The sequence below is a fragment of the Herbaspirillum lusitanum genome (assembly GCF_046025995.1).
Classification (GTDB): domain Bacteria; phylum Pseudomonadota; class Gammaproteobacteria; order Burkholderiales; family Burkholderiaceae_D; genus Herbaspirillum; species Herbaspirillum lusitanum_A.
In genome coordinates, this window is sequence record NZ_JAQQFM010000015.1 from 1 (window position 1) to 54276 (window position 54276).

At 58.7% G+C, this 54276-nt stretch carries 65 protein-coding genes (1 of these 65 only partly in view); 10 read left to right on the plus strand and 55 right to left on the minus strand.

Features of this window, described 5'->3' with window-relative positions; all coding sequences use genetic code 11:
* Positions 1-242: 242 nt before the first annotated feature.
* From PQR62_RS24095 to PQR62_RS24105, 3 genes are all read right to left on the minus strand, one after another.
* Positions 243-1178, minus strand: a complete 936-nt coding sequence (locus tag PQR62_RS24095; RefSeq protein ID WP_408160620.1) for a delta(1)-pyrroline-2-carboxylate reductase family protein — start codon at positions 1176-1178, stop codon at positions 243-245.
* Between the two features lie 68 nt (positions 1179-1246).
* Positions 1247-2257, minus strand: coding sequence for a trans-3-hydroxy-L-proline dehydratase (gene lhpH / locus PQR62_RS24100; RefSeq protein WP_408160621.1), 1011 nt, complete (start codon positions 2255-2257; stop codon positions 1247-1249).
* 243 nt (positions 2258-2500) lie between these two features.
* Complete coding sequence (locus PQR62_RS24105) at positions 2501-3637, minus strand: branched-chain amino acid ABC transporter substrate-binding protein (RefSeq protein ID WP_408160622.1); 1137 nt, start codon at positions 3635-3637, stop codon at positions 2501-2503.
* 349 nt (positions 3638-3986) lie between these two features.
* Between PQR62_RS24105 and PQR62_RS24110 the strand changes: the two genes are divergently transcribed.
* Positions 3987-4451 (plus strand): Lrp/AsnC ligand binding domain-containing protein, encoded by a 465-nt coding sequence (locus tag PQR62_RS24110; protein ID WP_408160623.1) that lies wholly within the window; start codon positions 3987-3989, stop codon positions 4449-4451.
* 55 nt (positions 4452-4506) lie between these two features.
* On the opposite strand, the gene PQR62_RS24115 is transcribed toward PQR62_RS24110, so the two are convergent.
* The 8 genes from PQR62_RS24115 to gpmA form a co-directional block, all read right to left on the minus strand.
* A complete protein-coding gene (locus tag PQR62_RS24115; RefSeq protein WP_408160624.1) occupies positions 4507-5637 on the minus strand; it encodes a branched-chain amino acid ABC transporter substrate-binding protein in 1131 nt (376 codons plus the stop codon).
* Positions 5638-5907: 270 nt separating this feature from the next.
* Entirely contained in the window at positions 5908-7965 is a 2058-nt protein-coding gene (locus tag PQR62_RS24120) for a TonB-dependent receptor (protein WP_408160625.1), read from the minus strand.
* A gap of 271 nt (positions 7966-8236) precedes the next feature.
* Positions 8237-8692, minus strand: coding sequence for a hypothetical protein (locus PQR62_RS24125; protein WP_408160626.1), 456 nt, complete (start codon positions 8690-8692; stop codon positions 8237-8239).
* A gap of 92 nt (positions 8693-8784) precedes the next feature.
* The gene (gene dksA / locus PQR62_RS24130) at positions 8785-9270 is read right to left on the minus strand and encodes an RNA polymerase-binding protein DksA (RefSeq protein WP_408160694.1); all 486 of its coding nucleotides are present in this window, start codon (positions 9268-9270) and stop codon (positions 8785-8787) included.
* A gap of 652 nt (positions 9271-9922) precedes the next feature.
* Positions 9923-10675, minus strand: a complete 753-nt coding sequence (locus tag PQR62_RS24135; protein WP_408160627.1) for a HesA/MoeB/ThiF family protein — start codon at positions 10673-10675, stop codon at positions 9923-9925.
* A gap of 181 nt (positions 10676-10856) precedes the next feature.
* Entirely contained in the window at positions 10857-12350 is a 1494-nt protein-coding gene (locus tag PQR62_RS24140) for a S41 family peptidase (protein ID WP_408160628.1), read from the minus strand.
* A gap of 3 nt (positions 12351-12353) precedes the next feature.
* Positions 12354-13742 (minus strand): murein hydrolase activator EnvC family protein, encoded by a 1389-nt coding sequence (locus PQR62_RS24145; RefSeq protein ID WP_408160629.1) that lies wholly within the window; start codon positions 13740-13742, stop codon positions 12354-12356.
* 137 nt (positions 13743-13879) lie between these two features.
* Positions 13880-14626, minus strand: coding sequence for a 2,3-diphosphoglycerate-dependent phosphoglycerate mutase (gene gpmA, locus PQR62_RS24150; protein ID WP_408160630.1), 747 nt, complete (start codon positions 14624-14626; stop codon positions 13880-13882).
* A 105-nt stretch (positions 14627-14731) separates the two neighbouring features.
* Here gpmA and PQR62_RS24155 point away from each other — a divergent pair, with 105 nt between their 5' ends.
* The 5 genes from PQR62_RS24155 to PQR62_RS24175 all read left to right on the plus strand — a co-directional run bounded on the left by PQR62_RS24155 (position 14732) and on the right by PQR62_RS24175 (position 17670).
* Positions 14732-15145, plus strand: coding sequence for a rhodanese-like domain-containing protein (locus PQR62_RS24155; RefSeq protein ID WP_408160631.1), 414 nt, complete (start codon positions 14732-14734; stop codon positions 15143-15145).
* Entirely contained in the window at positions 15142-15402 is a 261-nt protein-coding gene (gene grxC / locus PQR62_RS24160) for a glutaredoxin 3 (RefSeq protein WP_408160632.1), read from the plus strand. The genes PQR62_RS24155 and grxC overlap by 4 nt, the downstream gene beginning before the upstream one ends.
* Positions 15403-15452: 50 nt before the next feature.
* On the plus strand, positions 15453-15947 hold the full coding sequence (gene secB / locus PQR62_RS24165; protein WP_408160634.1) for a protein-export chaperone SecB: 495 nt from the start codon (positions 15453-15455) through the stop codon (positions 15945-15947).
* 134 nt (positions 15948-16081) lie between these two features.
* Positions 16082-16531: an SH3 domain-containing protein gene (locus tag PQR62_RS24170; RefSeq protein WP_408160636.1), complete on the plus strand. Its 450-nt coding sequence runs from the start codon at positions 16082-16084 to the stop codon at positions 16529-16531.
* A gap of 134 nt (positions 16532-16665) precedes the next feature.
* Entirely contained in the window at positions 16666-17670 is a 1005-nt protein-coding gene (locus tag PQR62_RS24175) for an NAD(P)H-dependent glycerol-3-phosphate dehydrogenase (protein WP_408160637.1), read from the plus strand.
* A 222-nt stretch (positions 17671-17892) separates the two neighbouring features.
* On the opposite strand, the gene PQR62_RS24180 is transcribed toward PQR62_RS24175, so the two are convergent.
* From PQR62_RS24180 to PQR62_RS24215, 8 genes are all read right to left on the minus strand, one after another.
* Entirely contained in the window at positions 17893-18150 is a 258-nt protein-coding gene (locus PQR62_RS24180; RefSeq protein WP_408160638.1) for a hypothetical protein, read from the minus strand.
* Positions 18151-18413: 263 nt separating this feature from the next.
* The gene (msrQ, locus tag PQR62_RS24185) at positions 18414-19037 is read right to left on the minus strand and encodes a protein-methionine-sulfoxide reductase heme-binding subunit MsrQ (RefSeq protein WP_408160639.1); all 624 of its coding nucleotides are present in this window, start codon (positions 19035-19037) and stop codon (positions 18414-18416) included.
* A 128-nt stretch (positions 19038-19165) separates the two neighbouring features.
* The gene (locus PQR62_RS24190) at positions 19166-19738 is read right to left on the minus strand and encodes a GNAT family N-acetyltransferase (RefSeq protein ID WP_408160640.1); all 573 of its coding nucleotides are present in this window, start codon (positions 19736-19738) and stop codon (positions 19166-19168) included.
* A 16-nt stretch (positions 19739-19754) separates the two neighbouring features.
* The gene (gene msrP, locus PQR62_RS24195; protein WP_408160641.1) at positions 19755-20732 is read right to left on the minus strand and encodes a protein-methionine-sulfoxide reductase catalytic subunit MsrP; all 978 of its coding nucleotides are present in this window, start codon (positions 20730-20732) and stop codon (positions 19755-19757) included.
* Between the two features lie 287 nt (positions 20733-21019).
* Positions 21020-21673: an HAD family hydrolase gene (locus PQR62_RS24200; RefSeq protein WP_408160642.1), complete on the minus strand. Its 654-nt coding sequence runs from the start codon at positions 21671-21673 to the stop codon at positions 21020-21022.
* Positions 21674-21683: 10 nt separating this feature from the next.
* Positions 21684-22829 (minus strand): c-type cytochrome biogenesis protein CcsB, encoded by a 1146-nt coding sequence (gene ccsB, locus PQR62_RS24205; protein WP_408160643.1) that lies wholly within the window; start codon positions 22827-22829, stop codon positions 21684-21686.
* A gap of 219 nt (positions 22830-23048) precedes the next feature.
* Positions 23049-25223: a cytochrome c biogenesis protein ResB gene (locus PQR62_RS24210; protein ID WP_408160644.1), complete on the minus strand. Its 2175-nt coding sequence runs from the start codon at positions 25221-25223 to the stop codon at positions 23049-23051.
* A gap of 301 nt (positions 25224-25524) precedes the next feature.
* Complete coding sequence (locus PQR62_RS24215) at positions 25525-26193, minus strand: c-type cytochrome (RefSeq protein ID WP_408160645.1); 669 nt, start codon at positions 26191-26193, stop codon at positions 25525-25527.
* A 199-nt stretch (positions 26194-26392) separates the two neighbouring features.
* Between PQR62_RS24215 and yihA the strand changes: the two genes are divergently transcribed.
* Complete coding sequence (gene yihA / locus PQR62_RS24220; RefSeq protein WP_408160646.1) at positions 26393-27139, plus strand: ribosome biogenesis GTP-binding protein YihA/YsxC; 747 nt, start codon at positions 26393-26395, stop codon at positions 27137-27139.
* A 395-nt stretch (positions 27140-27534) separates the two neighbouring features.
* The gene (gene hemB / locus PQR62_RS24225; RefSeq protein WP_408160647.1) at positions 27535-28557 is read left to right on the plus strand and encodes a porphobilinogen synthase; all 1023 of its coding nucleotides are present in this window, start codon (positions 27535-27537) and stop codon (positions 28555-28557) included.
* Positions 28558-28701: 144 nt separating this feature from the next.
* On the opposite strand, the gene PQR62_RS24230 is transcribed toward hemB, so the two are convergent.
* The 3 genes from PQR62_RS24230 to gbd all read right to left on the minus strand — a co-directional run bounded on the left by PQR62_RS24230 (position 28702) and on the right by gbd (position 32903).
* Positions 28702-29910 (minus strand): ABC transporter substrate-binding protein, encoded by a 1209-nt coding sequence (locus PQR62_RS24230; RefSeq protein ID WP_408160648.1) that lies wholly within the window; start codon positions 29908-29910, stop codon positions 28702-28704.
* An 80-nt stretch (positions 29911-29990) separates the two neighbouring features.
* Positions 29991-31580, minus strand: a complete 1590-nt coding sequence (locus PQR62_RS24235) for an aldehyde dehydrogenase (NADP(+)) (protein WP_408160649.1) — start codon at positions 31578-31580, stop codon at positions 29991-29993.
* A 183-nt stretch (positions 31581-31763) separates the two neighbouring features.
* On the minus strand, positions 31764-32903 hold the full coding sequence (gene gbd, locus PQR62_RS24240; RefSeq protein WP_408160650.1) for a 4-hydroxybutyrate dehydrogenase: 1140 nt from the start codon (positions 32901-32903) through the stop codon (positions 31764-31766).
* A gap of 236 nt (positions 32904-33139) precedes the next feature.
* Between gbd and PQR62_RS24245 the strand changes: the two genes are divergently transcribed.
* Positions 33140-34147 carry a LysR substrate-binding domain-containing protein gene (locus tag PQR62_RS24245; protein WP_408160651.1) on the plus strand — a complete coding sequence of 336 codons (1008 nt, stop codon included), beginning with the start codon at positions 33140-33142 and terminating at the stop codon, positions 34145-34147.
* Positions 34148-34213: 66 nt separating this feature from the next.
* On the opposite strand, the gene PQR62_RS24250 is transcribed toward PQR62_RS24245, so the two are convergent.
* Positions 34214-34852 carry a peroxiredoxin gene (locus PQR62_RS24250; RefSeq protein ID WP_408160652.1) on the minus strand — a complete coding sequence of 213 codons (639 nt, stop codon included), beginning with the start codon at positions 34850-34852 and terminating at the stop codon, positions 34214-34216.
* 234 nt (positions 34853-35086) lie between these two features.
* On the opposite strand from PQR62_RS24250, the gene PQR62_RS24255 reads away from it, so the two are divergent.
* Positions 35087-36232, plus strand: coding sequence for an ABC transporter substrate-binding protein (locus tag PQR62_RS24255; protein WP_408160653.1), 1146 nt, complete (start codon positions 35087-35089; stop codon positions 36230-36232).
* A gap of 12 nt (positions 36233-36244) precedes the next feature.
* Here PQR62_RS24255 and dsbD read toward each other — a convergent pair whose 3' ends face one another.
* From dsbD to rplC, 32 genes are all read right to left on the minus strand, one after another.
* Complete coding sequence (dsbD, locus tag PQR62_RS24260; RefSeq protein ID WP_408160654.1) at positions 36245-38092, minus strand: protein-disulfide reductase DsbD; 1848 nt, start codon at positions 38090-38092, stop codon at positions 36245-36247.
* Entirely contained in the window at positions 38085-38432 is a 348-nt protein-coding gene (gene cutA / locus PQR62_RS24265; RefSeq protein ID WP_408160655.1) for a divalent-cation tolerance protein CutA, read from the minus strand. The genes dsbD and cutA overlap by 8 nt, the downstream gene beginning before the upstream one ends.
* Before the next feature lie 40 nt (positions 38433-38472).
* The gene (locus tag PQR62_RS24270; RefSeq protein WP_408160656.1) at positions 38473-39261 is read right to left on the minus strand and encodes an ABC transporter permease; all 789 of its coding nucleotides are present in this window, start codon (positions 39259-39261) and stop codon (positions 38473-38475) included.
* 85 nt (positions 39262-39346) lie between these two features.
* Positions 39347-40318, minus strand: coding sequence for an ATP-binding cassette domain-containing protein (locus PQR62_RS24275; RefSeq protein WP_408160695.1), 972 nt, complete (start codon positions 40316-40318; stop codon positions 39347-39349).
* Positions 40319-40496: 178 nt separating this feature from the next.
* Positions 40497-40892, minus strand: a complete 396-nt coding sequence (rplQ, locus tag PQR62_RS24280; protein ID WP_408160657.1) for a 50S ribosomal protein L17 — start codon at positions 40890-40892, stop codon at positions 40497-40499.
* Positions 40893-41063: 171 nt separating this feature from the next.
* Positions 41064-42041 (minus strand): DNA-directed RNA polymerase subunit alpha, encoded by a 978-nt coding sequence (locus tag PQR62_RS24285; protein ID WP_408160658.1) that lies wholly within the window; start codon positions 42039-42041, stop codon positions 41064-41066.
* 104 nt (positions 42042-42145) lie between these two features.
* Complete coding sequence (rpsD, locus tag PQR62_RS24290) at positions 42146-42769, minus strand: 30S ribosomal protein S4 (RefSeq protein ID WP_408160659.1); 624 nt, start codon at positions 42767-42769, stop codon at positions 42146-42148.
* 145 nt (positions 42770-42914) lie between these two features.
* Positions 42915-43319 carry a 30S ribosomal protein S11 gene (gene rpsK, locus PQR62_RS24295; protein WP_408160660.1) on the minus strand — a complete coding sequence of 135 codons (405 nt, stop codon included), beginning with the start codon at positions 43317-43319 and terminating at the stop codon, positions 42915-42917.
* A gap of 43 nt (positions 43320-43362) precedes the next feature.
* Positions 43363-43728 (minus strand): 30S ribosomal protein S13, encoded by a 366-nt coding sequence (gene rpsM, locus PQR62_RS24300; protein ID WP_408160661.1) that lies wholly within the window; start codon positions 43726-43728, stop codon positions 43363-43365.
* Between the two features lie 28 nt (positions 43729-43756).
* A complete protein-coding gene (gene rpmJ, locus PQR62_RS24305) occupies positions 43757-43870 on the minus strand; it encodes a 50S ribosomal protein L36 (protein ID WP_014004415.1) in 114 nt (37 codons plus the stop codon).
* A 37-nt stretch (positions 43871-43907) separates the two neighbouring features.
* Entirely contained in the window at positions 43908-44126 is a 219-nt protein-coding gene (infA, locus tag PQR62_RS24310; RefSeq protein WP_005663428.1) for a translation initiation factor IF-1, read from the minus strand.
* Positions 44127-44162: 36 nt separating this feature from the next.
* On the minus strand, positions 44163-45494 hold the full coding sequence (gene secY / locus PQR62_RS24315) for a preprotein translocase subunit SecY (protein WP_408160662.1): 1332 nt from the start codon (positions 45492-45494) through the stop codon (positions 44163-44165).
* A 20-nt stretch (positions 45495-45514) separates the two neighbouring features.
* Positions 45515-45949: a 50S ribosomal protein L15 gene (rplO, locus tag PQR62_RS24320; protein WP_408160663.1), complete on the minus strand. Its 435-nt coding sequence runs from the start codon at positions 45947-45949 to the stop codon at positions 45515-45517.
* Positions 45950-45975: 26 nt separating this feature from the next.
* Positions 45976-46155, minus strand: coding sequence for a 50S ribosomal protein L30 (gene rpmD, locus PQR62_RS24325; protein WP_408160664.1), 180 nt, complete (start codon positions 46153-46155; stop codon positions 45976-45978).
* Between the two features lie 10 nt (positions 46156-46165).
* Positions 46166-46684 (minus strand): 30S ribosomal protein S5, encoded by a 519-nt coding sequence (rpsE, locus tag PQR62_RS24330; protein WP_408160665.1) that lies wholly within the window; start codon positions 46682-46684, stop codon positions 46166-46168.
* A gap of 11 nt (positions 46685-46695) precedes the next feature.
* The gene (gene rplR, locus PQR62_RS24335) at positions 46696-47058 is read right to left on the minus strand and encodes a 50S ribosomal protein L18 (protein ID WP_408160666.1); all 363 of its coding nucleotides are present in this window, start codon (positions 47056-47058) and stop codon (positions 46696-46698) included.
* Positions 47059-47070: 12 nt separating this feature from the next.
* Positions 47071-47604 carry a 50S ribosomal protein L6 gene (rplF, locus tag PQR62_RS24340; RefSeq protein WP_408160667.1) on the minus strand — a complete coding sequence of 178 codons (534 nt, stop codon included), beginning with the start codon at positions 47602-47604 and terminating at the stop codon, positions 47071-47073.
* Between the two features lie 10 nt (positions 47605-47614).
* Positions 47615-48010, minus strand: coding sequence for a 30S ribosomal protein S8 (gene rpsH / locus PQR62_RS24345; protein WP_408160669.1), 396 nt, complete (start codon positions 48008-48010; stop codon positions 47615-47617).
* Positions 48011-48024: 14 nt separating this feature from the next.
* Positions 48025-48330, minus strand: a complete 306-nt coding sequence (gene rpsN / locus PQR62_RS24350) for a 30S ribosomal protein S14 (RefSeq protein WP_007875333.1) — start codon at positions 48328-48330, stop codon at positions 48025-48027.
* A gap of 7 nt (positions 48331-48337) precedes the next feature.
* Positions 48338-48877, minus strand: coding sequence for a 50S ribosomal protein L5 (gene rplE, locus PQR62_RS24355; RefSeq protein ID WP_408160670.1), 540 nt, complete (start codon positions 48875-48877; stop codon positions 48338-48340).
* 5 nt (positions 48878-48882) lie between these two features.
* Positions 48883-49197 (minus strand): 50S ribosomal protein L24, encoded by a 315-nt coding sequence (gene rplX / locus PQR62_RS24360; protein WP_408160671.1) that lies wholly within the window; start codon positions 49195-49197, stop codon positions 48883-48885.
* Positions 49198-49206: 9 nt separating this feature from the next.
* Positions 49207-49575 (minus strand): 50S ribosomal protein L14, encoded by a 369-nt coding sequence (gene rplN / locus PQR62_RS24365; protein WP_006464924.1) that lies wholly within the window; start codon positions 49573-49575, stop codon positions 49207-49209.
* A gap of 190 nt (positions 49576-49765) precedes the next feature.
* Positions 49766-50038: a 30S ribosomal protein S17 gene (gene rpsQ / locus PQR62_RS24370; protein ID WP_408160672.1), complete on the minus strand. Its 273-nt coding sequence runs from the start codon at positions 50036-50038 to the stop codon at positions 49766-49768.
* On the minus strand, positions 50035-50229 hold the full coding sequence (gene rpmC / locus PQR62_RS24375) for a 50S ribosomal protein L29 (protein ID WP_408160673.1): 195 nt from the start codon (positions 50227-50229) through the stop codon (positions 50035-50037). The genes rpsQ and rpmC overlap by 4 nt, the downstream gene beginning before the upstream one ends.
* A gap of 12 nt (positions 50230-50241) precedes the next feature.
* Positions 50242-50661, minus strand: a complete 420-nt coding sequence (gene rplP / locus PQR62_RS24380; protein ID WP_408160674.1) for a 50S ribosomal protein L16 — start codon at positions 50659-50661, stop codon at positions 50242-50244.
* A gap of 2 nt (positions 50662-50663) precedes the next feature.
* A complete protein-coding gene (gene rpsC / locus PQR62_RS24385) occupies positions 50664-51488 on the minus strand; it encodes a 30S ribosomal protein S3 (protein ID WP_408160675.1) in 825 nt (274 codons plus the stop codon).
* 9 nt (positions 51489-51497) lie between these two features.
* Positions 51498-51830 (minus strand): 50S ribosomal protein L22, encoded by a 333-nt coding sequence (gene rplV / locus PQR62_RS24390; RefSeq protein WP_408160676.1) that lies wholly within the window; start codon positions 51828-51830, stop codon positions 51498-51500.
* A 6-nt stretch (positions 51831-51836) separates the two neighbouring features.
* A complete protein-coding gene (gene rpsS, locus PQR62_RS24395) occupies positions 51837-52112 on the minus strand; it encodes a 30S ribosomal protein S19 (RefSeq protein WP_050461705.1) in 276 nt (91 codons plus the stop codon).
* A 10-nt stretch (positions 52113-52122) separates the two neighbouring features.
* Positions 52123-52950, minus strand: a complete 828-nt coding sequence (gene rplB, locus PQR62_RS24400) for a 50S ribosomal protein L2 (RefSeq protein ID WP_408160677.1) — start codon at positions 52948-52950, stop codon at positions 52123-52125.
* Positions 52950-53267 carry a 50S ribosomal protein L23 gene (gene rplW / locus PQR62_RS24405; RefSeq protein WP_290977820.1) on the minus strand — a complete coding sequence of 106 codons (318 nt, stop codon included), beginning with the start codon at positions 53265-53267 and terminating at the stop codon, positions 52950-52952. The genes rplB and rplW overlap by 1 nt, the downstream gene beginning before the upstream one ends.
* The gene (gene rplD, locus PQR62_RS24410) at positions 53264-53884 is read right to left on the minus strand and encodes a 50S ribosomal protein L4 (protein ID WP_408160678.1); all 621 of its coding nucleotides are present in this window, start codon (positions 53882-53884) and stop codon (positions 53264-53266) included. The genes rplW and rplD overlap by 4 nt, the downstream gene beginning before the upstream one ends.
* Positions 53884-54276: the 3' portion of a 50S ribosomal protein L3 gene (rplC, locus tag PQR62_RS24415; protein WP_408160679.1), read on the minus strand. 267 nt of this gene lie beyond the right edge of the window; only the last 393 of its 660 coding nucleotides appear in the window; its start codon lies beyond the right edge, outside the window — the gene reads right to left on this strand; it ends in the stop codon at positions 53884-53886. The genes rplD and rplC overlap by 1 nt, the downstream gene beginning before the upstream one ends.

Here is a 54276-nt window from a genome sequence, read left to right on the forward strand (position 1 = left end):
CCCTAGCACCAGACCGTTGATGATTTGCTGGATGAATATGTCCATTCTTGTCTCCTCCTGTTTTATGGCCGCTGACGGCGAACGCCGGCGGTCGTTGTGCGGGGCTGGATCGTGCCAGGCCCGCTGGTGATGCGGATGTTGCGCTTCATTTACTGTCCCCTTCTTCCCGGATGCTTGATAGATACTTGCTGGATGCTTGATAAGAAAAGAGCGCGAAGATTCGCGCTCGGCTTAGTACGGATTCAATTCAGGAACGCTCGCGCCACGCGCGCCGCCGCCAGATCCCACGAGGCCTGACCGACGGTCTTGAAAATCGGCAGCAGGCCGTCTTGATTCAGCGAGGCCGGCGCAATCTTGCCGGACAGCAGATCGCCGATGGCGCTGACGCTGCTCCAGTCGACCTTGGCCTGAATCAGATCGCCGGCTTCATGGTGCGCACCGCCCAGATCGTCCACCACCACCTTGCGCGCATGCACCAGCTCGGCCGGGAATTCCACCATGTCGGGCTTGAAGGCGCCGACACCGACGGCCAGCGTGGACGATGCGAGATTGACCGGAATCACGGCGCTGCGCGAGGTGGTCAGCGCAATCAGCACATCGGTCTGCGGGGTGTCATGCTGCAGCACATCCATCGCCAGCGGGCTGGCAATCACCTGCGGATGACGCGCGCACAAGGCGCTGCAAAAAGCCTGCGTGCGCCCCAGATCGCGCGCAGCGATCCAGAACTGGGTGATGCCGAAAAACTCTGCCAGCGCATCGGCATGCGCCTGCGCCTGCACGCCGGTGCCGATCAGCAGCGCCGAGACCGGCTTGCGCGGCAACAGGGTCTGAATTCCGAGCAGCGTCATCGCGGCGGTGCGGCGGCCGGTCACGGTCGGGCCGTCGAGCAGCGCGATGCGGCGGCCGGTGCGCGTTTCAAAGGCAATCACCTCGCCCTGAATCGCGGGCAAATGATGCTGGCCGTTGTCGGCATGCACGGTGATCAGCTTGGTCACGCTGAGATCGTCGCCGATGGCCGGCATGCTGAGCAGCACGCTGTTGACGTCAATCGGCACCACCTGGCGCTCGGGCGCGCGGATGGCGCCGGAGACGAACTCCTGCGCGGCCTGCGCCAGCGCCGGCACGAGTTGATCGTAAGGCAGCGCCTGGGCGGTCTGTCGGGCGTCGAGAATATGCATGCGCTGCGGTCCTGTGCTGAATCGGTGGGTCGGGTGACGTGGAAAAATCGGCTGCCGGACTTAAAGTCTCAGCGCAGGAAAAAGCCGGTCGGGAACGGGTCGGATTCTTCCAGTACCCACTGGTTGGTGCTCATGATGTGGGCGCTGCCGGTGACTTCAGTCAGGGCGCCATCGAATTCGCCGACCTTGCAGGCACCGGTTACGCGCACGCCAAAGTTGCTGCCGACAATGCTGCCGTTGACGTAATTCTGATTAAGCGCCAGTTGCCCGCGCAGGAACAATTGCGCGGCGCGGCCGGAGGTGCCGGTGCCGGTCGGCGAGCGATCCACTTCACGGTCGGCGAAGATGCAGACATTGGATTGATCGGCGCCGGGGAAATTGGCTTCGCTGTCGATGATGGTGCCGTACAGCGTGTTGAGACCGGGTTCCAGCGGATGCCGGATCTGTACCTTGGCCTTGACGGCGGCCTTGGTTTCCGCGCCCAGCTGGATCAGCTGGCGCACCAGTTCAGGCTTGACGGTCAGGCCGGTCTGCGCAGCGTTGATGTAGTAGTAGAAGGCGCCGCCGAACACGATGTCGCCGGTGATCTTGCCGAAGCTCGGGGTCTCGACTTCGACGTCGCGCTGATAGATGAAGGCCGGCACATTCTTGAAGGTGACCTGGCCGGCGCGCTGGCCGTCCCATTCCACGCTGGCGTCGATGAAGCCGGCCGGGGCGTCGAAACGGATGCGGGTATGCGGCGCAGTGCGCTCGACATAACCCATTTCGACCAGCACCTTGCCCAGCGCGATGATGCCGTGGCCGCACATGTCGCTATAGCCTTCGTTGTGGATGAAGACGACGCCGAAGTCAGCTTCGGGAGTGACCGGCGGAAACAGATAGGCGCCGTACATGTCGGCGTGACCGCGCGGCTCGTTCATCAGGAACTGGCGCAGGTCGTCGCGATGCTCCTTGAGCCAGGCGCGCTTTTGCAGGATGGTGTCGCCCGGCACCTGCGGCAATCCGGACACCAGGATGCGCAAGGGCTCGCCGCCGGTATGGGCGTCGATGGTCTGTACGGTGCGGGTATAGCTGAGCATGAGACTTCCTTCACAAACTGACTGAATCTCTTTGCGGCCGCTGCGCCGGGTTGCCGGGCCGGCCGCAAAGATTACCACCCTGCAGCGTGACGGCTGCAAAAAGCCGGTGGCCGGCAGCCGGACAGAGCTTTAGCCTGCACCTGTGCTGCGCAGCGCCTGATCGCTACGATGGAATGGTCAAACGAGAAATGAGGTGAAGCCTGCCGCTCCGGTCATCTGAAGCGGCAGGCTTTCAGGACCAGATCAATAGCTGGTCAGTGGCACCGGGAGGCCGTTCTTGAAACGGTACACGGTCACCGGCGATTGCTTCAGATCGTGGTTGGCGTCGAAGTCATACTGACCGGCCACGCCCTTGTAGCTCAGCTTGGCCAGCGCCGGACCGAATTGCTTGGGTTCGACCGAGTTGGCGGTCTTCATGGCTTGTGCAATCAGCATCATGCCGTCGTAGAAGGACACCGCGTAGGTTTCTGCAGGGCGACCGAACTTCTTCTGATAGTCGTCGGCGAAGGCCTTGCCGTCCTTGGCCTTGTCCAGCATGGTGCCGCCTTGAGTACAGTAGACGCTTTCACCGATGGCGTCGCCGCCCAGACGGCCCATTTCAGGCGAGCAGATGCCGTCGCCGCCCATCAGCACGACGTCGATGCCCAGTTGCTTCATCTGGCGCTTGATCGGGCCGCCTTGTGGCGCGTAGCCGCCGATGAACACGGCGTCGGGCTTCTTGCCCTTGATCGAGGTCAGGATGGCGGTGAAGTCGGTGGCCTTGTCGTTGGTGAAGTCCTTGCTGACCACTTCGATGCCGTTGGCCTTGGCCACCTTGCTGAACTCTTCCGCCAGACCCTGGCCGTAGGCGGTGCGGTCGTCGATCACCGAGACCTTCTTGATCTTCAGTTCCTTGGCTGCGTACAGCGCCATCTTGCCGCCCAGCTGGCTGTCGCTGGCCGCCACGCGGAACAGGGTCGCAAAACCCTGCTGCGTGATCTTGGGATTGGAGGCCACGGTCGCTACCACGATGCCGGCGTCGTTGAACACGCGCGAAGCAGGAATCGTCACGCCCGAGTTGTAAGGACCGACGATGGCCTTGATGCCCTGGTCAGCCAGCTTTTGCGCAGCGGCCACGCCCGATTTCGGATCGGCCTGGTCATCTTCCGAGATGACCTCGAACTTGATCTTCTTGCCGCCCACGGTGATGGGTTGCGCATTCAGGCGTTCGACCGCCATCATCAGGCCGCCTTGATTGTCCTTGCCGGCGGATGCCTGCGGACCGGTCAGCGGGCTGCTGAAGCCGATCTTGACGGTCTGCACTTCCTGCGCGAACAACACTGCAGGAGTCAGCGCCAGCGATGCGGCAATGATTTTTAGTCCGGAGACGCGGTTAACCATGTTGTGTTTCCTCTCTTCTGTTGAAAGTCAGACTGCGGTTGGATTGGGTAAAACGCTGGAAAAGCAGAAGCTGTCGTCTTCATGAGGACCATGAAAACGAGGTAGATGATGCCGTACGCACTGCGCCGTTGCAGGGTAGAACATAAAGATCCTGTCTCTGTGAATTGCCGGAGATGCCGCGTGTAACCATGCCGGTGCACCGCCGTTGGCGCACCACGTCCGCATTACGTTGTATTTTTTATGAGGGTCGATTCTATTTTTTCTTCGCTGATATTAGGCGTGTTTATTGCCTTTATAATCAGAATTAAATTTTCCTTTAACCATTTTTACTGAATAAAATTCAGATTCCATGGCAGCGCTCGATAAAATCAGCAAGAAAATATTGTCCGAACTGCAAAGCGACGGCCGCATCAGCAACGTCGATCTGGCCGCGCGCGTGAATCTGTCGCCGGCAGCCTGCCTGGAACGGGTGCGCAAATTGCAGGAAGCCGGCTACATCCTGGGCTACGCCGCCCAGCTCAATCCCGAGTTGCTGGACGTGTCGCTGCTGGTCTTCATCGAAGTGGTGCTGGACCGGACCACGCCGGATGTGTTCGCCGAATTCAAGAAGAGCGTGCAGAGCATCCCGGAAATCATGGAATGCCACATGGTAGCCGGTGGCTTCGACTATCTGGTGAAATCGCGCGTGAAAGACATGAACGCCTATCGCGAATTCCTCGGCAAGTCGCTGCTGCAACTCAAGGGCGTGCGCGAGACGCATACCTATGCGGTGATGGAAGAGGTCAAGAACACGATACGGCTGCCGATCAAGTAGGCCGCTAAGGTCTGATCCAGACTGTCAGTTGGTCGCAGACGAACTTCCCGCGCGCTCAGAAACTCGCCAGCGGCACCAGCGTGCTGCCCTTGAAGCGCAGAATGGTCACGGTGGATTCCTTCAGCTCGCGCTGGCCGGTGAATTCATAGCTGGCGGTGACACCCTTGTAGCGGCTTTTGAGCAGTGCTGGCAACAACTGCGGGCCGGCGATCGAACCACTCGATTTGATGGCCTGCGCCAGCAGCATCACGCCGTCGTAATAAGTGGCCGCGTAGACATCCGGCGCATAAGCAAACCTGCGTTGATAGCCGGCGCTGAACACCGCGCCGTCGGCCGCGCGCGTCAGCCAGACTCCGCCTTCTGCACAATAGGTGTTATTGCCCAGACTGTCGCCGGCCAGGCGCACCAGATCGGCGGCGCACAGCGCATCGCCGCCGAGCAGCATGGCATCCATCTTCAACTGCTGCATGGCCTTGAGCAGACGCCCGCCCTGCGCGGCGTAGCCGCCAAAGAAAATCGCTGGCGCCTTGTCGTTGCGCAGCGTTTGCAGCGTGCGCGACACCGAAGCGTCGTCGGCCGTGTCGCTGAGTTTTTCACGGCTGGAAATCTGCAAACCCATGCTCCTGGCGCTCTTCTGGAATGCATCGATCAGGCCTTGTGCATAGACGCTGCCATCATCGATGACGGCGATGCTTTTCAGCTTCAGATTGCGCGCTGCGTATTGCGCCAGCTTGGCGCCGATGTCGGCATCGCTGGCGGCGATCCGGAACACATAGTTCAGATTGGCCTGCGTGACTTTGGGATTGGAGGCGATTGTCAGCACCGGGATGGCGGCGTCGTTGTAGACCTTGATGGACGTCATGGCGACGCCGGACGTGAATGGGCCCAGCAAGGCATTGATGCGACTGGCGCTCAGCTCACGCGCGATCTCGAGACCGCGCTGAGGATTGGACTGATCGTCGCGCGCCACGACTTCAAAGCGCAAGGCCTTGCCCTCGATCTGCAGCGCCTGCTGGTTGAGCCGTTCAACCGCCATTTGCATGCCGTTGAGCGCATCTTTGCCGGCTGCGGCGTTGGCGCCGGACAAGGGACCGCTGAAACCCAGTCGCACCAGTTGAATATCTTCGGCCTTGGATGTCGCATGAACAGCCAAGGACAAGGCTGCGCTGACAGAGATGGTCAGCAATCTGAAGCAGGCTCTCATGCCCTCGCCCCCTTGATTGAAAATTGACGGACTTATTATCAAAAAACTTTTTGATATCCGTAAATGTTTCGCAAGAATAACCCAATACTTGTCAGAATGTAATTTTTCTCCTGCAACGCATTGATAACGGGCGGGCTGAATCAAGCACCGTCGCCCTGATTTTTCATCAGGGCGACGGCCACGTTCGTGACAATGGAGCGGCTACATTGATATCAAGCTAAACCGCGCCACTCACACCGCTGCCGGCAGCGATCAGAAGCTGGTGCGTACGCCCAGAATCAGATTGCGGCCGCTCAAAGGCACCGAATCCTTGAGCACCGAAGTCGACAGACGAATGTCCTGATTCAGCAGATTGCGCGCCAGCGCGAACCACGTCACCTTCACGCCATTGAGCTTTTGCGTGTACGACAGATTGGCATCGAGCTGAGTGTAGGAAGGCGTTTCTGTGGTTTCGAACGACGCCAGCCGGTCCTGCTTCATCGCGCGCAGCACCTGCACGCCGCCGGCGACAGGCCCCTGGCGATAGCCGAAGCCGACGCCGTAGCGTGTGGCCGGTTGCAGCGGCAGATTGCCCTGGTTATCCAGCTTGCCGCGCGAGGTATCGGCGAAGCCGCGCACCGAATAGCCTTCGCCGTTCCAGTTGTAGCTGACTTCAGCTTCGGCGCCATGAATGGTGGCGTCGCCCTGCGACCAGAAACGCTGGGTGAATTCGCCGTCCGGATCCGCGGCGCCGCTGTCATCGACCTTGCCGTTGGTGCGGCCGTAGATGTAATTCTTCACCTTGTTCTGGAACAGATTACCCTTCCAGCGCACCAATCCCTCCGTCTTTTGCAGCGTCAGTTCGATGTTGTGCGAAGTCTCCTTCTGCAGCTTGCCGTCGCCGATGTCGAAGGTCGAAGTCGATTCGTGGGCGCCGTTGGAATACAGCTCTTCCACCGTCGGCGCGCGCTGCGCCAGCGAGTAAGTCAGGCCCAGACCGTAGCCCGGCGTGAAAGCCCACAGTGCGCCGGTCGACCATGACAGCAGGCTGAAATCGCGGTCGGCGAGACCGCTGCCGGCATCCGGACGACGCTGTACCGATTCGCCACGCAAACCGGCGCTGACCAGCACCGGACCAAAGTTGCGCTCTTCCACCAGGAAGCCGGCAAACGAAGTCGACCTGGTCGGAGGCGTCAGCTCGGCGGTGCCGCTGGCCGCACCAATCGCCGAGTAGTTGCTTTGCTCGGTCTGTACGCCGAACGTGCCGCGCCAGCCGGCCAGCGGCTTGTGCGTCAGTTCCCAGCGGGTCTGCAACGCGCGGTTGGCAAACACCGTGGACGGCGTGCCGTCCTGCTGTTTCTCGATGTGGGTGTAATCGGTGTAACCAAGCTTGAACTTGAAGGACTCGAAACCGGCGAACGGCTCGCGCACCAGGGTGTCGAGATCATAGCGATTCTGATGCAGATCGATGAAGGACTTCTCGTCGGTCGGAATGCCGTAATGATCGTCCAGCGTCGAGGCCGACAAGCCGATGTGCCCCCAGTCGGCGATGTAGGAAACGCCGCCGCCGAGGCTGGTTTCATGCGTGAAGGAATTCGGCAGGCGCCCCGAGGCGCTGCTTGCGTCGCCCTGTCTGGCATTGCCGGGGATCTTGTAGTTGTCGGTGTCGCGGTAGTTGCCGTCGAGGTGGTAACCGATCTGGCCGGCCGAACCGTCGAGCGAGAAGGAGCCGTTTTTCTGACCATCCACGGTGCCGTAGCGACCTTCGACTTCACCGGTCAGCCTGGGCAGCAACAGGGTCGGAATGCGGTCGTTGACCACGTTCACCAGGCCGCCGATAGCGCCGGAGCCGTACAGCAGGGCGGCCGGGCCGCGCAGGATTTCGATCTGGCGCGCGGTGGCGCCTTCGGTGGCGACGGCGTGGTCGTTGGAGACGGTCGAGACGTCCGACACCGGCATGCCGTTTTGCAGAATCATCACGCGCGGACCTTCCATGCCGCGAATGATGGGACGCGAAGCGCCGGCGCCGAAAGCCGAGGCCGATACGCCCAGCTCCTGCGACAGGGTCTCGCCCAGCGAATTGCCGAGCTTGTTGCGCAATTCATCGCCGGCCAGCACTTTGGCGGGCGTCAGAATTTGCGCGTTTTCTTCCGATTCGAAAGGATTGGCGGTCACGACGATGGGCCGCAATACCGGCGCAGCGGCAGCATTGGCCGAGGCCTCGCTGCTTGCCTCGGACGTTGGCGGGGTGGTCTGCGCGTGCGCTGAAAATGACCAGGAAGCAAGCGCGGACACCACCGCGCCGGCCAGAAGCTGACGTTGATAGAACATGTGAATTCCCTGAAACCTGAGTCCGGCTGCATTGCTGCGCCAAGCGAATGCAATGCGCGCTGCCCGCAAGCAGGGCGAACGCGCGCCGCTCATGAGCACAAGCCGGACATGACTATGGATAGCGTCGCTTCAGCGTCTGCGGCATGGCCGCGCCCGACACAAGGAGAGGGCACGAACCAGGCGCGTCAGAACAGGGCTAGCCGGTACCGGGGATTCAAACCCGATGCTCACTTGCCTTGAAGCGACAGCGATTAAAGTTGAAGAGCAGGAATCAGCGCGGCGGCGCGCGCGAGAAGAAATGACAGACGAAAGGCGCATCCCAGGATGCGAAGGCTTGCCACAAGGCCAGCACATGCGTACCCGGCATCAGCGGCGGCAGGGGGAAATCGATATGCACGCTGGCAGCCAGCGTGGCAGCATCGTAGGCGACGCAGGAGTGATGATGATCGCCGTCGTGGGCCGAGGCATGAGCGGCGGCCGGATCAGATGCCGCATCGGCGCTGCCCGTTACAGCGACAGCCGCTGCAGCCGCCGGCGCTTCAAGCTCATGAGCGTCGTTGGACTCGCCGTAGTCGAACAGCGATTCGTCGAGCAGTGAATGCACCGCGCCCGGCGCCCAGCCGGCGTGCACGATGCTGTGCGCCAGACCGAGCATCTGCGCAAACAGCAAGGCGATCACCAGCGTAGCGGTGACGGCAAGACTGCGGATGCGACGGAGCGAATGCATTTGAAATGGGGAACCTGAATTGACGAGAGCCGGTACCAGGACCGGCTCTGTCGGAAGTGCGGAAAATCGGCTACAGATTTGTCGGTGCCGAATCAGTCGCCGTAGAGCTTCTGCTTCAGTTCACGACGCTGCTGCGCTTCCAGCGACAGCGTTGCGGTCGGACGCGCCAGCAAACGCGGGATGCCGATAGGCTCGCCGGTTTCTTCGCACCAGCCGTAGTCGCCGCCATCGATCGAAGCGATCGACTGTTGCACCTTCTTCAGCAGCTTGCGCTCGCGGTCGCGCGTGCGCAGTTCCAGCGCATGCTCTTCCTCGATCGTCGCGCGGTCTGCCGGATCAGGCACCAGCACGGTTTCGCGCAGGTGTTCGGTGGTCTCATCTGCGTTCTTCAGCAGATCCTTTTCGAGCTGCTGCAACCGGGCCTTGAAGAAAGCAAGCTGCGCTTCGTTCATGTAGTCCTTCTCGCCCATCTTGAGGATTTGTTCCTCAGTCAGCAAGGTTGTCGCAGAGGTAGTTTTGGGAGTTTTAGTTGCCACTTCGCTTACTTTCAATACTACGGGTTTTTCAACTTTATCCATTGTTCCGGCGGATGCTGCTTTGCCGGAGCTGGTCGCTTTTGAATCCACTTCCCATGCCGCGGAGGGTCCCTCTTCGATTGACGTTCGCGCGGCGGTCGGCTTATCGGCAGTGTTCCTGCCGGCTGACCGCACTACTGCTGGCGCAGCGTTTTTCGCGGTGAAGGATTGTACTACAACACTTGCGGATGCTGCCGACTTTGCCGCTTTCGCGGTTGCATCAGGGAATTTTTGACTGTTTCCTGCTGCTTTTCGTTCGCCGCTGCCCGGATCTGATCGCGGATCCGGCTCCTCCACGGGTCCGCCATCGCCGGGGCCGGTCTGCTCGTTCTGTTCGTTCTCTTCGTTATGCTTATTCTTGCCGCCCTTGCCAGCGGAAGTTTTCTTTGCGGAGACAGTCATCACTCCTCCTCTCAGGGCGAACCCTGCACTACGCCTTCAGATTTTCCTGCGCAACCGGCCATAGGCCAAGCTTGGATCAGGATGTAAAGCTGACACAGTGTATACCAGAAGCAGGCGCTTAAACAGTCTTCCCCATGCTTGAGCGGATTGCCGCAAAGCCTTGTCGCACAAAGACTTGCGGCTGATCAATGCTTGTTACGCAAGCAAGACCCGGCGCGCCTGAACCGGTCGGCCTGAGCGAGCCGGTGCAGTATCAGGCATGGCGTGTGCCGCACACCAGACACGCCGGATTGCGCGCCACCGAAATCGAGGTCCATTCCATATTGCGCGCATCCAGAATCAGCAGACGCCCGGCCAGCGACTGGCCGATGCCGGCCACCAGCTTGAGCGCCTCGGCCGCCTGCATGGTGCCGATGATGCCGACCAGTGGCGAAAACACGCCCATGGTGGAACATTGCACCTCGTCGAATTCACGGTCCGGCGGAAACAGGCAGGCATAGCAAGGCGTATCGCCGCGCGGATCGAACACGCTGATCTGGCCGTCGAACCGGATCGCCGCGCCGGACACCAGCGGCACCCCATGCTGCACGCAAGCCTGATTGACGGCGTGGCGAGTGGCAAAGTTGTCGCTGCAATCGAGCACGACGTCGGCTTGCGCCACCAGTTGCGCCAAACGCTCGCCCGACAACCGCTCGGCCAGGGCCTGCACCTGCACCTCGGGATTGATCTGCTGCAAGGCCTGACGCCCCGACTCAACCTTGAGCTGGCCGACACGGTCGGTGGCATGCATGATCTGGCGCTGCAGATTGGTCAGGTCGACCGTATCGTCGTCCACCAGGGTGATGCACCCGATGCCGGCCGAAGCCAGATACATGGCGGCCGGAGACCCCAGACCGCCGGCGCCGATGATCAGCGCGTGCGCTGCCAGCAGGCGGCTCTGGCCTTCGATATCGATCTCGTCGAGCAGAATGTGGCGCGAGTAGCGCAGCAATTGTTGGTCGTTCATGTACGTGGGCAGATTCTGCATTCAGCGCATTGTCCATGCGCAAATTCCAGGGAGCGAGCGGGGGCACACCCAATCAAGGCCGGCATTGCGCGGTGCGAACCGCCAGACAAATGAAAGGGGCCGCTCTTGAGCGGCCCCAGTTTAGAACAATTCGACTGCCTGTTCCGAACTTGCTTTGAACTTACTTCTTTTCGATCTTTTCAGGCGGCGCCTTGTTGTCCTTGCGGTCGTCCTTCACCGGCGTGTCATCCTTGCTGTTTTCATCGCGGATTTCCGGCTTGGCCTTGGAGACCTGAACCGGCATGCCCTTCAGATGATTCAGCGCCTGCGACAACTGGAAATCTTCCGAACTGCCGAATTCCAGTGGTTTGCGTTTCTTTTCCAGCTGGATCAGACGTTCTTCGTCTTTTTCATCGATCGCCTGGGCTTTGACTTCAGCCGACTTTTCCTTGTCGTTGCTCAGGTGCTTGGTCAGGTCGGCTTCACGCAGACGCAGGCCGTTCAGACCATCGCCGTCGGCGTATTCATCCACCATGATGTCCGGAACGATACCGCGCGCCTGGATCGAACGGCCATTCGGCGTGTAGTAACGCGCGGTGGTCAGCTTGACTGCGGTGTTCTTGTCCGGTGGCAAGGCGATCACCGACTGCACCGAGCCCTTGCCGAAGGTCTGTGTGCCCATGATGATGGCGCGCTTGTAGTCCTGCAGCGCACCGGCCACGATTTCAGAGGCCGAGGCCGATCCGCTGTTGACCAGCACCACCATCGGCACCTTCTTGAGCGCATCCGGCAGACGCGACAGAGGATCGTTCAGCGGATTGGATGCGTAGTATTCGCGCTTGGCGTAGAAGCTTTGCTTGGAGCTGGGCAACTGGCCATTGGTCGAGACCACCACCGAGTCCTTGGGCAGGAAGGCGGCAGAGACGCCGATCGCGCCCGGCAAGACGCCACCCGGATCGTTACGCAGATCCAGCACCAGGCCCTTCAGGTTGGGTTCCTGTGCGTAGATCGCGGCCAGCTTCTTGGCCATGTCGTCCACCGTCGGTTCCTGGAACTGGGTCACGCGCAACCACGCATACCCCGGTTCGATCACCTTGGACTTGACGCTCTGTACGCGGATTTCCTGACGGGTGATGGTCAGGATCAGCGGCTTGTCTTCTTCCTTGCGCGCGATGGTCAGCGTGATCTTGGTGTTGGGCTCGCCGCGCATCTTCTTGACGGCTTCGTCCAGCGTCAAACCTTTGACCGGGGTGCTGTCGAGGCGGGTGATCAGATCGCCCGCCTTGATGCCGGCGCGATAGGCCGGCGAATCCTCGATCGGCGAAATCACCTTGACGTAACCGTCTTCCATCCCGACTTCGATACCCAGGCCGACGAACTTGCCCATGGTGCCTTCGCGCAATTCCTTGTAGGCCTTCTTGTCCAGATACGCGGAATGCGGATCCAGCGAGGCGACCATGCCTGAAATGGCTTCGGTGAGCAGCTTCTTGTCATCCACCTGTTCGACGTAATCGGACTTGATCAGACCGAAGACGTCCGCCATTTGCCGCAACTCTTCCAACGGCAGGGGCGCCGTTGCATTTTTCTGGGCGATGGCGTCGAACTGAATCATCGCCGTGGCGCCCGCAATCATGCCCAAACCGATCAAACTGATATTCTTGAGTTTGCTGCTCATGTGTCACCTAGTAGTTACCCACGTCAATGGGTCGAAAGCGCGGCCCTGATGCCGCATTTCAAAGTATAAACCCGATTGCTCGTTGCCGCCGCTGTTGCCCGCGCTGGCGATGACATCGCCGGCCTTGACCACATCGCCGGCACGCTTGAGCACCGCCTGATTATTGCCGTAAATCGTCATGTATTGATTGCCGTGATCAACGATGATCAGGTTGCCGAAACCGCGCAGCCAATCGGCGAAGACCACCCTGCCACCCGCCACAGCTCTGACTTCCGCGCCTTCAGGGGCGCGAATGAAGAGCCCCTTGGAGGCCGGCCCGTCGCCGCGGCTGCTGCCGAATTTGGCGCTCAGATCACCACGCACCGGCAGCCGTAATTGGCCGCGCAGACCGGCAAAAGGTTTGCCGAAATTTTCTTCCTGCGCTTCGGGAATCTGATCGTTGCGACCCAGCGATGCCGTCTTCGGCGGTTCATCGTCATCGATGGCGTCGGCAGGATTCGGCATGGACGGCGTTTTTCCGCCGGCATTCGGATGGCTGTTGGCGGCGGCTTTGGCGCGTTGCTCAGCCAGTCGGCGCTCGCGTTCGGCCTTGGCTTTCGCCAATTGTTCCTGACGCCGCTTCTCGCGGGCGGCGGCTTCCGCCTTTTTCTGCTGTTCGATGATCTGCGCCAGTTTGTCGACCAGGCCCGACAGGCGCTGATCATCCTGCTGCAACTTGCCGGCTTCCTTGCGCTGCGAACTGAGTTTGGTCGAGAGCTGCGACAGCAGGCTTGAGCGCTTGCTCTTTTCCTTTTCCAGCACCTGCTTCTGTTCGGTTTCTTCCTGCGCGATTTCTTCCAGCTCGAACTTGGCGTTCTGGACATCGGCCTTGTTGGCGCGAATCGCCTGCAGATTGGCGCGCAGCGTGTCGATCAGCCTGGCCTGCGCCTGCGAGACGTAGCCCATGTATTGCAGCTCGCGGTTGATGCGATTCGGGTTGTCGCCCGACAGCAGCAGCTTGATGCGGTCTTCATTGCCGGCCACATACTGGTCGCGCAGCAGTTTGGACAATTGCGCCTGCTGGGCATTGACCTGCGCAGTCAGCTGATCGAGCTGCTTCATCAACTGCGCCAGCCGGGACTCGGTCTGACTCTGCTCCTGCGACAGATCGCGCAGCGAGCGGTTGGCCTTTGAAATGGCTTGCTCCGATTCGGCCAGCGCATCGGCGGCGTTGTCCTTGGCGGTTTCGGTCTTGTTGATATCGCGTTTGAGATCGGCCAGACGCTGCTGCAGATCGGCGCGTTCTTTCTCGGCTTCCTGCTTCTGCTTGCTGCGCTCAGTGACCGGCTGCGCCTGCACGGATGCGGCGCACACACACATCACCGCCGCCAGCAGCAAGGCATGGGCAGACATCCGCAGCGGCCGATGCCAGGATCGGCCGCGCGCATCGGTGGCCGCATTGAAGCGGAGGCCCGATGCCGATGTTGATGTCGCGATGGACGGCCGCGCTGCTGTTGCCCTGGCGGCCGTCTTGCTGAAGAAGCTCGGTTTTATTTCGACTTCCCTTGATTCGCTACCGCCGCCAGCGCCGCCTGAATCGCGGACTGGTCGCCCAGGTAATAGCTCTTGATCGGCTTCAGATCGGCGTCCAGCTCATACACCAGCGGCTGACCGTTGGGGATGTTCAGACCGACGATGTCATTGTCGCTGATGCCGTCCAGATACTTGATCAGCGCGCGCAGGCTGTTGCCGTGGGCCGAAATGATGATCTGCTTGCCGGCGCGGATGGCTGGTGCGATGGAATCGTTCCAGGCCGGCAGCACGCGCGCCACGGTGTCCTTCAGGCATTCGGTCAGCGGAATCTGCTCACGTGCCAGACCGGCATAGCGCGGGTCGTTGAATGATGCGCGCGGGTCGCTCGGCTCCAGCGGATTGGGCGGCGTATCGTAGCTGCGGCGCCAGACCAGCACCTGCTCGTCGCCATACTGGGCAGCGGTTTCCGCCTTGTTCAGGCCTTGCAGCGCGCCGTAGTGGCGTTCGTTCAGACGCCAGTCGTTCTTGACCGGCACGTACATCTGATCCATTTCGTCCAGCGTGGTCCACAGCGTGCGGATGGCGCGCTTGAGCACCGAGGTGTAGGCCAGATCGAAGCTGAACCCGGCTTCCTTCAGCAGCTTGCCGGCCTGGCGGGCTTCTGCCACGCCCTTCTCGGTCAGATCGACATCGACCCAGCCGGTGAAACGGTTGGCCAGATTCCAGGTCGATTCGCCGTGGCGCATGAATACGATTTTGTACATGGTGAGCTCAGGTTTGATAAGAAAACGGTGCGTGCGACGGAAGTTTCAAATCGCGGTCAGCTTCTATTTTATAATGCCGGGATTCAGTAAACCCAATGGAATACCGTGAAATTCATCATCGATAATATTTTCCTGATCGCGCTGGCCCTGATTTCCGGCGGCGCGCTGATGGTGCCCTACCTCCAGCAGCGCGGCAACAAGCTGAGCCTGCTGCAAGCCACCCAGCTCATGAACCAGGGCAAGACGCTGGTCTTGGACGTGCGCGATACCGAACAGTTCGCTGCCGGCCATCTGCGCGACGCCCGCAACATTCCGCTCAAGGACTTGCCGCAGCGCATCTCCGAACTGGACAAGTTCAAGAGCAAGAGTGTGATCGTGATCTGCCAGACCGGCACCCAGGCCGCCAAGGCCGAAGTGCATCTGAAGAAGGCCGGCTTCACCGAAGTCTACGGCCTGACCGGCGGCATCGCCGCATGGCAGGGTCAGGGCCTGCCGCTGACCACCAAGGACGCAAAATGACTTCCCGAGTCGTGATGTACTGCACCGCCGTGTGCCCGTATTGCACCATGGCAGAACGCTTGTTGCAGAACAAGGGCGTGGCCGACATTCAAAAAATCCGCGTCGATCTCGAGCCGCAACAGCGCGAGTTGATGATGCAAAAAACCGGTCGCCGCACCGTGCCGCAGATTTATATCGGCGACACCCATGTCGGCGGCTTCGACGATCTGAGTGCACTGGATCGCGCCGGCAAGCTCGATCCGCTGCTGCAAGCCTGACGCCAGCAAGCTCTCCTATTCATTTCACCATTCATATCTGAAAGAAATCCATGTCGGAACAGACTCAACAAGCTGAACAGCAACCCGTATTCCAGATCCAGCGCGTCTACCTGAAGGACATGTCGCTGGAGCAACCGAATTCGCCGGCGATTTTCCTGGAACAGGAAGCGCCCGCCATTGAAGTGGCGGTCGACGTCGGCGCCGAAGGCCTGGCGGAAGGCATCTTCGAATCCACCGTGACCATTACCGTGACCGCCAAGGTCAAGGACAAGGTTGCGTTCCTGGTCGAAGGCAAGCAAGGCGGCATCTTTGAAATCCGCAACGTGCCGGCCGATCAGCTGGATCCGCTGCTGGGCATCGGTTGCCCGAACATCATCTACCCTTACCTGCGCGCCAACATCGCCGACATGATCACCCGTGCCGGTTTCCCGCCTATCCATCTGGCCGAAATCAACTTCGAAGTGTTCTATCAGCAACGCCTGCAAGCGCTGGCCGAGCAGCAAACCGACAGCACCGTGGTGTCCGGCACCTCGACCGTCAACTAAGCACCATCCGGCCCCGATGTGATCTGCAGACCTGCAAATCGCATTCGGGGTTGCAAGCTTCCTTCAATGCTGACGCCCGCGTCCGAGACCATCGGAATCCGGCGGGCGCCATCCGAACCCGCGGAGAAACTCTGATGAAATTCCTGCCCATGTTGAGCTCCGTCGTGATGTTGAGCGCCGCGCTGGCAAACAACGCTTACGCGCTGGATTTCAAATCGGTCGGCGCCGCACCGGCCATCATGTACGACGCTCCGACCGAAAAGGGCCGCCGCGTGTACGTCGCGCCGCGCGGCATGCCGGTGGAAGTGGTACTGACCTACGGCGAGTGGAGCAAGGTGCGCGACGCCGCCGGCACCTTGTCGTGGATCCAGTCAAAGACCTTGACCACCAAGCGCATGCTGGTGGTCAGCGCCAACAATGCACGTGTCTACACATCGTCCGACGAAGCCAGCGCGCCGGTGTTCAGCGCCGACAAGAATGTGCTGCTGGAACTGGTCGAAGGCCCGGCCGCCGGCTGGGTCAAGGTCAAGCACCGCGACGGCCAGTCCGGCTACGCCAGGACCGGCGACGTCTGGGGCGACTGAAGTGCAGCGGCCGGCGGCGCCCCATTTGCATTTGTGCGATCGCGTCGCCGCTGTCCGGCTTAACTTGCCTGACTGATGTTCTTCAGCCCGTCCATCCGCCTTCCCTTCACTGCCTTCTGGGCTAAGCTCGACTCATGAAAATTACGATACTTGGCGCCGGCGCCTGGGGTACCGCGCTGGCCATCACGCTGGCCAAACGGCATGAAGTGCTGCTGTGGGGACGCAATGCCGAGGCCATGCAAGCAGCCGCGACCACCCGCGAAAACACGGCTTATCTGCGCGGCTTTGCTCTGCCGCCGACTTTACAGGTCAGCGCCGATTTCGATGCCGCAGTCGGCCATGTCTGCGCCGAGCCGGAAGCGTCCTTGTTGATCGTGGCCTCATCGGTCGCCGGCCTGCGCGCGCTGAGCGAACAATTAAGCGCCTATCCGATTCCCAATCTGGTCTGGCTGTGCAAGGGTCTGGAAGAACAGACGCGGCTGTTGCCGCATCAGATCGTGCGTGAAGTCATGGGAAATAACTTGGCGGCGGGCGCGCTGTCGGGCCCCTCGTTTGCGCAGGAAGTGGCGCAAGGTCTGCCCTGCGCGCTGACCATCGCCTCCACCGACGATGCCTTGTGCGAACGCGTGGTGGAAGCGGTGCACGGCGGCAACATCCGCATTTACTCCAGCGACGATCTGATCGGCGTGGAAATCGGCGGCGCCGTGAAGAATATCCTGGCGATTGCCACCGGCGCCGCCGATGGTCTGAAACTGGGCCTGAATGCGCGCGCCGCACTGATCACCCGCGGGCTGGCCGAGATCAGCCGGCTCGGCGTGGCGCTCGGCGGTCGTGCAGAAACCTTCATGGGATTGTCCGGCGTGGGCGATCTGATCCTGACCTGCACCGGCGACCTCTCGCGCAATCGCCGCGTCGGCCTGGGCCTGGCTCAGAACAAGAAACTGGACACCATCGTCGCCGAACTCGGGCATGTCGCCGAGGGCGTGCGCTGCGCACAGGCGGTGCGTGCGCTGGCGCAGGAACTGAAGGTGGACATGCCGATCACCAATGCCGTCGCTGCGGCGCTGTTCGACGGCGGCAGCGTGCAGGAAATGGTGGCGCAACTCTTGTCGCGCGAGGCGCGCGAAGAAAATCGCTGACCGCGTTCTTGCGAGTGCCCCGGATTGCTTGGCGAGCCGATCCTGTAAGGGCTTGCAAGTGCCTGCAAGTGAAACTGCAGCATGAAAGCGTATGAAGAAATCCGAAGCCGGCCATGCGCCGGCTTCGCTTCATTCCATTCTCTGCTTTATTGACTGTCTGTCAAAACGGCTTGCCAACAGGCTCCCGCCGACAAGCTGCGACAGGAGACGGACTCAAAGCGCTCAGCGCGCGATGATGTCGCTTTCCATCTTCGGGCGCTTGAAGCGCTTCGGCGATTCACCTTCGACGATGTCATCCATCTGCTTGGAAATCTTGTCGTAGACCGCGCAGTCGTCGTCTTCGTGATGCGGCGACGGGCCGTCGGACAGACCTTTGAAGCGCTTGCCGAGCTTGTGCAGGCGCGATTCCTTGCCATCCAGCGAATAAGAACCGGCGTGACCGGCAGCGGATTTCGGTTTATTGCGTTCGATTGCTTGCATCTTCATTCCTCTTACGTCATTGACGTTCAAAGTTCATCGCCCTCGTACCTCTCGATGAACCGGCCGGTTCCGACACTTGATGTGCGGCAACCCAGCCCCAGAAACATAAGCGCCTTTTTGCAGGCGCTTAGTAGATGTAACGCTTTAGTCAGCAATTGGAATACGAGAACAGACACTTTTTTGACAGCGTTTTGTAAGTTAGTGTCTTTGCAAGCTTTTACCTTGCAGCGCGATATCTCGACGAAATTCAGGCCAGATAAGGTTTACACGGCTTTTTTGGTGCGTAATTTGTGCAGGACGCGCAGCAAAAATAAAATCGAAATAATTGTTGCAAAAAGTATCGGCTGGGCCAAAAGGTTCTTGCCGGCCTTCATCCACCAGTAATGAAGAATGCCCAGCGGCAAGATCAGGTAAAACAGATTGTGCAGCCACTGCCAGCGTTTTCCGCCCAGTCGCCGCACCATCGCATTAGTGCTGGTGGCCGCCAGCGGGATCAGCAAAACGAAGGCGATGAAGCCGACCGTAATGAAAGGACGCTCCAGCACATCCATCCACATATCTGCCAGATCGAAGAAATGGTCGAACCAGAGAAAAGTGGTGAAATGCAAACAGGCGTAGAAAAATCCGAACAATCCCAGCATGCGACGCAGGCGCAGCAGCCAGTTCAATTTGGTCAGACGGCGCAGCGGCGTGATGGCAAAAGTGATGCACAGAAAGTACAGCGTCCAGTCGCCGGTGTTGCGGGTGATGAATTCCAGCGGATTGGCGCTGAGATAACCGAGGAAACCGGCCAGCACGATGCGCGTGATCGGCATCAAGCCCAGTATGAATACCAACACCTTGATATAGCCGACCTGTTTGGCGCTGAGGTTCTTGATGGACGTCATGCGCCGCACTCCGGATTAAATGTGAACATCGCTCATACGATAAAAAATGTGTGAAAAAAGCCGGCGCCGCCGGCTTGTGTTGAACTCATGTTGCAGCCCTCCACCCGATGGCGGCGCTGACTCAAATCTCAGATTCCCATATCCGCCGGAATCAATGAAAACACTTTCGCATCGCGCGCCTGCCCGTGGTAAGTGAGGCGATTGCGCGCCACGCATTCGAAAGTTGCGCCGGTCTTTTCAGCCACGCGCTGGCTGCGCAGATTCCCAGTTTGCGCCACGATTTCCAGCCGCGTCAAACCCACTTTGGCGAAGGCGAAACCGGCAGCGGCGCGCGCCGCCAAAGCAGCCAGTCCGCGCCCGGTATAACTGCTGCGGATCCAGTAGCCGAGATTGCCGAGCTGGTTCAGATGACTGATCTGATTGATCGCCACCGAGCCGATCACCTGCCCCGTGGCGCGCGCCACGATGTTGAAATCGTAGGCGCCCTGCATCGACCACTGCTCGATGCTGCGCTGAAGAAAACTCTTGGCGTCCGCCAGCGAGTAGCCCGGCGTGCACCAGCTTTCCCACTCGCTGATCGCTGCTTCCGAATAATGCACTGCGTCGTACAACGCAGGGGCTTCCTTCAAACCCAGCGGACGAATCTCCAGCTGCGAGTCCGAATAGATGACTTGTCGTTCACGATCGATGCGCGCGCTCATGCGGGGATTTCTCTCCTCAAAAGAATTTCTTCAGATCCATGCCGGCATACAGCGGCGCCACCTCGGTGTAGCCGTTGTACATCAGGGTCTTGCGTTTGCGATTGAAAAAGCCGTCTTCGCCGATACGGCGCTCGCTGGCCTGCGACCAGCGCGGATGATCCACCGCCGGGTTAACGTTGGAATAAAAACCATATTCCTGCGGCGCGTACAGACTCCAGGCGGTCTTGGGCTGCTCCTTGACGAAGCGGATCTTGACCAGCGACTTGGCCGATTTGAAGCCGTATTTCCAGGGCAGCACGATGCGTACCGGCGCGCCGTTCTGATTCGGCAGCACTTCGCCATACATGCCGAAAGTCAGCAAGGCCAGCGGATGCATGGCCTCATCCATGCGCAGGCCTTCGGTGTAAGGCCAGTTGAGGATGGGCTCATAAACGCCGGGCATCTGTTTCTTGTCGTTCAGGGTAATGAATTCGACGTACTTGGCGTTGCCGGTGGGCTCGACCTTTTTGATCAGCTCAGACAGCGAAAAACCTATCCACGGAATCACCATCGACCAGCCTTCGACACAGCGCAGGCGATAGATGCGTTCTTCCAGCGGCGCCATTTTCATCAGGCTGTCGAGGTCCAGCGTCATCGGCTTCTTGACTTCGCCTTCGATGGCGACAGTCCAGGGCCGCGTTTTCAGGGTACCGGCGTGTTTGGCCGGGTCGGCCTTGTCGGTGCCGAATTCGTAGAAGTTGTTGTAGCTGGTGGCGTCTTTATAGGCGGTCTGCTTATCCATCGCGACGAAGGCCGTATTCGGCCTGGCCGCCAGCTTCTGGCCTCCGCCCTCCTGCGCCTGCGCGTTCTGGCTGAACGGCAACAGGGCGCCGGACGCAATCGAGCCCAGCGCCATCTGACGGATGAAACTGCGGCGCGATTCAAACACCGCGCGCGGCGTGATTTCCGAGCCTTGCGGCAGATCGATACCCTCTGCCTGACGCTTGATCAGCATGAAAACTCCAGAATGATGAGAGCAGAATTGGATGTGCCTGCGCTGGGCGGGAACGCACCATCTTACCGAATTTCGGCATATTGCTTGAGGCTTATACGGCAAACGGGCAGGAACGGATGCAGCCCAGGCGCTGAATTCAGCAAAAAAGTCGGCAAAAAGCTGCAATCGCAGTGATGCCTGCTGACAAACTAAGGGATAGAACGGCGGGGAATGCGGCAGGAAAATCGGGCGCGCCATGCATCAGCCCCCGCCTGAGGGAGTTGATGCATGGAAAAACAAAAAAGGATTTAGGCGCTGGCCAGATGCGGATGCAATTCGGCCAGCTCACGCACCACATGCACGCCGGAAGGGATGTCGGGATCAGGCTGATGCACCTGCAAGGCATAGACCTTCATGCCGGCAGCCAGGCCGGCGTGGATGCCGGGCAGACTGTCCTCCACCACCGCGCAACGCGCAGGCGGCACGCCGAGGCTGGCGGCGGCGTGCAGGAACAATGCCGGATCGGGTTTCCAGCGCTGCACGTCGTAGGCGCTGAAAATGCGGCCGGCGAAGTAAGGCAGCATGCCGGTCACGCTCAGACACAGTTCGATCTTGGCATGCGGCGCATTGGATGCCAGACAGAACGGAATCGCCATCGATTGCACCAGTTCCAGCGCGCCCTTGATCGGCTGCAGACGCTGGCGCAGCATGTCGGCCATCAGCTCGCGCAGCTCATGTTCGAACGCCGCCGGCAAAGGTGCGCCATGCAACTCTTCGATACGCGCCACGCACAGCTTCATGCTGGCGCCCTTGAACTGACGCAGCGCCTCCTGCGCGGTCAGGTTGACGCCGTAGCGGGCGACGTATTCCGACCAGGCATCGGCCGCCACGACTTCGCTGTCGACCAGGGTTCCATCGCAGTCGAACAGCACCAGATCGATGGCAGCGTCAGCGTCGCTCATGTGTTTTCCCTCAAAGTTCGCCGTAAGAATGCAGACCGGACAGGAACATGTTCACGCCCAGGAATGCAAAGGTGGTGACCAGCAGGCCGACCAGCGCCCACCAGGCCGCGACTTGTCCGCGCAGGCCCTTCATCAGGCGCATGTGCAGCCAGGCCGCATAGTTGAGCCAGACGATCAGCGCCCAGGTTTCTTTCGGATCCCAGGACCAGTAGCCGCCCCAGGCTTCGGCCGCCCACAGCGCGCCGAGAATGGTGGCGATGGTAAAGAAGGCGAAGCCGACCGCGATGGCCTTGTACATGACGTCGTCCAGCACTTCCAGCGACGGCAGGCGATCAACGAGATAGCCCTTGGATTTGAGCAGATACGCCACCGCCACCATGGCCGACAGCGCGAAGGTGCCGTAACCGATGAAGTTGGCCGGCACGTGAATCTTCATCCACCAGCTTTGCAGCGCCGGCACCAGCGGCTGGATTTCTGCCGCGTCGCGCGAGACCGTGTACCACAGCAGGAAACCGACCGCCGCCGAAATCACCAGCAGCACGAAGGCGCCCAGCTGGCGCGTGGCGTAGTGTTGTTCGTAGTAAAGATAGAACAGTGCGGTGATCATGCAGAACAGGATGAACACTTCGTACAGATTGGAAATCGGGATGTGGCCGACATCGGCGCCGATCAGATAGGACTCGTACCAGCGCACCAGCATGCCGGTGAAGCCGAGGATCACCGCCGCCCAGCACAGCTTGGAACCGATGGCGCCGCCGGTCTCCGAACGCGCCAGCAAGCCGCCCCAATAGAACAGCGTGGCGAGGAAGAACAGCGCGCTCATCCAGAGGATGGCGGACTGGCTCGACAGCATGTATTTGAGGAAGAATTTCTTGTCCGCCATCTCCAGCGAACCGCCGTACATGGCGATGGCGCCCAGCGCCAGAATCGCCAGCAGCGGGATCAGCCAGCGCACCGATTTCCAGTGCCAGCCGAGCCAGGCGAAGGTCGGGGCGGCCAGCAGCAGCACCGCCTTTTCGTAGTAATCCATATAGCCGCCGAAGCGGTTCAGCGCAAACAGTGAACCGGCCAACAACGCGGCCGCATATAACCAGTCCACCATACTCAAGCGCCGGAAGAAGCCCTGATCCTGGGCGTAGCTTTGCGTCAATTCCATTTTGCTCTCCGGTTCATTTCCCACGTCATGCTACCGGCACCGTCGCTCCGGGATATGCGTCTGTGAAAATAGCCACCATAGTCGGTGGCATCGTCTCCATGAATATGACGTAGCGGCTTATGGCGCCGCTATCTGAGGTTCATTACTGCGTGATGTCGCCGCTGCTGCGCGCTGCCGGCATGCCATTGCGGCCAGCGGCGGCTCGCGCCGGCCGTAAGCTTACGCCGATTGGCTCAATCGCGCTTTCATCTGCTCGAATTCCTTTTCGAAATCCAGCGTCTTGCGTTGCGTGCTCATCGCCATCAAGGCATGGCTGCCCTCGCTTTGCGCAGCATCGGCGCCCTCTTTCGCCTGCGGCCGGATCCAGATCCAGAGGCGGCGTTCGCGGATATACAACATCGAAAACACGCCCAGCACCAGGAACAGGCAGCCCAGATAAACCACCTTCTTGCCCGGCGAGCGCGTGACCTGGAACACCGAAGCCTTGATCTCTTCGAAGCCGCTCAATTGCAGCAGCACGGGCGCCGGATAGAAGGCGGCATCGGCCAGTGCATTGATTGCCAGTTGCAGATAGCGCGCATTCTTTTCGTCGCTCGGTGCTGCCTTCAGGCCATCTTTTTCGCGCGCAGTCTGCCACAGTTCCCACATGCTGCCATTGAGAATCTTCATGAAGATATCAGCAGCTTTGGTCTGCTCTTCCGGCGGCAGCTTTTCGAGGAAACGAGACACCGCGATATAGCCCGACGCCTTGTCATCGCCGGCGAAAATGTCCAGCCCCTTCTGCGCGGATTGCTGCAGTTGCATACGCAACTGTTCGGAGGTTTCACGCGCGCCGCTGATGGCATGGCGCGAATAACGCTGCGCCGCTTCTGCGCGCAGCGCAGGATCGGCCAGGGCGGCACGCATGCGCACCCAGTCGGCGACGCTGTCATCTTCATCGGCCGGAATGCGCAGATAGCGGAACGGCTGATCCGGCTGATCACGCATGCCGGCCAGGAACACGTAGGCGCCGTCGAGCTGAATCGGCTGCATGTAATTCATGTATTCGCGCGCCTGCCCTGTCTTGTCGCGCAGTTTGTATTGCACGCTGGGGCCGACGTTTTTAAGATCCTTGGTATTGGCACTCTTGGCGCCCGAGCCGAGGTGTTTGTCGAGGTCGTCGATCAGCTTGCGGTTGAGGCTCTTGTCGACGTTCACGGCGCGCGCATCGATGGCGCCCTTGGCATTGCCCGCCGTACCGGCGACCGCCATGTTTTCGACGTTGAAGGGGCGGAAGCCGCTCCACTCCACCGTGTAAGCGCCCGCGGCCTGCGTCAGCGGCGTGCTGCCGTTGACTTCACCGGCGATCTCGAAGCTCTTGGCCTGCTTGCCGCTCATCGGATAGCCGGTAAGTTTGAGCTTGCTGCCGCCGTCTTCGAAACTCGACTGATAAATCGCCACGCCCTTGTAGATCAGCGGCTGATTGACCTTGATGGTGGCGGTGATGTCCTTGCCGGTTTCATGATCGCGCACCACCACATCGCTGGCGAACAGCTTGGGCATGCCGGTCGAATAGAAATCGATGACGAAGCGCTTGAGATGAATGGTGAAGGGCAGATCCTGAATCATCACGCCGTTCTGTTGCGGGATGATGGCGGTGCTGCTGCTGGAACCTTCAGGAATCAGGGTATTGCCGCGAAAGGTCGGATTGCCTATGCCAAGGCGATAACGCTCGGGAATCTGCGCAATCACGCCGTTGCCGGTGAAGGGCTGCTTGCCGAACACCCACTGCTGAAAACGAATCGGCAAATCGGAATCGAGCAAGCCGCCGATGCAGATAATCACGATCGCGGCATGCGCAAAAATATAGCCCCATTTATTGGCCGCGCCCTGCTTGGCGGTCAACAGCGTCGCGCCGTCTTTTTCCACTAGCTTGACCTTGTAGCCGTTGGCGCGCACGCGCTGGGCCAGATAGGCAGCCAGCTCGGCAACCGGTGCGGCGGCGTTCCATTCCGCCTTGTGGTGAAAATTGCGCAGGGATTGCTCGCGCACATTGTCGCGCCAGCTGCGCACATCTTTCAACATCTTGGGCGCATTGCGCGCGATGCACAGCGACGTCGACAGCACCAGGAAGCCCATGATCATCAGGAACCACCAGGCCGAATAGACCGCGTACAAACCCAGCTTGTTGAAGACTTCGAACCAGAACGGGCCGAATTGATTGACGTAATTCGGCATCGGGTCGTTCTGCTTGAGCACGGTGCCGATCACCGAGGCAATCGCGATCAAAGTCAGCAGACTGATCGCGAAACGCATGGATGAAACCAGTTCAACCGCATCGCCCAGCCAGCGCCGCTGGGTCTTGATGCGAATTCCTTCGGTGTTGCCGCCTGCCATTTCGGTACTGCTTGTCATATTTACCCCAGCGAATCCATTCCCGGGGATTCGTTCGTTTGATTCATGCTGCATGCTTGCTGCACTGATCTTCGCTTAGCGTCCGGCATCAACACAGCACGAAATCTATGCCATTCAGGCAAGAATGCGCACGAAAGATAGTCGGTTTACTGCCATCCGGACGGTCGAATTGCTTGCAAGGATACCCGCAAATCATTTTTGGCACCGGCAACAGAATTTCGAAACAGCTTTCGCATGGGCGAAAAAAAGGGTGACGCAGCGGCCACCCCGTATTCTTTTTAGTGTTGACATGTCGCAGCGACTACTTCAGACCCGCGATGTAATCGGCGACGGCTTTGATTTCCTTGTCCGACAGGCGCTCGGCGATGGTAGTCATCTGTACGCCATTTTTGCGCGTGCCGTTGCGGAAATTGGTCAGCTCGGCCACCGTGTAATCCTGATGCTGGCCTGCCAGGCGCGGATATTGCGCCGGGATGCCGGCGCCGTTCGGGCTATGGCAGCCGGCGCAGGCCGGCACGTTCTTGGAGGCAATGCCGCCGCGGTAAATCTGCTTGCCGAGATCCAGCGTTTCCTTGCTCTTGGCAGCGCCCGGCTTGGGCGACTGCGTGCTGAGATAGGCTGCCAGATTCTTGATGTCCTCATCCGACAAGGCCTTGGCCTGCGGCGTCATGATGGGATTGTTGCGATCCGGCGAGCGAAAGTTGGTCAGTTGCTTGGCGATATAGGCTTCATGCTGCCCCGCCAGTTTGGGGTTCTGAGTGATGGTGGAGTTGCCGGCGGCGCCATGACAGGAAACACACGCCACGATATTGCGTGCACTGTCGCCATTGGTATACAGAGTTTCCCCCTTGGCCGGATCGGCCTTGGCGACAACTTCTGCTTTTTTTTCTTCGGCGGCATATGCCAGGGAGGAAACTGCCAGCAATGCGATGAATACGGACTGCACAATTGGGGAAAAGGCACGGTTCATTAGACACCCTGAGACTTATTTAATTAAGATTTTGCCCGTTTGGCGGCTAGCTGCCCCCTATCCATGCCGGTCTTTTATACCTGTCTCCACTGGCCGCCAGATTTTTGTTTACTTGGCGTCAACTCGGCATGAGATAACTCCTCATTGTACAATAGCTTTTCCGCGTTTTTGCCCCACCTTTTGCATTTTCCCCACGCCCATGTCGCAACTCTGGCAAGCCCGTTTTTTCACTACCGTCAATCACTTGCGTGATCTGCCGAAGACCAGCGTGCCTGAAATCGCATTCGCCGGTCGCTCCAATGCAGGCAAGTCGACGGCCATCAATATTCTGTGCAATCAGAAGCGTCTGGCCTTCGCGTCGAAGACCCCCGGACGCACGCAGCACATCAATTTCTTTTCGATAGGCGGCGCCCACGTGGCCCAGCATCGCAAGGATGAAACGAAGGTCGATGAGATCCGCGCCTTGCTGGTGGACTTGCCGGGCTACGGCTACGCCCAGGTCTCGGGCTCGGCCAAATTTCACTGGCAGGAACTGCTGGGCGATTATGTGCGCCGCCGCGAACAACTGGCCGCTCTGGTGCTGATCGTCGACGCGCGCCGGCCCTTCACCGATCTGGATATCCAGATGATTGAATGGTTTGCGCCGACCGGCAAACCCATCCATTGCATCCTGAGCAAGGCCGACAAACTGAACCGCAACGAGTCGACCAATGCCTTGCGTCAGGCGCACAGTTATCTCGCCAGCTATGCGGATTCCAGTGGTCTGCCCTTCCCGTTTACGGCGCAATTGTTCTCCGCGCTCAAGCGCATCGGGCTGGAAGAAGCGGACGACAAGATCGTGGAACTGGCCGGCCTGAAAAATCCACCGGCGGCGTTGGAAGCAGCAGCGCCTGCGCCGGTTCAGGAACAAATTGCAACGCCTGATCAGGATCCGACTCAGGCTTGATGCATGACAACGCCCGCCTGATGCGCTGCACATAAAATCTGCGGCGAAATAAGCATCGCAGAGCTCAGGCCAGAAAACGTCTATCACTCCGAGATGCCTGCCGAAAAATGCAAGCAAAGGAATCAGGACGTGAAAATGGCATGAAAAGAGCGCGGAAATAAAAAAAACCCTGGAGAAAGGGGATTATCTCCAGGGTTGAACGCCCATCGCTTGCACGATCGGCCCCGCTCAGGGAGGGAAGGGGAAGCGGGAGGCAAAATTAATTGCCTACGCGTAAGATATAGCTCCGAATGAAAAGTTTCAGCACGGAGTTCAGTTTTATATTTTTCTGAATTTAACGACGTTTAGCTAGAATTAATTCTATTTAGACGTGATTTAGCGAAAGATTTCGAATCATGGCTCGTCCCAATTCCTATACCGCCCCCGCCTCTTTTCCTGCTCTTCGTATGCGCCGCATGCGCAAGGACGTGTTCTCGCGCGCCATGATGCAAGAGAACGTCATCACCGCCAGCGATCTGATCTATCCCGTCTTCGTTCAAGAAGGACAGAAGCTGCGCACGCCGGTGGCGTCCTTGCCGGGCGTCGAGCGTTTGTCGCTGGATACCCTGCTGCCGGTGGCGGAAGAATGCGTGGCGCTGGGGATTCCGGTGCTGGCGCTGTTCCCGGTGATCGATCCTGCGCTGAAGACGCCGGACGGCATCGAAGCGACCAATCCGGACGGTCTGATCCCGCGCGTGGTGCATGCGCTGAAACAGCGCTTTCCTGAGCTGGGCATCCTGACCGACGTTGCACTGGATCCTTACACCAGCCACGGCCAGGACGGCGTGCTGGATGACAACGGCTACGTGCTGAACGATGAAACCACCGAATTGCTGGTCAGGCAGGGTCTGACGCAAGCAACTGCCGGCGTCGATATCGTGGCGCCGTCGGACATGATGGATGGCCGCATCGCCGCCTTGCGCGCCGGCCTGGAAGAACACGGCCACATCTACACCCGCATCATGGCGTACTCAGCCAAGTACGCATCGGCTTTCTACGGCCCCTTCCGTGATGCCGTCGGCTCTGCCGCCAATCTGGGCAAGAGCAACAAGAGCACCTATCAGATGGATCCGGCCAATAGCGATGAAGCGCTGCGCGAAGTGGCGCTGGACCTGGCCGAAGGCGCCGACATGGTGATGGTCAAACCCGGCATGCCGTATCTCGATATCGTGCGTCGTGTGAAGGACGAATTCAAGGTGCCGACCTTCGCCTATCAGGTCAGCGGCGAATACGCGATGATCAAGGCGGCAGCGCAAAACGGCTGGCTGGATCACGACAAGACCATGCTGGAAGCCATGATGGCGTTCAAGCGCGCAGGCGCCGACGGCGTGCTGACTTATTTCGCGCTGGATATCGCGCGTCATCTGAAACGCGGCTAATCGCTGGCGGGACCGCTCCGCACAAAGAAAACCGGCCGGCGCCGTACAGGAAATCTGATTTCGTGTGCAGCGCCGGCCGGTTTTTTATCGCCTTGAGATCTGGCGAAAGCCTGATGCAGGTCTTGCCTGCATCAAAGCCTCAGATCACTTCCACAAAGCGCACTTCGATTCCGCCTTGGTCATGTAAGCCTGTTCGCCCGGAATTGTCTGCACCAGCTTGTAATAGTCCCATGGGCGTTTGGATTCGGACGGCTTCTTCACTTCCATCAGATACATGTCGTGCACCATGCGGCCATCCGGACGCACCACGCCATTGCTGGTGAAGAAATCGTTGATCTTGTTCTTGCGCAGATAGTCCATCACCTTGTCGGCATCGGTGCCGCCCACCGCCTTGACCGCCTTCAGATACTGGCCCACTGCCGATGCATCGCCGGCCTGGAACATGGTCGGCATCTTCTTCATCTTGCCGAAGTAGCGATTGCCCCATGCGCGCGACTGATCGTTCATGTCCCAGTACCAGCCGTCGGTCAGGTACATGCCCTGGGTGACTTGCAGGCCCAGCGAGTGCGTATCGGTGATGAAGATCAGCAGACCGGCCAGCTTCATGGTCTTGTTCACGCCGAATTCATTGGCGGCCTTGATGGCGTTGATGACGTCGCCGCCCGCGACCGCCAGGCCCAGGATCTGGGCCTTGGAGGATTGCGCCTGCAGCAGGAAGGATGAGAAGTCCGACGTCGCCAGCGGTGCGCGCACCTGGCCGACCACGGTGCCGCCGCCGGCCTTCACCACGTCGCTGGTATCTTTTTCAAGCGAGGTGCCGAAGGCATAATCGGCGGTCACGAAGTACCACGACTTGCCGCCTTGCTTGGTGATGGCGGCACCGGTGCCGCGCGCCAGCGCCGTAGTGTCGTAGGCATACTGGATGGTGTAGGCATTGCATTCTTCATTGGTCTGGCGCGTGGTGCCGGCGCCGACCGAGATGAAGACCTTTTTCTTCTCGCCCGCGACTTTGCCCATAGCCAGGCTGGCGGCCGAATTCACGCCGCCGACCAGCATGTCGACGCCGTCGCGGTCAAACCATTCGCGCGCCTTGTTGGCGGCAATGTCGGCCTTGTTCTGATGGTCGGCAAAAACGAATTCGACCTTCTTGCCATTGATAGTGCCACCGGCGTCGGCAATCGCCATCTTGATGGCCTCGATACCGCCCTGGCCGTCCATGTCGGCGTAGGTGCCCGACAGGTCAGTGATGAAACCGATTTTGATGGTGTCGCCGGCGGCGGATGCTGCAGACGATATGCCGAACAGTGCACAGACGGCCGCAGACAATGCAGCCCGTTTCAGGGTTTGCTTCAAGGTGCTCTCCTCCAGGTGATGAAAGGACTCCGCCGTGGCGGAGCCCGTTTTGAATTTTTATGGGTGCTGCAAATTACAACTTAAGCGCCGATCACCGCGCGCGTCGATTCGCCATCGACCAGACGCAGCAGGCCCAGCGGATTGGCATTCTTCAATGCTGCCGGCAGCATTGCATCCGGATAGTTCTGATAGCAGACCGGACGCAGGAAACGCTCGATCGCCAGCGTGCCCACCGAAGTGCCGCGCGCGTCGGACGTGGCCGGATACGGACCGCCGTGCACCATGGCATCGCAGACTTCGACCCCGGTCGGATAACCGTTCAGCAACAGACGGCCGGCCTTGGATTCGAACACTTCGACCAGATCGCGATTGGCTTCCAGATCGGCGACTTCAGCCTGCAGCGTGGCGGTCAGCTGGCCGTGCATGTTGCGCGCGAAGTCCAGCAGTTGCTCGCGGCTTTCCAGTTCGACAATCACGGTCGAGGGGCCGAACACTTCTTCTTCCAGCGGCGCTTCCTTGGCGAACAGCAAGGCGGCATCGGCCTGGAACAGATGCGGCACCGCTTGCTTGTCGCTGCTGCCGCCCGCGGCCAATACCTTCACGCCCGGCAATTGCTGCAGACGGCTGACGCCGCTGCCGTAGTGCTGCAGGCCGCCGGCATTGAGCATGGTTTGCGGCGCCTGGCCGGAGATGGCGGCGCTCAGTTGTTCGATAAAGGCGGTCAGCTCGGGCGATCGCACGCCCAGCAGCAAACCGGGGTTGGTGCACAGCTGGCCGCAACCCATCACGACCGAAGCGGCCAGATCCTTGGCGATGTTGGCGCCGCGGGTTTTCAAGGCTTCCGGCATCAGCACGATGGGGTTGATGCTCGACATTTCGGCAAACACCGGGATCGGTTGCGGACGCGCCGCCGCCATGTCGCACAAGGCACGACCGCCGCGCAGCGAACCGGTGAAACCGACCGCCTGGATACCGGCGCTCTTGACCAGCTGCGCGCCGACGCGATCGCCGTAAATCATGTTGAAGGTGCCGGCCGGCATGCCGCTGCTCTTGACGGCGCGCTCGATGGCATCGGCCACCAGCTCCGATGTCACCAGGTGACCGGTGTGCGCCTTGAACACCACCGGGCAGCCGGCTGCCAGCGCCGCTGCGGTATCGCCGCCGGCGACCGAAAACGCCAATGGGAAATTGCTGGCGCCGAACACCGCCACCGGGCCGACGCCGATCTTGTATTGACGCACATCCGGACGCGGCATCGGTTGGCGCTGCGGCAGCGCGGTGTCGATACGCGCACCGTAGAAATCGCCGCGACGCAGCACTTTGGCGAACAGACGCATCTGATTGCTGGTGCGGCTGCGCTCGCCTTGCAGACGGCCGGCCGGCAACGCGGTTTCGCGCGAGACGGCGGCGATGAAATCATCGCCGAGCGCATCGATCTCGGTCGCGATGGCGTCGAGGAAGGTCGCACGCTGTTCGGAGGTGCTGGCGCGGAATGCCGGATAAGCCTGTTCGGCCGCCTGCACCGCCGCCGACACTTCCTGCTCGGTGGCTGTGATGAAGGGTACGGCATAGGCTTCGCCGGTGGTGGCATCGATACTCTTGAGGGCGACGTCGCCCTGACCGCTGCGTTGGCCGCCGATGTAGTTGTGACCGAGAATGGTGATGCTCATGGTGTGCTCCTGTTTGTTGATGACGCCGCCACGCCGTGGTGATCGCGCCTTGATAAATTCCGAACCGGGTTCAAATCCCGATCAATCCAAATGCCTCAGGCCGTGAACCGCAAACTGCGGGCACGGCCTGTCTGATTGCCTGCGAAGAACTGACCAAACCTCATCAGCGAGCTGCGCGGCGCATTACATCGATTGCTGCAACATACGCTCGTAGTCCGCCTCAGAGGCGACGCGCGGATTGGTCTTGTGGCTGTGATCGGCCAATGCGCCCTTGATGATCCCGGGGTACATGTCGACCGTCACCCCCAGCTCGGCCAGACCGCCCGGCAAGCCCAGACGCTGACTCATGTCCTTGATCGCCGGACCGATCTGCGCCGCATCCTTCAGACCCATCGCCTGCGCAATGCGCGCCAGCTTCTGTTCCTTGATGACCGATTCCGAGTCCTTGTTGAACGCGATGATGGCCGGCAGGAAGATCGCATTCAGGGTGCCGTGGTGCAGACGCGGATTGATGCCGCCCAGCGAGTGGCTGAGGCTGTGCACACAACCCAGGCCCTTCTGGAAAGCCAGCGCGCCCTGCATCGAAGCGCTCATCATGTTGAGGCGCGCTTCGCGGTCGTGAGGCTCCTTGGTGGCGCGTTCGATGTGCCCCCAGGCGCGCCACAGACCGTCCAGCGCAATGCCGTCGGCCGGCGGATTGAAGGAGGGCGCCATGAAGGTTTCCAGGCAGTGCGCAATCGCATCCATGCCGGTGGCAGCGGTCATCATGGCCGGCAGATTCAGGGTCAGTTCGGGATCGCAGATCGCCGAGCGCGGCACCAGATACGGCGACAACACGCCGACCTTGCGACCATCGTCCAGAATCAGGATCGCGCCGCGACCGACTTCGCTGCCGGTGCCGGCGGTGGTCGGAATCGCAATCACCGGCGCAGTCTTGGCGGTGATATTGGACAGGCCGCCCTCGATCAGCGCAAACGACTTGAGCGGACCTTCGTGCGTGCCGCAGACCGCCACGCCCTTGGCCAGGTCGATGGACGATCCGCCGCCGACGGCGACGATGCCGTCGCAGCCGCCTTCACGGAACAGGCTGACTGCGGCGCGCACGGCGTTTTCATTCGGATTGGGCGGGGTCTGATCGAACACCGCGACCTGCGCGCCGTCTTTCAGCTGCGCCAGCACCTTGTCGAGAATGCCGGCGTTGCGGATACCCATGTCGGTCACCACCAGCGGCTTGCGGATATTCAGACGGTCGCATTCCTGCTGCAGCAGCGCCAGTGCGCCGTAGTCGAACTGAATCTGGGTAATGTAGTTAATGAGTGCCATCGTACATAGCCTTAAAGTTATAGATATCTTTTCCGTCCGGTTTTCGCGCCGGCCTGCTCCGAGGCCGTAGAAAATTCATGTTCTCCAATACGGGAAAAGCTTTTGCAGCGAAACTTTAAGTCAATGAAGAGGCTTTGCCTATTGAGACCTTCTGATACAGTTATAAGTAAATTTCATACCCAGCCGCGAATTTCATCAACGATCTCCCCAACCGGGCGCCAGCTGGCGCACTGACCATGGCTTCCGCTCAGACTCCTTCATTCCCCGCCGCTTCCGCCCTGCCCTCGCTGGCCTCGATCACCTCGCGCTTGCATCTCAAGCAACTGCGGCTGCTGATCGCGCTGGCCGACCATGGTTCGCTGCTCAAGGCGGCGGAACAGGTGGCGCTGACCCAGCCCGGCGCCAGCAAGGCGCTGCAGGAAATCGAAGCTACCCTGGGCGCGCAATTGTTCGTGCGTACCAATCGCGGACTGGAGGCGACTGACCTCGGCCATTGCGTGATCCGCTATGCGCGCCTGATTCAGACCGACCTGGTGCATCTGCGCGAAGAAATGCTGAGCATCATGCAAGGCCACGGCGGCCGGCTGGCGCTGGGCGTGATCATGGGCGCGGTGCCGCTGCTGACCGATGCGCTGTCGCGGCTGCTGGAGAAGCGTCCGGCGCTGTCGGTGGAGATCGTGGAAGACACCAGCGCGCGTCTATTGCGTCTGCTGGATCAAGGAAGGCTGGATATGGCGATCTGCCGCACCAGCATCAGCCAGCAGCCGCATCTGTACGACGCGGTGAACATCCACAATGAAGAGCTGGCGGTGGTGGCCAGCGTGGATCATCCGCTGGCGCAGGCGCGCCAGTTGCAGTTGGCGGATCTGGCCGACTCGCGCTGGGTGGTGTACTCGGCCAACATGCCGATGCGACTGACGCTGGAACGCGAATTCCACGCCGCCGACCTGCGCTTTCCGCTACATCTGCTGGAAACCACTTCGGCCTTCACCACCTGGTCGCTGCTGCAAAAGAATCCGCAATTCGTGGCGCTGATGTCCATCGATGTCGCTCAGTTCTGCACACGCTACGGCATGACCTGCATCCTGCCGCTGCAACTGCATTCGCGCAGCGAACCTTATCAACTGGTGACGCGTCATGGCAGTCCGCTGACGCCGGTGGCGCAGATGTTCATCGATGAATTCGGCGCTAAGTACAGCGATAAGCCCGGCGATGAAGTCGGTGAAACCGCAGAAAAAAAATGAAGATAAAAAAACGCTCCCGAAGGAGCGTTTTTGTTTGCAGCAGGATGTACAGCTCAGCGTGCCCGATTACTTGTTCGGCTGCGGCGTAATGCGCAGGTAAGGACGCGGCGAGGTGTAGCCCTTGGGATATTTCTGCTTGATCACTTCTTCGTCCTTGACCGACAGCGGGATGATCACGTCGTCGCCGTCTTTCCAGTTGCCCGGCGTCGCCACGGTGTAGCCGTCGGTCAGTTGCAGCGCATCGATCACGCGCAGCACTTCATCGAAATTACGGCCGGTGCTCATCGGGTAAGTGATGATCAGGCGCACCTTCTTTTTCGGGTCGACCACGAACAGCGAACGCACGGTGGCGGTTTCGGACTGGTTGGGATGGATCATGTCGTACAGACCGGCGACCTTCTTGTCGGTATCGGCCACGATGGGAAAACCGACCACGGTTTTCTGCGTGTCTTCGATGTCCTTGATCCATTGCTTGTGGGCTTCAGCGCCGTCCACCGACAGCGCGATGGCCTTGACGTTGCGCTTGTCGAATTCCGGCTTGAGCTTGGCGGTCAGACCCAGCTCGGTGGTGCACACCGGCGTGAAGTCGGCCGGATGGGAAAACAGCACCACCCAGGAGTCGCCTGCCCATTCGTGAAACTTGATCTTGCCGATCGAGGAATCCTGTTCGAAATCTGGTGCGGTATCGCCGAGACGCAAGCTCATGTCAGCCTCCTTTATTGGTTGGGAAATACAGAAGAGAGACTATAACTTGCAAGACCATCCACGCCAACAATTTATAAAGCGTATCCAAATAACCCAAGACTATAGCTACGAATGGCGGCGGCCTGCCCGCAGGTGAAGCACCATGTTATCGTATTGACCACATTTATATTGCCGACCAACGGCCAACCGCAGCAGGCGGGCGGCTCAAGCGCCCGCGCTCTGAAAGGAATGCCTATGCTCGGATCTGTTGCACGCAAACATCTGGCGATGCTGTTACTCGCTCTCGGCCTTTGCAATGCGCAGGCGGAACCGGGCATCAGTCCCGGCAAGATCGTGCTCGGCCAGTCGGTGGCGCTGAGTGGCGGCACCAGCCGCAGTCCTAGCTCTTACCAACTGGGCGCCAAAATCTATTTCGATGCGCTCAATGCCGCCGGCGGCGTAATGGGGCGCCGCGTTGAGCTCATCAGTATGGATGACCGCTTCGAGCCCGATCAGGCGCTGGCCAACACCAGACGCCTGATTCTTGAAGACAAGGTATTCGCCTTGTTCGGCTATGCCGGCAGCGCCACCAGCAAGATATCGCTGCCGCTGGCAAGCCAGTATGGCGTGCCCTTCTTTGCGCCGCGCTCGGGCAACGACATCCTGCGCCGTCCGCACAATCGCATGTTGTTCACCATTCGCGCCACGCACAAGGAAGAGTTTGAATTCCTGCTGAATCAGATGATGATGACCGGCCAGAAAAACATTGCCGTGTTCTATGAAGATAACGATTACGGCCGGCGCGATGTGGCGATCGTCGCCCAGAAGCTGAGCGATAAAGGCGGCCGCCTGCTGTTGGCAGCACCGGTCGCTGCCAACAGCATCGACGTCGGCGCCGCCAGCACGGAGTTGATCGCCAAGCAACCGGACGCCGTCATGCTGGCAGCGACCGCGCCGTCTAGCGCAGCGCTGATCCTGGCCATGCGACGCGGCGGCTACAACGGACAGTTCTACGGCCTGTCATTCATCGGCACGCAAGCGCTGCTGGAGTTACTGGGGAAGGAAGGCTCGGGCGTGGTGATTTCGCAGGTGGTGCCGTTTCCGTGGCGCGCCTCGACCATGCTGGTCAGCGAGTATCAGAAAGCCATGAAAAATGCGGCAAGCGCCGACCTCAATTTTGCCAGCCTGGAAGGCTATATCGCGGCCAAGATATTCACCGAAGGCCTGCGCCGCGCCGGTCGCAATCTGACGCGCGCCAGACTGATCACGGCGCTGGAAAGCATACACAGCAGCAATTACGATCCCGGCGGCATGGGCATCAACTTTTCCGCCGCCAATCATCATGGCTCGCAATACATCGACATGATCACGATCTCGCGCACCGGGCAGTTTTTGAACTGAAGGCGCCATGCATCAGGATGACGGCAGTCCATTCAGCGTCTGGAGGAAGCGTTCGGCATCCTGATAGCCGATCACGCGCTTGTCGCTGAGCTCTTTACCGCGCGCATCGAAAAACATGATGCCCGGCGGCCCGAACAGCTCGAAGCGTTTGAGCATGGCGCGATCGTCGGCATTGTTGGCGGTAACGTCGATCTGCAGCAACAGCATGTTGGCAAAGCGCGCCTTGACGCGTTCATCGCTGAAGCTGAATTTTTCCATCTCCTTGCAAGATACGCACCAGTCGGCGTAGAAATCGAGCATCACCGGCAAGCGCTTGCCGCCGGCATTCTGCGCCAGCGCGGCGTCCAGCTCTGCCCCGGAACGCACGCGCACGAAATCGGTATGCGCCGGGGCCGCGCCGCTCAGATGCGACAGCGGCGCCAGCGGATCGCGACCGCCGGTGACCACGCTGATCAATTGCAGCAAACCGAGCGCAGCAAAGATCAGGCCGAGCGCCTTCGACGGCCATTTGCCCGAGACACCCCACAGCAGATACGCGCCGTAGGCGATTCCCAGCAGCGCCCAGCCGGCCACCTGCAGCCAGGCCGGAATCACCGGCGACACCATCCACCAGGCGGTGCCCAGCATCAGCACGCCGAAGAAGCGCTTGATGCCGTCCATCCACGCGCCCGCACGCGGCAGCAGGGCACCGGCCGAGGCGCCGACCAGCAACAGCGGCACACTCATGCCCAGGGCCATGGCGAACAAGGCACTGCCGCCCAGCACCACGTTGCCGGTCTGGCTGATGTAAAGCAAGGCGCCCGCCAGCGGCGCCGCCACGCAAGGACCGACGATCAAGGCCGAGATCGCCCCCATCAAAAACACGCCCAGCCACTTGCCGCCGGAATTGCCGGAGGCAGTCGTCAGACGCGACTGCAAGGCCGCCGGCACCTGCAATTGATAGACGTCAAACATGGACAGGGCCAGCGCGCCCATCACCAGCGCGAACACCGCGAGCACCCAGGGATTTTGCAGATAGGCGGAAAGGCCTTCGCCCAGCATGCCGGCGGCGACGCCCAGCGCGGTGTAGACCAGCGCCATGCCGAGCGAATAATCGACCGACAGCAGGAAGCTGCGCGCGCGGCTGGCGTTAGCATCTCCCGAGCCGGCCTGGCCGACGATGATCGACGACAGAATCGGCAACATCGGCAATACGCAAGGCGTGAACGCCAGACCAATGCCGAGCACCAGAAACAGCGAAAGAATGCGCCACAGATGGCCGCCTTGCAGCACGGCAGTGATGCCATCGACGTCGCTGGCGCCGCTATTGAAACCGGCAGCTGCAATTGCAGATGAACCCGGTACAGACATGGCCGGCGCATTGCCGCCGCGCACGCTCTGGCCGATGGCCCGGGGATCGAGCGTGACCGACAAGCTCATGGGCGGATAGCACAGTCCCTTGTCGGCGCAGCCCTGCGAATTGACGTCGAGCCGGAAGGCGCCGCTCACACCCGACACCGGCAGGCGCACCACTACGCCATTATGATAAGTCTCGACTTCCTTGCCGAAGTTTTCATCGAACTTGACTTTGCCGGCCGGGAACAGCGCTTCGCCGACGGTCGCACCCTGCCCGCTGAAATGGAAACGATCGCGGTACATATAGTAGCCGTCGGCGATCTGATAATTCACCTCGGCGGTCTGCGCATCGACCATGCGCGCACTCATCCTGAACGCTTGCTCGGGCGGCAGATAATCATCGGCGCGCGCAGGCGACCCATGCAGCAGCGCAAGCAGCAAGCTCAATAACATCAGGCCGGCCAGCAAGGCGCGCGCCAGGCGCTGATGAGGGATCAGAATTTTTTCAGGCACACACTCAGGCATTCAAGTCTTTCTTCGTTTCATCAACCACCCATTGCAGATAGGACGGCAATCCGGCACCGGCCGGAATCGCCAGGATCTCGGGCACCTCATAGGGATGTGCCGCCCTGATCGCCGCTTCCAGCTCGGCATAGCGGGCCTGCGTGGTCTTGATCATCAGGCTCACTTCGCTGGCCTGCTCCAGCTTGCCCTGCCATCGATAAATCGACTGCACGGGCGGCAGGATATTGACGCAGGCGGCCAGCCCTTGTTCCACCAGCATGCGCGCCAGAGTTTCGGCCAATGGCTGATCGGGCAGATTGCTGAAGACCAGCAGGACTTGTTCGGCAGTGGAACTGGACATGGCTTGTTCTCGTTTGTGTACGACGTTCGATTCCGGCACGTCAGTTCAACAGGCGGCGGCGCGTCAGCACGGTCGCCACATACAAGGCTGCGCAACAGTAAAACGCCAGAATAGCAACATGGAACCACGGCGCCTGCGGCCAGCCACCCAGGATCAGCGGACGCAGCAGCGCGACAGCGGCGCTCAGCGGCAAGAACTGCGAGATGTCCTGCAGCCAGGAAGGCAACTGCGCCACCGGATAATACACGCCCGAGAGGAACACCATCGGCGTGAGCACCAGGGTGAAATAGTAGGTGAAAAAATCATAGCCCTGCGCCAATGCATTCACGATCAGACCGAGCGCGGCGAAGCTCATGCCGATCAGAAACAGTAACGGCAGCGCCAGCAGAATCTGCGGATGCAGGCCGATGCCGAGCGCGAAGATCACCAGCAGAATGGCGACGCCGCTGAACATGGATTTGGTCGCCGCCCAGAACAGTTCGGCGAGCACGATATCGTCCAGCGCCAGCGGCGCATTCATCAGCGCGTCCCAGGTCTTTTGCACGCTCATGCGCGAATAGGCGGAATACAGCGCCTCGAAGGACGCGGCCATCATCACCGACATGCAGATCGAGCCCGAGGCCAGATAATGCAGATAGGGAATGCCGTCGACCTCCTTGAGCAGGCTGCCGAGGCCATAGCCGAATGCGATCAGCGTGATCAGCGGCTCGGCAATGTTGCCGATGATGCTGGCGTAGGCCAGCTTTTTCCACACCAGCAGATTGCGGCGCCAGATCGGATAGAAGCGCAGCGAAAAGGCCGGTAGCGCGTAGAGTTGCATCTGACTCATTGTTGCTTGATCTCCTGAACTTCTTGTTCTCTGGGCGGCCGATTGGCGACCCGACGAATGGCGGCATAGTTACGCGCGCGCATGTTCAATCACGCATTTCACGGCCGGTCAGTTTGAGAAATACATCTTCAAGATTGGCAGGTCTATGCAGATAGCGCACGCCGCTGACTTCCTGCAGGCTGGCCAGCACCGGTTTCACATGGTCGGTATAACAAAACACGGTTTCACCGCTGGTTTCAAGCCGCGCCGCCTGGCTGCGGTCGAATCCGGCTGCCCATTCTTGCGCGCGGTCGCCATAGACTTCCACCACTTCCGCTTCGATATGCCGGGCGATCAGTTGCTGCGGCGAGCCTTCGGCAATCATCTTGCCGTGATCAATCACCGCCAGCCGATCACACAGACGCTCAGCCTCGTCCATGAAGTGCGTGGTGAGCAAGATGGTCTTGCCCTTGGCCAGCAGGTTCTTGAGCCGCTCCCAGATCATGTGGCGCGCCTGCGGATCGAGGCCGGTAGTCGGCTCATCCATGAAGATCAGATCGGGGTCGTTGACCAGGGCGCGCGCCAGCGTGAGACGGCGCTTCATGCCGCCCGAGAGCTCGCCGATGCGCGCATCCTTCTTCGACTGCAGATTGGCGAAGGCCAGCAGCTCGGGAATACGTGCATCGATCTCGGCATCGCGCATGCCGAAGTAACGACCAAAGACCCGCAGGTTTTCCTGCACGGTGAAATCCGGATCGAGATTGTCGGCCTGCGGCACCACGCCTACGCGCAGGCGAGCTGCGCGCGCTGCTTGCGGGATGTTCTCGCCGACCAGGCGAATGCTGCCGCCATCCGGCGTCGCCAGCCCCAGGCAAAGACGCAGCGTGGTGGTTTTGCCCGCACCATTGGGACCGAGCAGCCCATAGCATTCGCCGGCGCGCAGTGCAAAAGAGAGACCGTCCACGATGAGCTGGCGTGATTCGCCCTTGCCGAAGGATTTGCGCAACGCTGTGACGCTCAGGATCGGTTCCGATGCAGCTTGAACCGAGCGGTCGGACGGCTCGGCGCTATCGGGCATGCTTGTAATGCTGTCTGTCATCTTCATGTGTTTTGCTGCGGCTGGATATCGGAGCATAGCCGATCAGCGTGCGCGGCGTTGTCTCAGGCTTAAAGGTGCGGCGCTGGATCAAAGCGTCGCGGCAAATAAAAAAGCCAGGCGAAGCCTGGCTTTTTTGTACTGCCTGAATTGCCTGCGATTACTCTGCAGTCGGTGCGTCATCTGCGCTGCTGATTTCAGGACGGTCAACCAGCTCAACGAACGCCATAGGAGCGTTGTCGCCTTGGCGGAAACCCATCTTCAGAATACGCAGGTAGCCGCCGTTACGTGCAGCGTAACGTGGACCCAGTTCCGAGAACAGCTTGCCGACGATTTCGCGATCGCGCAGACGGCTGAATGCCAGACGCTTGTTGGCCAGGGTGTCGGTCTTGCCCAGAGTCAGGATAGGCTCGACGACGCGGCGCAGTTCCTTGGCTTTTGGCAGAGTTGTCTTGATGGCTTCATGACGCAGCAGGGACACTGTCATGTTGCGCAGCATGGCCAGACGGTGGGACGAAGTACGATTCAGTTTACGAAGACCGTGACGGTGACGCATGATATTTCCTTTCGAGTTACAGTTTTAATCCAGCTCTTCTATCGATATCGTCTCGATATCGCGGACCGGTGAGGATTGAATGACTGGCGGCGTCGAACTCATGTCGCGCCGGCCAACCGCAGATCACGGTCGCCGGCTGAAACAACATGGCCGACGACCGCGTATTACTTATTACTTTTCCAGACCGGCTGGCGGCCAGTTTTCCAGCTTCATGCCCAGAGTCAGACCGCGCGATGCCAGAACTTCCTTGATTTCGTTCAGGGACTTGCGGCCCAGATTCGGTGTCTTCAGCAGTTCGTTTTCGCTGCGCTGGATCAGGTCGCCGATGTAGTAAATGTTTTCGGCCTTCAGGCAGTTTGCCGAACGTACTGTCAGTTCCAGGTCGTCGACTGGACGCAGCAGGATAGGATCGACCTGCGGCGCACGCGATGGCGCTTCTGCAGTCGTTTCGGTACCTTCCAGAGCAGCGAACACGTTCAGCTGATCAACCAGCACGCGTGCCGATTGACGAATCGCTTCTTCAGGTGTGATCACACCGTTGGTTTCGATGTTGATGACCAGCTTGTCCAGGTCGGTACGCTGTTCCACACGCGCCGATTCGACAGCGTAGGAAACACGGCGCACTGGCGAGAACGATGCATCCAGAATGATGCGGCCGATGGTCTTGTTGGTGTCTTCGCTCAGACGGCGAACGTTGCCCGGCACATAGCCGCGGCCCTTTTCAACCTTGATCTGCATGTCCAGCTTGCCGCCACCGGTCAGGTTGGCGATCACGTGGTCAGGGTTGATCAGCTCGACATCGTGCGGCAGATCGATATCCGATGCCAGCACCACGCCTTCGCCTTCTTTTTTCAGTGTCAGAGTGACTTCGTCGCGGTTATGCAACTTGAAGACCACGCCCTTCAGATTCAGCAGGATATCGACGACGTCTTCCTGCACGCCGTCGAGGGAAGAATACTCGTGCACGACGCCGGCGATAGTCACTTCGGTCGGTGCATAGCCAGTCATTGTCGACAGCAGAACACGGCGCAGCGCATTGCCCAGAGTGTGACCATAGCCACGCTCAAACGGCTCCATCACGACTTTGGCGTGACCGGCACCCAGTGCTTCTACTTCGATAATACGTGGCTTCAACAAACTGTTTTGCATGAAATGTCCTTTTCAATACCCTCGGTTCGTTACACCGATAAGGCTGATGGCATTACGAAAAATGCCCACCGAATCGGTGGGCACAAGAAAAGCTCGATTTCTGATTAACGGGAATACAGTTCGACGATCAGCGATTCGTTGACGTCGTTGGCGATTTCAGTACGGTCAGGCGACGACTTGAAGGTGCCTTCCAGCTTCTTCGCATCCACGGAAACCCACGATGGGAAACCGGATTGCTCTGCCAGCGACAGCGCTTCAGCGATACGCACTTGCTTCTTGGCCTTTTCACGCACAGCGACGACGTCGCCGGCCTTGACCTGGTACGAAGCGATGTTCACGACGATACCGTTGACGGTCAGCGCCTTGTGGGACACCAGTTGACGCGCTTCCGAGCGAGTCGAACCGAAACCCATGCGATAAACGACGTTGTCCAGACGACCTTCCAGCAGCTTCAGCAGTGTTTCGCCGGTGTTGCCCTTGCGGCGATCGGCTTCAGCGAAGTAGCGGCGGAACTGACGCTCGAGGACGCCGTACATACGCTTCACTTTTTGCTTTTCGCGCAGCTGGTTGCCGTAGTCGGAGGTACGTGCACCCGAAGTGCGGCCATGTTGACCTGGCTTGGAATCCAGTTTGCACTTGGAATCCAGCGAACGACGTGCGCTCTTCAGGAACAGGTCGGTGCCTTCGCGGCGGGAGAGTTTTGCTTTTGGTCCGATATAACGTGCCACGGTATTTCCTTTAGTAATGACGTCCCAGACGCGGTCTGGACGCTAGTTTGATCTGCCTGCTATCAAACGGTGGGCTTAAGAACAAAACCCGCCAAACTGATTTGGCGGGTAGTGACTGCAGAGAACCAGCGATTCTACTACAGATTTAGATACGACGGCGCTTCGGCGGACGGCAACCGTTGTGCGGGACCGGAGTCACGTCCTGAATCTGGGTGATCTTGATACCCAGGTTGTTCAGTGCACGCACTGCGGATTCACGGCCTGGACCTGGGCCCTTGATACGCACTTCCAGATTCTTGATGCCGCACTCGACTGCCACTTTGCCAGCTGCTTCAGCAGCTACCTGTGCAGCAAACGGTGTCGACTTACGCGAACCCTTGAAGCCAGCGCCACCCGATGTCGCCCACGACAGAGCATTGCCCTGACGATCGGTGATCGTGATGATGGTGTTGTTGAACGAAGCGTGAACGTGCGCGATACCTTCTGCAACGTTCTTCTTAACTTTCTTACGTACACGCGATGCTGCTGCGTTATTTGGGCTCTTTGCCATAATTATTTCCTTGAATCCGACAAGCGACTAGCGAACGCCGGGATTATTTCTTCAACGATTGAGCTGCCTTACGCGGACCCTTGCGTGTACGCGCATTGGTACGGGTACGCTGACCACGCACTGGCAAGCCGCGACGATGACGCAGGCCGCGATAGCAACCCAAGTCCATCAAACGCTTGATGTTCATGGACAGTTCACGACGCAGATCGCCTTCAACGACGAACTTGGCGATTTCGTCACGCAGCTTTTCGAGCTCGTTGTCGTCCAGATCCTTGACCTTTTTGTTGGTCGGAACACCCGTGCTAGCGCAAATTTCTTGCGCACGTGGGCGGCCAACACCATAAATCGCCGTCAGGCCGATAACAGTGTGTTGATGGTTGGGGATGTTTACCCCTGCAATACGTGCCATGCGTTATTCCTCGATCAATAACGTTAAATTAACCTTGGCGCTGTTTATGACGCGGTTCGGTGCAGATGACACGAACGACGCCTTTGCGCTTGATGATCTTGCAGTTGCGGCAGATCCGCTTGACTGATGCGAGCACTTTCATTGTGGCCCTCTTTCTTTCAATACTAGGTTCGATTCACTTACTTGGTACGGAACACGATGCGTGCCCGGCTCAAATCATAAGGGGTCAGTTCCACTGTCACCTTGTCTCCAGGGAGGATGCGGATATAGTTCATTCGCATCTTGCCGGAGATGTGGCCCAGCACAACGTGTCCGTTTTCCAACTTAACTCTGAATGTCGCATTGGGGAGATTCTCAAGAATCTCACCCTGCATCTGAATAACGTCGTCTTTTGCCATTCGGTCTTCTTGTTCCTTTGGGAGTGTCACCACCGCTTAGCGCGGAGTGATGCCACCCTTGAAATTAGCCTTGCGGAGCAACGATTCGTACTGCTGCGACATTACGTAATTCTGTACCTGTGCCATGAAGTCCATCGTCACGACCACAATAATCAGAAGCGACGTACCACCGAAGTAGAAAGGCACCTTCCAGCGTGCAATCAAAAACTCGGGCAGCAAGCAAACCAGTGTGATGTAGACCGCACCAGCCAGCGTCAGACGCATCAGGATCTTGTCGATGTAACGAGCAGTCTGGTCACCAGGACGAATCCCCGGAACAAACGCGCCGCTCTTCTTCAGGTTATCTGCCGTTTCCTTGCTGTTGAACACCAGCGCGGTATAGAAGAAGCAGAAGAAGACAATCGCGATCGCATACAGCAAAGCGTGAATCGGTTCACCCGGCGCCATCGATGCCGCCAGATCCTTCAGAAAACGAATGAAGGGATTGGAGGTGTCTCCCGATGTAAACCAGCTGGTGATCGTTGCCGGGAACAGAATGATCGACGATGCAAAGATCGGTGGAATCACACCTGCCATGTTCAGCTTCAGCGGCAAGTGACTGCTTTGGCCGCCATAGATCTTGTTACCGACCTGACGCTTGGCATAGTTCACCAGGATCTTGCGTTGGCCGCGTTCAATGAACACCACCAGGAAAGTCACCAGCGCCACAATCACGCAAATCAGAATAGCCGACAGTGCGCTCATGGAACCGGTGCGAACCAGCTCGAACAAACCACCCAGAGCATTTGGCAAACCTGCAGCGATACCGGCGAAGATAATGATCGAGATACCATTGCCCAGACCACGCTCGGTGATTTGCTCACCCAGCCACATCAGGAACATCGTACCTGTGATCAGCGTCACAACCGTCGTCAGGCGAAACGCGAGACCAGGATCCAACACCAGACCAGCTTGCGATTCCAGCGCCACCGCAATACCCAGTGCCTGAAACGTCGCCAGCACCAGAGTGCCGTAACGCGTGTACTGAGTGATCTTGCGACGACCGGCTTCACCTTCTTTTTTCAAGGCTTCCAGCTGCGGCGATACAACCGACAACAGCTGCATGATGATCGATGCCGAAATATACGGCATGATACCGAGCGCGAAAATAGTGAAGCGCGACAGTGCGCCACCGGAGAACATGTTGAACATGCCCAGGATGCCGCCTTGATTTTGCTTGAACAACTGCGCCAGCTGCGTAGGATCAATACCCGGAACCGGAATATGTGCACCGACGCGATAGACGATCAACGCCCCCAGCAGGAACCACAAACGGCTCCATGGGAAACCTTTTGCAGCGCCTTTTGCTAATTGAGGAGAAGTTGCCAATTAATACTCCGAGCCAACGATCACTCTGCGACCGAGCCGCCGGCAGCTTCAATAGCAGCCTTTGCACCCTTGGTCGCGATCAGACCCTTGACAGTTACCTTCTTGGTCAGCTCGCCAGCCTTGATGATGCGGACGACACGGGCCAGTTCCGATACCAGGCCGGCTTGCTTCAGTGCCAGCACATCGATTTCAGCGACTGGCAGCTTTTCCAGATCCGACAAACGCACTTCAGCCTTGTATGGCGTGGCCATCGACTTGAAACCACGCTTTGGCAGACGGCGTTGCAGAGGCATTTGACCGCCTTCGAAACCGACCTTGTGGAAACCGCCCGAACGCGATTTTTGACCCTTGTGACCACGGCCGGCAGTCTTACCGATGCCGGAACCGATGCCACGACCGACGCGACGCTTGTAGTGCTTAGCGCCATCTGCGGGTTGGATTGTGTTTAATTCCATGATTCGCTCCGTTCGCAAGCAACCGCTTACGAAACAACTTTCACAAGATAGGACACTTTATTGATCATGCCGCGCACCGATGGGGTGTCTTCCAGCTCGGAAACCGAGTTGACGCGACGCAGACCCAGACCACGCACTGTTGCGCGGTGGTCCTGACGTGTACCGATCAGACCCTTGACCAGTTGGACTTTGATTTTATTAGCCATCTGTATCACCTCAGCCCAGGATATCTTCAACAGACTTGCCGCGCTTGGCTGCAATTTCTGCTGGAGTGTTCATTTTGGACAAACCGTCGATAGTTGCACGCACCATGTTGTATGGGTTGGTCGAACCAGTCGATTTCGCCACAACATTCGATACGCCCATCACTTCGAAGATCGCACGCATTGGACCGCCGGCGATAACGCCAGTACCGTCCTTGGCCGGGGAGATCATCACCGACGATGCACCGTGCTTACCGTTGACGGTGTGTTGCACAGTACCGTTCTTCAGTGTCACTTTGATCATCTTGCGACGCGCTTCTTCCATTGCCTTCTGCACGGCGACAGGCACTTCTTTCGACTTGCCCTTGCCCATGCCGATACGGCCATCGCCGTCACCAACCACTGCCAGCGCGGCGAAACCCATGATACGACCACCCTTCACCACTTTGGTGACACGGTTGACCGCGATCATCTTTTCGCGCATGCCGTCATCCGGCTTGTCGCTTTGCATCTTCGATTGCATTTTTGCCATGATGATATCCCTTAGAACTTCAGGCCGGCTTCACGCGCAGCCTCAGCCAGCGCCTTGACGCGACCGTGATAACGGAAACCCGAACGGTCAAACGCCACTTCGGTCACTCCAGCCTTCAGTGCTTTTTCAGCAACACGCTTGCCAACCAGAGTCGCAGCAGCAGCGTTGCCGCCCTTGCCCGACTGGCCTGCCAGCTGTTGGCGAACTTCAGCTTCCAGCGTCGAAGCGGAAGCCAGCACGTTAGCGTCAGGGCCGATGATGCTGGCGTAAATGTGCGTATTGGTACGATGCACGGCCAGGCGAGTCACCTTTAATTCTGCGATCTTGGCGCGGGTTTGAGTCGCGCGGCGCAGACGAGATTGTTTCTTATCCATCGTCAACCCCTATTACTTCTTCTTGGTTTCTTTGAGCGTCACGACTTCGTCCGAGTAACGCACACCCTTGCCCTTGTAGGGCTCTGGCTCACGGTAAGCACGGATTTCAGCGGCAACCTGACCCACCACCTGGCGGTCAATACCCTTGATTAAGATCTCGGTTTGCGTCGGGGTCTCGCACTTGATGCCGGCAGGCATCAGATGCACGATCGGGTGCGAAAAACCGAGCGACAGATTCAACTTGTCACCCTGAGCTTGCGCACGGAAACCCACGCCAACCAAATTCAGCTTCTTTTCGAAACCCTTAGTGACGCCATTGACCATGTTATTGACCAGGGCGCGCAGGGTACCGGACATCGCATTTGCTTCACGGCTTTCATCAGCCACTTCAAAGCTCAGCGTGCCATTGTTGTTTGCAACCTTCACCAGGCCGGTCAACGGCTGGGAAAGCGAGCCCAGAGGGCCCTTCACAGTGATCTGCGCTGCAGTAATGGTCGCTTCCGCGCCACTCGGCAGTGCAATCGGCATTTTACCAACACGAGACATATTGCACTCCTTAGGCCACGTAGCAAATAACTTCGCCACCGACACCGGTTGCGCGTGCTTTGCGATCTGTCATCACGCCTTGCGGAGTGGACACAATCGCCACGCCCAGGCCGTTCATCACGGTAGGAATATCATCCTTACCCTTGTAGATACGCAGCCCTGGACGGGATACGCGCTCAAGACGTTCGATGACCGGACGACCAGCGTAATATTTCAAACCAATTTTCAACTCAGCCTTGCCACCTGTTTCGGCAACGGCGAAATCCTCGATATAACCCTCGTCCTTCAGGACGTTGGCAATTGCGATCTTCACTTTGGAAGAAGGCATGGCAACAGTCGTCTTCTGGACGCCCTGTGCATTGCGGATACGGGTCAGCATATCGGCGATAGGATCGCTCATACTCATTGCTTGTTCTCCTATTACCAGCTAGCTTTGGTCAAACCGGGAATCTCGCCTCGCATGGCGATTTCACGGACCTTGATACGGCCCAATCCGAATTTACGGAAAGTACCACGTGGACGACCGGTCAGAGCGCAACGGTTACGTTGGCGTGTCGGAGCGGAGTTGCGCGGCAGAGCCTGCAACTTCAGACGAGCTTCATAGCGCTCTTCTTCCGACTTCGATTGGTCGTCGATAATAGCCTTCAACTCGGCGCGCTTGCCGGCATACTTCTTCACCAGGTCGGCGCGCTTTTGTTCACGGTTAATCAGTGCCAGTTTTGCCATGGCAGCCTCAGTTTCTGAACGGAAATTTAAATGCGGCGAGGAGCGATTTCGCTTCATCGTCGGTCTTCGCGGTTGTCGTGATACTGATATTCAGACCACGCAGCGCATCGATCTTGTCGTACTCGATTTCGGGGAAAATGATCTGCTCTTTCACACCGATGTTGTAGTTACCACGACCATCGAATGCACGACCGGAAACACCGCGGAAGTCACGCACGCGCGGCAGAGCCACGGTGATCAGACGATCCAGGAATTCGTACATTTGAGCGCCACGCAGAGTAACCATGCAACCGATCGGATAACCTTCACGGATCTTGAAACCCGCGATAGCCTTGCGGGCCTTGGTCACAACCGGCTTTTGGCCGGCGATCTTGGTCAGATCGCCAACTGCGTGCTCGATGATTTTCTTGTCAGCTACGGCTTCCGACAGACCCATGTTCAATGTGATCTTCAGAATGCGCGGAACTTCCATTACCGACTTGTAGGAATACTTCGAAGTCAAGTCGGCAACGACTTTATCTTTATAGAACTGTTGAAGACGTGCCATGATGATTAAACCTTAACGACTTCGCCGCTGGATTTGAAAGAGCGGACTTTTTTGCCGTCCACATCTTTGAAAGCCACACGATCTGCCTTGCCGGAAGCCGCGTTGAACAACGCGATATTCGACACATGAATTGGCATCAGCTTATCGACGATGCCGCCAGTTGCACCAGTCATCGGGTTAGGCTTGACCGCTTTCTTAGCGACGTTCACGCCTTCCACAATAACGTAATCGGCGCTGACGCGAGCCGACACGACGCCGCGCTTGCCCTTGTCTTTGCCGGTCAACACGATGACTTCATCGTTTTTACGAATCTTTGCCATGACCACTCCTTACAGAACTTCAGGGGCCAGGGACACGATCTTCATGAAGCGTTCTGTACGCAGCTCACGAGTCACCGGCCCAAAAATACGGGTGCCGATCGGCTCAAGCTTGGCGTTCAGCAGAACTGCTGCATTACCATCGAACTTGACCAACGAACCATCCTGACGACGCACACCCTTAGCGGTACGCACGACGACAGCGTTATAAATTTCACCTTTTTTGACGCGACCGCGTGGAGCTGCGCTCTTAACAGTAACTTTGATCACGTCACCAATGCCCGCATAGCGGCGCTTGGAACCACCCAAGACCTTGATGCACAAAACTTCGCGCGCACCAGTGTTGTCGGCTACTTCGAGCCGGCTTTCAGTTTGAATCATGATATTTTCTTTCCCAACTTAATCCGCAAGCCACACAATGTGAAACGCGGTCAGTCTTGGTCCTGTTAGCAAGCGAACTCGCTAGTTAGGGGACGATTAAGCTACTTTTGCATCACGCCTTGCCAAACACCAAGAAGCAAAGGTGAAGCTCAGTATTATGTCACCATAATACTGAGCTAGCAAGTACTACTTATACGATTTGTGCTTCCTGTACAACGCGTGTCACATTCCAAGCTTTGGTCTTGGAAACTGGACGACCTTCCTGGATCTCAACGGTGTCGCCAGCCTTTGCCGTGTTCGACTCGTCATGTGCGTGGTACTTCTTGGTACGCACGATGATTTTGCCGTACAGCGGGTGCTTGACGTGACGTTCGATCAGGACGGTAACAGTCTTGTCCATCTTGTCGGACACAACTTTGCCAATCAGCGTGCGCTTGAGCGCTTGTTTCACTTGATCGTTCATTGTTGACCATCCTTCGAATTGATCACTGTTTTCACACGTGCGATGTCGCGACGTACTTTTTTCAGTTGAGCGGTATTGTTCAGTTGCTGAGTTGCAACCTGCATACGCAGGCTGAACTGGGCCTTCAACAGCGCGCCCAGCTCTTTTTCCAGAGCAGCTTTATCTTTACCGCGGAGTTCTGTTGCATTCATGTTCCGCTCCTATTATTGACCGACTTGACGAACAACAAAAGTCGTCGACAATGGCAATTTGGCCGCAGCCAAACGGAACGCTTCACGCGCCAGAGCTTCGTCAACACCGTCCATCTCGTACAGCACCTTACCTGGCTGAATTTCAGCCACGTAGTACTCCGGATTACCCTTACCATTACCCATACGAACTTCAGCAGGCTTCTGGGAAATCGGCTTGTCCGGGAAAACGCGGATCCAGATACGACCACCGCGCTTGATGTGACGGGTCATCGCACGACGCGCTGCTTCGATCTGACGTGCAGTGATACGGCCACGGCCGACTGCCTTCAGACCAAAGTCGCCAAACGATACGGCTGTTCCGCGCGAGTGCGAAATACCCGTATTACGACCTTTCTGTTCTTTACGATATTTTCTACGTGCTGGTTGCAGCATGATTATTCTCCTGCTTTCTCAGCCGACACACCCGCATCGGCAGGTTGAGCGGCACGAGGTGCGCGCTTGGCGCCAGCTGGTGCAGCACCCGGACCAGTCTTAGGACGAGGACGAGCACCTGGCTTGCCATCATCACGACGTGGACCACGACGCTTCTTGTCGTCTTCAGGCTCACCGACCAACACTGGAGCTTCGCCGTTAGCCAGGCGATCACCCTTGTAGACCCACACCTTGATGCCGATGATGCCGTAGGTTGTCTCAGCTTCGCTGAAGCCGTAATCGATATCAGCGCGCAGAGTGTGCAGAGGCACGCGGCCTTCGCGATACCACTCGGTACGTGCAATTTCAATACCGTTCAGACGACCCGACGACATGATCTTGATGCCTTGAGCACCCAGACGCATTGCATTTTGCATCGCACGCTTCATTGCGCGACGGAACATGATGCGCTTTTCCAGCTGCTGGGCGATCGAATCGGCGATCAACTGAGCATCGGCTTCCGGCTTGCGGATTTCTTCGATGTTGACGTGCACGGGCACGCCCATCAGCTTGGCCAGTGCAGTCTTCAGCACTTCGATGTCTTCACCCTTCTTACCGATCACAACACCCGGACGGGAGCTGTAAATGGTGATACGGGCATTCTTCGCCGGACGCTCGATCACGACGCGACCAACCGAAGCGTTCTTCAGTTTCTTCTTCAGGTAAGCACGCACCTTCAGGTCTTCATTCAGCATTTCGGCAAAATTGCTATTGCCTGCATACCAACGCGAACCCCAATTACGTGTAACCGCCAGACGGAAACCGGTTGGATGAATCTTCTGTCCCATCGTGACTCCTTAGTTTCCGACGGTCACGTAAATGTGACACGACTGCTTGGAAATACGATCTCCACGGCCCTTTGCTCGCGCTGTGAAGCGCTTCAGGACCGCACCCTTTTCCACATAAATGGTCTTGACTTTCAGTTCGTCGATGTCAGCACCATCATTGTGCTCGGCGTTCGCAATGGCGGACTCCAGAACACGCTTGATGATTGCCGAACCCTTCTTCGGGCTGAAGGCCAAGATATTCAGTGCTTGATCAACTTTTTTACCGCGGATCAGGTCTGCAACCAGGCGGCCCTTTTGAGCCGACAGGTGCACACCGCGCAGGATAGCTTTAGTTTCCATCATAGGACCTTATTTCTTAGCCTTCTTGTCGGCGGCGTGACCCTTGAACGTACGGGTCAGCGCGAATTCGCCGAGCTTGTGACCAACCATGTTTTCCGACACATAAACCGGCACGTGCTGCTTGCCGTTATGCACCGCGATCGTCAAACCAATGAAGTCAGGCATGATTGTCGAACGACGCGACCATGTCTTGATTGGCTTCTTGTCTTTAGTCGCTTGCGCTGTCTCTACCTTTTTGACCAGGTGAGCGTCGCAGAATGGACCTTTTTTCAATGAACGTGTCATGTTTTATCCCTTATTTCTTGCCGCGACGCGAGACAATCATGGAAGTCGTACGCTTGTTGCTACGAGTCTTCTTGCCCTTGGTCTGCTGACCCCACGGCGAAACCGGATGACGGCCAGCTGCTGTCTTACCTTCACCACCACCGTGCGGGTGATCCACCGGATTCATGACCACACCACGCACTGTCGGGCGAACACCGCGCCAACGCATTGCACCAGCTTTACCGATCTTGCGCAGATTGTGCTCGCCGTTACCGACTTCACCGATCGTTGCACGGCACTCGATGTGAATGCGGCGCACTTCGCCGGAACGCAGACGAACCTGAGCGTAGGTACCTTCACGCGCCATCAGCACAACACCAGCGCCGGCAGTACGGGCGATTTGAGCACCCTTGCCTGGCAGCATTTCCACGCAGTGGATGGTCGTACCGACCGGAATGTTGCGGATAGGCAGTGTGTTACCGGCCTTGATTGGCGCTTCCGCGCCGCTCAACAGCTGATCACCGACTGTCAGACCCTTAGGAGCGATGATGTACTTGCGCTCGCCGTCTGCATAGCACAGCAAAGCAATGTGCGCAGTACGGTTAGGATCGTATTCAATACGTTCGACCTTGGCTGCAATACCATCCTTATTGCGACGGAAGTCAACAATACGGTAGTGTTGCTTGTGACCACCGCCGATGTGGCGAGTAGTGATGTGACCGTTGTTGTTACGGCCAGCAGTCTTGGATTTCTTCTCAATCAGAGCCGCAAACGGACGACCCTTGTACAGGTCGCTGTTGACGACCTTCACCATACCGCGCCGACCGGGCGAGGTTGGCTTTACTTTTACGAGTGCCATTATTTAGCCTCCTCGGTAAAGTTGATTTCTTGACCGGGCTTCAGGCTGACGAAAGCGCGACGGGTGTGGTTGCGACGGCCCATGGTGCGGCCCGAGCGCTTTTGCTTACCTTGACGGTTTGCAACTTGCACGGACTCAACTTCCACCTTGAACAGCAACTCAACCGCAGCCTTCACTTCCAGCTTGGTTGCATCTTTCGCGACCAGAAAAACGACTTGCTCGTTTTTCTCGGCAACGAAAGTCGCTTTTTCAGAGATCACCGGCGCCAGCAGCACCTTCATCAGGCGCTCTTCGCTATGTTTCACGATTGCGTTCATGCCAGCAACTCCTCAATCTTGGCCAATGCCTGCTTGGTGATCAGCACGTTCTTGTAGAACACCAGCGATACAGGATCAGCTTGACGCGGCTCGACGACCAGCACGCCAGGCAGATTGCGCGATGCCAGCAGCATGTTTTCGTCCAGGCTGTCAGTAATAACCAGCACCGAATCCAGACCCATGCTCTTCAGCTTTTGCGACAGCAGCTTGGTCTTCGGAGCTTCCACTGCGAAGTCTTCAACAACCGACAGACGACCTTCGCGAGCCAACTGAGACAGAATCGAGCAGACACCTGCGCGATACATCTTCTTGTTGACCTTGTGCGTGAAGTTTTCGTCAGGCGAGTTCGGGAAAATACGACCACCGCCGCGCCACAGAGGGGACGACGACATACCGGCACGAGCACGACCCGTACCTTTTTGACGCCATGGCTTCTTGGTGGTGTGGCTGACTTCTTCACGGTCTTTTTGCTTGCGGTTACCGCTGCGAGCATTCGCTTGGTAAGCAACCACGACTTGGTGAATCAGGGCTTCGTTGTAATCACGACCGAAAATAGTATCCGGTGCAGCGACGTTCGAAGCAGCTTGACCTTGGTCATTCAGGAGCTTCAGTTCCATTATTGGGCTCCCTTCTTCGCCTTGACTTTAACTGCAGGCAAAACGACCACTTGACCGTTCTTGGCGCCAGGAACAGCGCCCTTCACCAACAGCAATTGACGTTCTGCATCAACACGTGCAATTTCCAGATTCTGCACGGTGCAAGTCACGTCACCCAGGTGACCGGTCATGCGCTTACCAGGAAACACGCGACCTGGATCCTGCGCCATACCGATAGAACCCGGCACATTGTGCGAACGGGAGTTACCGTGCGATGCACGACCCGATGCGAAGTTGTAACGCTTGATGGTACCGGCATAGCCCTTACCGATCGACACGCCCTGCACGTCGACCTTTTGACCAGCCTCGAACAGGCTGACGGCAACGACATCGCCTGCCTTCAGTTCGGCGGC

What these genes read in the sequence shown, in the direction of transcription:
- PQR62_RS24095 (WP_408160620.1), bottom strand. Translation starts at nt 1,178, where the DNA reads ATGCATATTCTCGACGCCCGACAGACCGCCCAGGCGCTGCCTTACGAT.
- lhpH (WP_408160621.1), bottom strand. Translation starts at nt 2,257, where the DNA reads ATGCTCAGCTATACCCGCACCGTACAGACCATCGACGCCCATACCGGC.
- PQR62_RS24105 (WP_408160622.1), bottom strand. Translation starts at nt 3,637, where the DNA reads ATGGTTAACCGCGTCTCCGGACTAAAAATCATTGCCGCATCGCTGGCG.
- PQR62_RS24110 (WP_408160623.1), top strand. Translation starts at nt 3,987, where the DNA reads ATGGCAGCGCTCGATAAAATCAGCAAGAAAATATTGTCCGAACTGCAA.
- PQR62_RS24120 (WP_408160625.1), bottom strand. Translation starts at nt 7,965, where the DNA reads ATGTTCTATCAACGTCAGCTTCTGGCCGGCGCGGTGGTGTCCGCGCTT.
- PQR62_RS24125 (WP_408160626.1), bottom strand. Translation starts at nt 8,692, where the DNA reads ATGCATTCGCTCCGTCGCATCCGCAGTCTTGCCGTCACCGCTACGCTG.
- dksA (WP_408160694.1), bottom strand. Translation starts at nt 9,270, where the DNA reads ATGGATAAAGTTGAAAAACCCGTAGTATTGAAAGTAAGCGAAGTGGCA.
- PQR62_RS24135 (WP_408160627.1), bottom strand. Translation starts at nt 10,675, where the DNA reads ATGAACGACCAACAATTGCTGCGCTACTCGCGCCACATTCTGCTCGAC.
- PQR62_RS24140 (WP_408160628.1), bottom strand. Translation starts at nt 12,350, where the DNA reads ATGAGCAGCAAACTCAAGAATATCAGTTTGATCGGTTTGGGCATGATT.
- PQR62_RS24145 (WP_408160629.1), bottom strand. Translation starts at nt 13,742, where the DNA reads ATGTCTGCCCATGCCTTGCTGCTGGCGGCGGTGATGTGTGTGTGCGCC.
- gpmA (WP_408160630.1), bottom strand. Translation starts at nt 14,626, where the DNA reads ATGTACAAAATCGTATTCATGCGCCACGGCGAATCGACCTGGAATCTG.
- grxC (WP_408160632.1), top strand. Translation starts at nt 15,142, where the DNA reads ATGACTTCCCGAGTCGTGATGTACTGCACCGCCGTGTGCCCGTATTGC.
- secB (WP_408160634.1), top strand. Translation starts at nt 15,453, where the DNA reads ATGTCGGAACAGACTCAACAAGCTGAACAGCAACCCGTATTCCAGATC.
- PQR62_RS24170 (WP_408160636.1), top strand. Translation starts at nt 16,082, where the DNA reads ATGAAATTCCTGCCCATGTTGAGCTCCGTCGTGATGTTGAGCGCCGCG.
- PQR62_RS24175 (WP_408160637.1), top strand. Translation starts at nt 16,666, where the DNA reads ATGAAAATTACGATACTTGGCGCCGGCGCCTGGGGTACCGCGCTGGCC.
- PQR62_RS24180 (WP_408160638.1), bottom strand. Translation starts at nt 18,150, where the DNA reads ATGCAAGCAATCGAACGCAATAAACCGAAATCCGCTGCCGGTCACGCC.
- msrQ (WP_408160639.1), bottom strand. Translation starts at nt 19,037, where the DNA reads ATGACGTCCATCAAGAACCTCAGCGCCAAACAGGTCGGCTATATCAAG.
- PQR62_RS24190 (WP_408160640.1), bottom strand. Translation starts at nt 19,738, where the DNA reads ATGAGCGCGCGCATCGATCGTGAACGACAAGTCATCTATTCGGACTCG.
- msrP (WP_408160641.1), bottom strand. Translation starts at nt 20,732, where the DNA reads ATGCTGATCAAGCGTCAGGCAGAGGGTATCGATCTGCCGCAAGGCTCG.
- PQR62_RS24200 (WP_408160642.1), bottom strand. Translation starts at nt 21,673, where the DNA reads ATGAGCGACGCTGACGCTGCCATCGATCTGGTGCTGTTCGACTGCGAT.
- ccsB (WP_408160643.1), bottom strand. Translation starts at nt 22,829, where the DNA reads ATGGAATTGACGCAAAGCTACGCCCAGGATCAGGGCTTCTTCCGGCGC.
- PQR62_RS24210 (WP_408160644.1), bottom strand. Translation starts at nt 25,223, where the DNA reads ATGACAAGCAGTACCGAAATGGCAGGCGGCAACACCGAAGGAATTCGC.
- PQR62_RS24215 (WP_408160645.1), bottom strand. Translation starts at nt 26,193, where the DNA reads ATGAACCGTGCCTTTTCCCCAATTGTGCAGTCCGTATTCATCGCATTG.
- yihA (WP_408160646.1), top strand. Translation starts at nt 26,393, where the DNA reads ATGTCGCAACTCTGGCAAGCCCGTTTTTTCACTACCGTCAATCACTTG.
- hemB (WP_408160647.1), top strand. Translation starts at nt 27,535, where the DNA reads ATGGCTCGTCCCAATTCCTATACCGCCCCCGCCTCTTTTCCTGCTCTT.
- PQR62_RS24235 (WP_408160649.1), bottom strand. Translation starts at nt 31,580, where the DNA reads ATGAGCATCACCATTCTCGGTCACAACTACATCGGCGGCCAACGCAGC.
- gbd (WP_408160650.1), bottom strand. Translation starts at nt 32,903, where the DNA reads ATGGCACTCATTAACTACATTACCCAGATTCAGTTCGACTACGGCGCA.
- PQR62_RS24245 (WP_408160651.1), top strand. Translation starts at nt 33,140, where the DNA reads ATGGCTTCCGCTCAGACTCCTTCATTCCCCGCCGCTTCCGCCCTGCCC.
- PQR62_RS24250 (WP_408160652.1), bottom strand. Translation starts at nt 34,852, where the DNA reads ATGAGCTTGCGTCTCGGCGATACCGCACCAGATTTCGAACAGGATTCC.
- PQR62_RS24255 (WP_408160653.1), top strand. Translation starts at nt 35,087, where the DNA reads ATGCTCGGATCTGTTGCACGCAAACATCTGGCGATGCTGTTACTCGCT.
- dsbD (WP_408160654.1), bottom strand. Translation starts at nt 38,092, where the DNA reads ATGCCTGAGTGTGTGCCTGAAAAAATTCTGATCCCTCATCAGCGCCTG.
- cutA (WP_408160655.1), bottom strand. Translation starts at nt 38,432, where the DNA reads ATGTCCAGTTCCACTGCCGAACAAGTCCTGCTGGTCTTCAGCAATCTG.
- PQR62_RS24270 (WP_408160656.1), bottom strand. Translation starts at nt 39,261, where the DNA reads ATGAGTCAGATGCAACTCTACGCGCTACCGGCCTTTTCGCTGCGCTTC.
- PQR62_RS24275 (WP_408160695.1), bottom strand. Translation starts at nt 40,318, where the DNA reads ATGCCCGATAGCGCCGAGCCGTCCGACCGCTCGGTTCAAGCTGCATCG.
- rplQ (WP_408160657.1), bottom strand. Translation starts at nt 40,892, where the DNA reads ATGCGTCACCGTCACGGTCTTCGTAAACTGAATCGTACTTCGTCCCAC.
- PQR62_RS24285 (WP_408160658.1), bottom strand. Translation starts at nt 42,041, where the DNA reads ATGCAAAACAGTTTGTTGAAGCCACGTATTATCGAAGTAGAAGCACTG.
- rpsK (WP_408160660.1), bottom strand. Translation starts at nt 43,319, where the DNA reads ATGGCAAAGAGCCCAAATAACGCAGCAGCATCGCGTGTACGTAAGAAA.
- rpsM (WP_408160661.1), bottom strand. Translation starts at nt 43,728, where the DNA reads ATGGCACGTATTGCAGGGGTAAACATCCCCAACCATCAACACACTGTT.
- rpmJ (WP_014004415.1), bottom strand. Translation starts at nt 43,870, where the DNA reads ATGAAAGTGCTCGCATCAGTCAAGCGGATCTGCCGCAACTGCAAGATC.
- infA (WP_005663428.1), bottom strand. Translation starts at nt 44,126, where the DNA reads ATGGCAAAAGACGACGTTATTCAGATGCAGGGTGAGATTCTTGAGAAT.
- rplO (WP_408160663.1), bottom strand. Translation starts at nt 45,949, where the DNA reads ATGGAATTAAACACAATCCAACCCGCAGATGGCGCTAAGCACTACAAG.
- rpmD (WP_408160664.1), bottom strand. Translation starts at nt 46,155, where the DNA reads ATGGCTAATAAAATCAAAGTCCAACTGGTCAAGGGTCTGATCGGTACA.
- rpsE (WP_408160665.1), bottom strand. Translation starts at nt 46,684, where the DNA reads ATGGCAAAAATGCAATCGAAGATGCAAAGCGACAAGCCGGATGACGGC.
- rplR (WP_408160666.1), bottom strand. Translation starts at nt 47,058, where the DNA reads ATGGATAAGAAACAATCTCGTCTGCGCCGCGCGACTCAAACCCGCGCC.
- rplF (WP_408160667.1), bottom strand. Translation starts at nt 47,604, where the DNA reads ATGTCTCGTGTTGGTAAAATGCCGATTGCACTGCCGAGTGGCGCGGAA.
- rpsH (WP_408160669.1), bottom strand. Translation starts at nt 48,010, where the DNA reads ATGAGTATGAGCGATCCTATCGCCGATATGCTGACCCGTATCCGCAAT.
- rpsN (WP_007875333.1), bottom strand. Translation starts at nt 48,330, where the DNA reads ATGGCAAAACTGGCACTGATTAACCGTGAACAAAAGCGCGCCGACCTG.
- rplE (WP_408160670.1), bottom strand. Translation starts at nt 48,877, where the DNA reads ATGGCACGTCTTCAACAGTTCTATAAAGATAAAGTCGTTGCCGACTTG.
- rplX (WP_408160671.1), bottom strand. Translation starts at nt 49,197, where the DNA reads ATGGCAAAGATTCGTAAAAACGATGAAGTCATCGTGTTGACCGGCAAA.
- rplN (WP_006464924.1), bottom strand. Translation starts at nt 49,575, where the DNA reads ATGATTCAAACTGAAAGCCGGCTCGAAGTAGCCGACAACACTGGTGCG.
- rpsQ (WP_408160672.1), bottom strand. Translation starts at nt 50,038, where the DNA reads ATGAACGATCAAGTGAAACAAGCGCTCAAGCGCACGCTGATTGGCAAA.
- rpmC (WP_408160673.1), bottom strand. Translation starts at nt 50,229, where the DNA reads ATGAATGCAACAGAACTCCGCGGTAAAGATAAAGCTGCTCTGGAAAAA.
- rplP (WP_408160674.1), bottom strand. Translation starts at nt 50,661, where the DNA reads ATGCTGCAACCAGCACGTAGAAAATATCGTAAAGAACAGAAAGGTCGT.
- rpsC (WP_408160675.1), bottom strand. Translation starts at nt 51,488, where the DNA reads ATGGGACAGAAGATTCATCCAACCGGTTTCCGTCTGGCGGTTACACGT.
- rplV (WP_408160676.1), bottom strand. Translation starts at nt 51,830, where the DNA reads ATGATGGAAACTAAAGCTATCCTGCGCGGTGTGCACCTGTCGGCTCAA.
- rpsS (WP_050461705.1), bottom strand. Translation starts at nt 52,112, where the DNA reads ATGACACGTTCATTGAAAAAAGGTCCATTCTGCGACGCTCACCTGGTC.
- rplB (WP_408160677.1), bottom strand. Translation starts at nt 52,950, where the DNA reads ATGGCACTCGTAAAAGTAAAGCCAACCTCGCCCGGTCGGCGCGGTATG.
- rplW (WP_290977820.1), bottom strand. Translation starts at nt 53,267, where the DNA reads ATGAACGCAATCGTGAAACATAGCGAAGAGCGCCTGATGAAGGTGCTG.
- rplD (WP_408160678.1), bottom strand. Translation starts at nt 53,884, where the DNA reads ATGGAACTGAAGCTCCTGAATGACCAAGGTCAAGCTGCTTCGAACGTC.